This window comes from Arthrobacter sp. CG_A4 (assembly GCF_035985125.1).
Lineage (GTDB): Bacteria > Actinomycetota > Actinomycetes > Actinomycetales > Micrococcaceae > Arthrobacter.
In genome coordinates this window covers 1-56,709 of the sequence record NZ_JAXCID010000020.1, presented here as the reverse complement: position 1 = coordinate 56,709, position 56,709 = coordinate 1, and the positions used below count along the sequence as shown (strand labels likewise).

The window sequence follows — 56,709 nt, the reverse complement described above, 5'->3', positions numbered from 1 at the left end:
GCGCACCAGGCGATCGTCCATGGCCCTGCAGCCGCGGCGTCACGAAGCGCTTCGGCGCCATCCCCGAACGCTCTGCGCGCGGACTCCGGGTCGCCCCAAGGGATCCTGCTGGTCAGGACGGGGGCGCCGCGGGACTGTAATTCTTTGACGACGGCTTTGCCGAGGAGGCCTCCGGCGCCGATCACCCAAGTAGGCCTAGCCTGCATCAGCCACCTGGCCGGCGGGCAAAGTGGCCTGCGCGGTCTTGCCGAGAGGGCCGAGCGCCGGGTCGCTCACAATCAGGTACGCGGGTTTGCCCATGGCCATATTGACATTGACGCCCACGTACTCGGCTATGACCCCCAATGCAAACAAGATGGCCCCGGAACTGACGAGAAGGACCACCATGGTCGACGTCCAGCCCTGTTGTCCGGCTCCATGTCCGGACAGGTATGCGATCACGAAGTAAATAGCGAGTCCGATTCCCGCCAGCGCAAAGACAGCGCCGATGAGGCTGACCATGCGAAGGCCACGCGTCCCGCTGGAGATGACCATGCGCCAAAAATGCGAGAGCAACGAGCGTAGACGGTAGCCGGAGCGCCGGTCACCTTCCTCGCGCAGCATCACGGGGCAGGTCGCCGTCTTATCGGCAATCCAACCCATGGCTACGTCGAGATAGACACCGTGACCTGCATAGGCGGCCACCGAGCGTGCCACTTCGCCTGTCACCAGCCGGAAGCTCTGGTAACTCGTAGCATCGTCGCTGGACAGCATGAAGCGAACCGTTCGCTTGGCGCTTTTTGACGCCATGTTCCGGAGAAAACCATGCGGAGCGGGATTGCTGGGCATCGCGTACGTGACTGAGGCGTTCTCGGCCATTGCCGTATCGAGCAGATCCCCAATGGCAGCGGGATCGTGCTGTCCGTCCTCATCTATGGTGACGACCCAGTCGCCGCCCGCGGAGGCCATGCCCGCCAGGGTTGCGGCGTGCTGCCCGAAGTTCCGGCTCAGCCAGACGCCCCGGACAATGTCAATGGAAGTTGTGAGGGATCGGATGACAGCGGCGGAGTTGTCGGGTCCATGATCGAATACCAGAAGAACTTCTGAGAAAACGTAATCGTGGCCGCCTTTGGTTGTCGACACCTGCCGGTAGGGCAGGAGCTCGTTGACCACACCGACCAGAGTCTTCTCGCCTTGGTATACGGGGATGACCACGGATATGCGATGGGGCGTCGAGTTGGTCTCTGGTTGAGCAGATGTCATATCAGGATATTCTACCGGCTCCAGCCAACACCGTAGTCGATGGCGCCTTCCAGCGGGGCCGGTCGGCGCCCCGCCACGGCAATGATGGGAGTCCGGGAAAGTCCATTCGGGTAATATGTACCTGTCCCTCGCGCCGTCCTGCCGTGGACGCCAGCCCAAACTGAACGGATCCCGACTTGCAGCCTTCGCCATCGTCCGCGTCGAGCACTCCTCGCGGTCCGACTGCGATCTGGAACGACGACTTCGTGAGCCTGGATTTCGACAAAGATTTGTACAAAGATGCGGCCAGAATTTATAGAGCGGCCTGTCGGAGAACACCTGCTCGTCCTGCGGATCCGTTCACCTGCTCAAGGCAGGGTCATCGCTGTCAGCTTCGAGCCGCCCGGGTGGCGGATCGGCATTCCCATCTGGGGTGTGTCAGTGTAGGAATGCTTGGCTGGAGGCGGGCGACCGTGCGGCGTCCGCGCCGGAACCTGTTGGGCCAGCCGGAAACAGTTCACGAGGGGACGAAGTAAGGACATGACGGAAGTCGGGAGCAAAGTGCGTTTTCCAGCCGCGACCAAGGTCTTGGTGATCATGCCGGCGTGGAACGAGCGGGCGTGTATTGGCAACACCGTCCGGGAGGTCATTGACCTCGGACGGGACTACGACGTTCTCGTCGTCGACGATGGTTCGGAAGACGGAACCCCGGAACTTGCCGAGGCCGCCGGGGCGCATGTCCTTCGGCTGCCCTTCAATCTCGGTGTTGGCGGTGCCATGCGGGCGGGTTTTAAGTACGCGCACCGGACGGGCTACGACGCCGTCGTCCAGGTGGACGCGGACGGGCAGCACGATCCCAAGGACATTCCGTCGGTGGTCGCAGGCCTTGAACACTCGGACATTTCGATCGGCGCACGGTTCGCTGACAAGGGACAATATACCGTCACCGGCCCCAGGAAATGGGCAATGCGTTTGCTGGCGGCCGTGATTTCCCGCATTGCTGGTACAGAGCTCACGGATGTCACGTCGGGGTTCCGCGCCGGTAATCCCCGCGCCATTTCCCAGTACCTGAAGCACTATCCTGCCGAGTATCTGGGCGACACCATCGACTCGCTCGTAGTGGCGATCCGGTCCGGGTGCGTAGTCTCCCAGACCGGAGTTGTGATGCGGCCCCGCCAGGGCGGGCAACCCAGCCACAACCCGGCGAAATCGGCGATCTATTTGGTCCGGTCGCTACTGGCACTCTTGTTTGCCATGACCCGGGGCAAAGCCCGCACGTCTCACGAAAGCGATATCTGACCGTGGAAAGCATTGCCGCCCTCATCTTCTCGATGCTTGTCCTGGGCAGCGTTGTCTACCTGCTGCGCGGCAAGGGCCTTCGGGAAAAGTACGCGTTTCTGTGGCTGCTCGTCGGCATCGCGAGCCTTGTGCTTACGGCAATCCCGGGCATGCTTCGGGGAGTCACATCCCTGACCGGGGTGCAGGTCCCGTCCAATCTCCTCTTTGCCATGGGCATTATCTTCCTGACCGGCGTCGCGCTGCATCTGTCCTGGGAAGTGTCCGTTCTTGAGGAAGAGGCGCGCACGCTGTCCGAGGAAGCTGCTATTGGGCGCGCACGGCTGGAGGAGTTGGAGCGGAAGGTTGAGGCCTTGTCTTCGACGGCAGGCGAAGCGGACCGGCAAGCGCCTGCGACGCCGTCCGCTGTGGAAGAATGGCAGTCCCAGCAGCCCACTGATTGATCTCAAAGACTGATCTGATTATTAGCCTCCCAGCACCACGTCCGAGTGGACGTGCGCGCCGTGGTGTGGAGCGCTTGGAGGAACTTAGTTGAAAATGCGACTTCCCACGCCTGTTGCCGATGCGGGCCGCAGAGTCCAACGTTGGGTTTGTGTGAATGACCGTCTGGCGCGCCTGATTACGGTGCTGGTCTTCGTGGCCCTCGTGTTGTTCGGAATCACGACGTCGAATATCGGCATTTCAGAGCTGCGGCAGGATCCCGCCAACCCCCTGGGGTGGCAGTTCGGCGAGTCCCGGTGGATCCGGTCGGATGAGATCTACGCGTTTTCGACCATCGCCATCTCCATTCTGGCAACCCAGGGTGCCCCGAGCCTCAGTCCGCTGGCTGCGCGGGCTGATCTGGTCCACCGGTTTCCGACCGATGGGTTCTTCGAGCAATTTGTCTTTTTTGACTCGACCATGCTCCGCGCTGCCGCGGTCATCCCTGAACATATGCTGTTCGCCGCGCACTGGTGGCTTCCGTCGCTGATCCTGCTACTCGCCATGCCGACCTGGTTCGCCCAGCTGGGACGCTCGCGCCGTTACGGCTGGTTTGCAGCCATTTTGATCGTGCTGTCGCCGTCGAGCGCGTGGTGGTCCATGATGCCGGTAGCGCTGATCGCCTACACGCTAGGCGGCTGCGTGCTTATGATCGCCGCCTTCCAGCGCTTCCAAAATAGACAGCGCCTCGCCCCGGCAGCCATGGCGGTCCTTGGAGGCATCCTGATCGCGGGCCTGCCCACGTTCTACGCACCCTGGTCCTTGCTGCTGGGCCTCCCGGTCCTGATCGCCTCCACGTTGTGGATCCTCCTTCGCGGCGGCGGCTGGGTGCCCCGGCTGAAGTCCATCCTCATTACCGGGGGCACCGCTGTGGTCTTTGGCGTCGGGACGCTGCTGGAGAACAGGGAAGGCCTCCAAGCCCTGCTCAACACGGTCTATCCGGGAATGCGGCGGTCTGAGGCGGATCCGCAGCCCCTCGGACGCATTCTCGGGGCGCCGGCGCTCGGACCGCTGCAGTTCAGTGAACCCGTGGGCATCAATGCGAGTGAACTGTCGTCCTCGTTCACGGTGTTCTTCGTGTGGATCCTTATCATCCTCCTCGCCGCCCAGTGGCGGCTGACGTTCCGGGACAATATCGCGGAATGGACGTTTGGAACGTGGTCGGCGCTATGGATTGTTTGGATCAGCCTGGACCTCGGCCCCACGAGCCAGAAGTTGCCGTTGCTCAACCTCATCACCGCACCGCGGGCGTCCCAAGTGGTGGGCGTGCTCGCGGTGGTCCTCGTCAGCCTCCTGCTGAGCCGTTGGTCTCCACCCGCCTCTTGGCGCATCCCGCTGTTGGCCGGTGCGGCGTGTGGTCTGGCCACGGGCTACGCGGCGTCGTTGCTGAAAGCGTCGGATTTGCCGTCGATTTCAACCGGACTGGTTGTTTTGGTGGCGGCCGCGGTTGGCTTGGCCGTTGCTGCCGTAACGAAGTATCCCAAGCGGCTGTGGCCCTTGGCGCTCTGCATCGTCCTGGCGTCGCTCCCCGTCGCCCGGGCGAACCCGGTGCTTGCCGGCCTGGGCGACCTGCGGGCTTCTGACACCGCCAAGGCCGTGGCGGCGCAGTCACCGGCTGTGCGGGCAGAAGGCAAGGTCTGGGCAGCCGACTCGGGGGCACTGAACTCCCTGTTGATGGCCAACGGTATTCCCTCGCTCTCCGGACTCCAGCGGTCCGGTCCCGACGCCGAGGAGTGGCGGAAGCTGGACCCCGAATCGGCCTTCTCCAATAAGTGGAACCGCGGCGGCGGCTATATCTTCTTCTCCTGGGCACCCGGACAGCCGAAGTCCTGGTGGACCAACGAATTCGACGCTGTCGGCGTGGGCATAGATCCCTGCGAGCTCAAAGGCGTCTGGCCGAACCTTGACAAGATCGTCTCCTCGCAGCCCTTGGAAGCAGCGTGTTTGACATTGGACTCTGAACTTCAGTGGACGGGAAAACCGGCCTTCGTCTACGCCGTCCGCTGAGGTCAGCGCGCAAGGAGCCTGATCGCCGGAGACCCGGTGTGCTGACAGCACCGGGGATGGCGCACTCTCTGATCGCCATGCCCGCGGACCATTTCCGTGGCGAGGGGCGATGAGGTATCTGCTGCACGGAAGTTCACGTCCATGAGAAAAAGCCTGGCCCGGGTTCACTTCCCGGCAAACGCTGCGGCGTGGTGCCTGGATTAGCGCAACACTTCTTGCAACCACCCGTCGGAGGATCGCCACCGGGGAGTCCTACCAACCGGCTGGCTAGCTGCGGGCTCCGTCCAGCGCGTGCCGGCGCTCCGTACGGACTCCTGCGCGGAGCAGCCACAATGCAAGGGCCAGCGCGCCGGTGAATCCGGCAACGCACAGCACCGTGCCGCCGGGCGGCTGCCAGGCAGGGTCGGTGATCATCTCGATCCAGCGGCGGTCCACCGTCAGTCCCGTCACATAGCGCGGCAGCGTCTGCATAAAGGTCCAGAGGTGGAATACGACAGCGAGTACGACGGTAGCGTTCAGGACGGGCGCGGCCTGCGGCGAGAATCCACGCGGATCCGCACGGTCCAGCGCCAAGCCGCACACCATCAGCATCGGAACGAACACCGCGAGGATATACCGGCCCTGCCAGACGATGCCCATCGTCTCCACGGCCTCGGCTTGGAGCAGCGGCGGGAGCAGCAGCAGGGCGGCGAGCAGGAAAATCGATGCGGCCCGGCCACGGCCCCGGGCCAGGACGACGGCAGCCATCGCGAGTGCGGAGGCGAGTCCCAGCCAGAACACATATGCGCCCATTGGTGCCGGTGCGTCCAACCAGCCAAAATGCCCAACGTATCCGGTGGCGTAGTCGAAGGTTCTATCCAGCATGACTTCCGCCCCCGTCAGGGGGGAGGAGCCTGCCGCTTCGAATGGGTTGCCGGAGAGGCTGTCATGCTGAGTGATCCAGTAAAGCGCGAAGGCGCAGGACACCCCGATCGTAGCGGTTCCGGCCCACACCCAGGCGTTGCGGCTTAGCGTCTTGATCTGTGGCCAGGTGCCCAGAATGCAGGCCGTGACGGCCATGAGAGCCAGCCAGGGCAGGGACAGGCCCTCGGTGTTGGCAAGCACGCAGGCCGCTGCCGTGATGAGGGGGACGTAGCGCCGGTACGCTCGTGGGTCAGCTGAGCGCTCCAGCAGCAGTACCAGATTAGCCAGTAGTGCGGCCGACGTGGCGTACTCCAGGGAGTTCGGGTTTACGGCCCCGTTGAGGAACAGAACCAGCGTCATCGCCGCAGCTGTCGCGGTCACGGCCCACTTCCGGTGCCGCAGCAGCGAGAGCTCCGGAAGGCAGACGCCAGGAAGAATTAACCTATCAGGCGCTGACGAGCCGCATCCCGTAGACAGCGACTGGGCCGTTGTTCACAGTCGACGGCAGCCCGACTACCGCACAGTAGACCAGATTGTAGTTGCTGGTGAAGGTTTGCGCCGCCAAGAGAGCGCTCGGTCACCACTGAACGGAGGGACGCAGGAAGGCGTGGTCGCCTTCATCAGGGCGAGATGGAAAGCGCCGCCGCCCGGCATTTCACGGCCCGTCAGCTCGCCACGAACCACGGCCGCGGCTTGATGACGTGAGCGGGTTCGTCGGGCACACGCATCAGGGGGGCTGGCGAAGGTCCACGCGGTGTATAGGGCCGTCATCACCAAGAAGCCCCACCAGAGCCGTCGACGTCCGCCGGACATTTGCCCCGACCGGTCGGACGCTCATGTCCCGTGTTGTCAGCGTCCTGTCGACGACGCACCGTCGGCTGGATCAACGACCGTCTTCCAGGAGCCCGAGGAGATAGCTGCCGTAGCCGCTCTTTACCAGATGTTCTGCACGTTCACGTAGCTCATTGTCGCTGAGGAAGCCCAGCCGCCACGCGATCTCCTCGGGGGCGCCGATCTTCAGCCCCTGACGGTTTTCTGTTGTCCGAACAAAATTAGACGCATCATTCAGGTCATTGAACGTCCCGGTGTCGAGCCATGCAGTGCCGCGGGGAAGGATCTCAACGTGGAGCTTCTCGCGTTCGAGGTAGGTCCGGTTGACGTCCGTGATCTCCAGCTCGCCGCGCGCTGAGGGTTTGAGGTTCCAGGCGATGTCGACGACGTCGTTGTCGTAGAAGTAGAGGCCCGGCACGGCGTAGTGGCTCTTAGGTTTGGCGGGCTTTTCCTCGAGTGAGATGGCTCTGCCGCTCGCATCGAACTCGACGACACCATATGACTTCGGGTCGGACACCCAATATCCGAAGACGGCACCGCCCTGAATGTTCTCGAAACGCCGCAGCTGGGTGCCCATCCCCGGACCGTAGAAAATATTGTCGCCGAGAACCAGTGCAACGGTCTCATTGCCAATGTGCTCAGCACCCAGGACGAACGCCTGGGCCAGTCCATCGGGGGAAGGTTGCTGCTTGTAAGTGATGCTGACACCGAACTGCGAGCCATCCCCCAGAAGACGCTGGAACTGCTCGGCGTCGTGAGGGGTAGTGATGATCAGGATGTCCCGGATGCCGGCCAGGATCAGGGTGGAGAGCGGGTAGTAGATCATTGGCTTGTCATACACCGGCATCAGCTGCTTGCTGATACCAAGGGTAATCGGATGGAGCCTTGAGCCGGTTCCGCCGGCCAAAATGATTCCGCGCATGGAGGCCATCTTTCCTGCTACCTTGTGCATCGGCCAAATCCGGTAACCTTTGAGACTATGCAGCGACTACTAGTAACCGGCGGCGCCGGCTTCATCGGTTCCAACTTTGTCCACTATGTTCTCGAGAACACCGGCGATCACGTCACGGTGCTGGACAAGCTCACCTACGCCGGGAACTTGGAGTCACTCAAAGGCCTCCCGGCGGAGCGCTTCCGGTTTGTGCGGGGGGACATCTGCGATGCGTCCCTGGTGGACGGGCTCGTGGCCGCGGCGGATGTGGTGGTGCATTACGCCGCGGAGTCGCATAACGATAATTCGCTGCAGGATCCGCGTCCGTTTTTGGACACGAACATCATCGGTACCTACACGCTGATCGAGGCGGCCCGGAAGCACGGGACGCGGTTCCATCACATTTCCACCGATGAGGTCTACGGAGACCTCGAGCTGGACGATCCGGAGCGCTTCACGGAGGACACCCCGTACAACCCCTCAAGCCCGTACTCGTCGACAAAGGCCGGGTCGGACCTGCTGGTCAGGGCCTGGGTGCGGTCCTTCGGACTGCAGGCGACGATCAGCAACTGCTCGAACAACTACGGGCCCTACCAGCACGTGGAGAAGTTCATCCCGCGCCAGATAACCAACGTGATCGACGGGATCCGCCCTAAGCTGTACGGAAAGGGCGAGAACGTCCGCGACTGGATCCATGCCAGTGACCATTCCGCCGCCGTGCTTGCGATCATCGACAGGGGCCTGATCGGCGAAACGTACCTGATCGGCGCTGATGGTGAGAAGAACAACAAAGAGGTTGTCGAACTCATCCTGCAGCATATGGGCCAGCCCATGGACGCCTACGATCACGTGGTGGACCGGCCCGGGCACGACCTGCGGTACGCGATCGACTCCAGCAAGCTCCGAACCGAACTGGGATGGGAACCGCAGTTCTCGAACTTCGATGCCGGCATCGAAGACACCATCGCCTGGTACCTGGACAACGGCGACTGGTGGCGGCCGCAGAAAGCTGCGACCGAAGCCAAGTACAAGGAGCAGGGCCAGTAGGGATGGAGTTTCATAAGAAGCTCTCTGTAACGGAGACCCCAATCCCGGGGGTTCTCCTCTTTGACCTTCCGATCCACGGGGACAACCGCGGCTGGTTCAAGGAGAACTGGCAGCGCGAAAGAATGCTGGCCGCCGGACTCCCCGATTTCGGGCCGGTCCAGAACAATATCTCGTTCAACGACAAGGCGGGGACCACCCGCGGTATCCATGCCGAGCCCTGGGACAAATTCGTCTCGGTGGCCTGCGGGCGCATCTTCGGTGCATGGGTGGACTTGCGGGAGGGCCCGACCTTCGGCGCCGTCTTCACTGCCGAACTGGACGCGGGCAAGGCGATTTTCATTCCGCGGGGAGTCGCCAACTCATACCAAACCCTCGAAGACGACACGTCTTACGTTTATCTGGTCAATGATCACTGGTCCGCGGATGCGGAATACACCTTCCTCAACCTCGCTGACGAAAGCGTCAGCATTCCCTGGCCCGTTCCCCTGGACCGGGCAGAGTTGTCCGACAAGGACAAGGCGCACCCGAGGTTAAAGGACGTCGTTCCGATGACACCGAGGCGCACACTGGTGCTGGGGGCCGGGGGACAGTTGGGCAAAGCACTGCGGGCTGCGTACGCCGGCGATACCAGCGTGGAGTTCGCCGACCGCAGCGAATTCGACGTGGCCGATCCTGCTTCGTTCACGAGCCGGAACTGGCGGCGGTACTCCACCATCATTAACGCGGCGGCCTACACAGCGGTTGACGAAGCGGAAACGGAGGTGGGACGCCGCACCGCGTGGGCCCTCAATGTGGCTGCCGTGGCCGAACTGTCAAGGATTTCCGCGCGCTACGGGCTCGTGCTTGTGCACGTCTCGAGTGACTACGTCTTCGACGGTTCCATGAAGAGCCACAGTGAGGACGAGGGGGCGGCGCCCCTGGGCGTCTACGGCCAGACGAAGGCCGCGGGGGACGCCGCCGTCGGCGCGGTGCCGCGCCACTACATCGTCCGTACGAGCTGGGTTATCGGTGACGGCGGGAACTTTGTCCGCACTATGGCGTCACTGGCGGCGAAGGGGGTCACCCCGGCGGTGGTCGATGACCAGATCGGCCGGTTGACCTTCGCCGGGGACCTTGCCGCGGGCATCAAGCACCTCCTACAGGTCAAGGCTCCTTTCGGCATTTACAACGTGACCAACGACGGCAAGCCCCAGTCGTGGGCCGACGTCGCAGCAGAGGTCTTTGAGCTGGTGGGCGCTGCGCGGGAGGACGTCACGGGGGTCTCCACCGAAGACTACTTCCGGGGGAAATCAGCGGCGCCACGGCCGCTCAACAGTGTCCTGGAGCTGGAGAAGATTAAGGCGACAGGATTTGCCCCTGCCGACGCCTCGCGGCGGCTCGCGGAGTACCTGCGAAGCGCCGTATAGCGCCGCGTCTTTAGAACTGAGTAACTCCCGGACTGGATTTCAATCCGGGAGTTACTCGTTGTGCCGTGGTTCCTGGGCCGACTCCGGCCGCGTACTTTTCGGTTCGCCGGCCGACGTCGACTCGACGTCGTCAGCCTGCAGGTGCTTGTGTTCCTGGGTGCCGTGATGGGTCACTCTCTTCCCAAACACCCAGTGCTTGAAAAGGAAGTAGTTCCAAACCATCATGGCAGCTGTGGAGATGACCTTGCCCCCCATATAGCCCAGGACAGTTGGCGTCAGCCATTGCACAATGAGCACTGTGGCCGCGGTGTTGGCCACCACCAGCATTCCGTAGCGGATCATGCTGACATGTGTCCGATGCGTGGATTCGAAGGAGAAACTTCGCTGCACCAGAAAGTTGAAAACGAGGCTGGAGAGGAAGGCGGTGGCACTGGCCAGTCCCACTTCCCAGCGGGCCACCTCGCGAAAAAGAACGAGCAGGCCAAAATCAATGGCGAAAGAGAGGCCGCCCACGATCAGGTAACGGACGGCGCTGTGACCAAGAACTTTTACCAAAAGCCGCCGGAGCTTCTTTGCCGCCGTCCCGTTCGTTGGTGTCATGGCTTGCCCAGTCCTAGGGGTGCGAGGCGTTCCCGATCGCTGGAGGAAGGCACTACGCGAGGGACAGAACGAGCGGCTGGATCTATCGCCGGAACGGACTCGATGCCAAGGGCGGCGGGCCGCGTGATGGCGTGCTTCAAGGTGCGGGCTCCTCAGGGGATGGCGGGCAACGGACCTGCTGCTCACGGGTCTGCCTCAGGTCATAACTCTATGTAGTCTAAGTCAGTCCGGGCGGCACTTCCGCTCAGCCTCTGGTCACCGCGTTCCGGTGCCCCGAGGTAACGGCTGCTCAGAGAACCATTGCGAGAGAGCGGGCCAGATAACCTTCATTGGGCTTCATGCCGGTTCCGGAGTACGCCCAGAGGGAGCCGTCCGGCCGCCGTGCGACAAGATCCGGGTGGCCGTCGCTGTTGAGGTTCCAGCCGTTGAGAAGCTTGTCATAGACATTCCAGCCAGTTCCGATCCGAATCGCTGATCCGGGCTTGCCACTGCCGTTTCCGGGGTAGAGCCAGAGTGTGCCGTCGGGCTTGCGTGCAAGAAGATCGTTCCTGCCGTCGGCGTTGACGTCACCGGCCCCAAGGAGCTGATCGAAAGCCTCCCAGCCGTACTCTCCGACCTTCACAGCATCCTGGAAGCTGTTGTTTGCCGCATCGACTTTTCCCGTCCCCTTGTAGAGCCACAAGGAGCCGTTGGAGTGCTTGGCCAGAAGGTCGTTCTTGCCATCGCCGTTCAGATCCCCGACCCCTGTGATCGTGTCGAAAGCCTCCCAGCCAAACGCGCCAATTTTTTTGGCACCCGCATACCCGTTACTTGCCGCATCTACACGCCCGGTTCCGGGGTACAACCACAGGGTTCCGTCCGATTTCCGGGCCAGGAGATCGCTCTTGCCGTCGCCATTGAAGTCGCCTGCGCCGGCGAAGGAATCAAAGGCATCCCAGCCGTAGTCGCCGATCTTTTTCGGGTTTCCATAGGCTCCTGACCCGTTGCCGGGATAGAACCACAGGGTTCCGTCGGGTTTCCGGGCCAGGAGATCGCCTTTTCCATCACCGTTGAAGTCTTGGATTGCCACGAGGGCGTTGAAGGCACCCCAGCCGTACTCCCCGATTTTTCGCGCTCCTTGGTAGCCCTGGTCCTTCATCGCGGTTCCTGCGTAGAAATAGACGGCCCCGGCGGGTGTGCTTGCCACGAAGTCCGCCATCCGGTCTCCGTTGCTGTCCCCAGTCCCGAGGATGTCCTCGTAGATGCCCCATCCCGCACCGATCTGGCGGCCATTGACCAGTACCGCGCGGCCGGTGTTGGAGTAGAGCCACAGCGTTCCGTCGCTTCGCCGGCCGGCGAGATCGTTCGTGCCGTCCCCGTCGAAGTCCTGAACGGCGATGAGTCGGTCAAAGATCTGCCAGCCGTAGTCGATTTTGCGTGCGGTTCCAGTCTGGCCAGCGCCGGTCCCCGAGTAGAGGTACAGGCTGCCATCCGGTGTGCGGGCCGCCAGATCGACCTTGCCGTCGCCGTCGAAATCCCGGACGCCGAGGAGACTGTCGAAGGCGTCCCAGCCGAACGCGCCGATCCTGACGACCGGGCGGTAGCCCTCATCGGAAGCCGACACCCTTCCGGTGCCCGCATAAAACCAGAGGGATCCGTCCAGTTTCCTCGCAACGACGTCGTTCTTTCCATCGGAGTTGTAGTCACCCACTCCGACGAGCCGATCATAGATGCCCCAACCGGAACCGATGCGTCGGCCCGCCAGATACTGTCCGACGCCGCTGCCGGGGTAAAACCAAAGCTCACCATCGGATCTGCGCTGGATTTGGTCGGCGTGACCGTCTCCGTCGAAGTCACCAGGTGCTACGAGCTTGCGCGTCTGATCGGTGGGCACGGGCGGTGGAGCGCCGGTGGCGAACCGCTGGAGGCTGGCGTAATCGCCATTCCAAACATTTGAGTCACCGGCGAACGGTCCCGTACTGCTGTACTGCCAGATGCTGTAGGAGCTCCAGCTCGCGGACGGAACCGGCCCGGCGTTGTTTGTGGGCGAACCCGGGTAGGCCGCAACCCACAGCGGGTAGTCACCGAATCCGGCCGGGTTCCCAAGGCACTGGTTCCACCAGGACGTGTTGGTGTAAATGACCGGCAGGCGCCCGGTCAGAGCCATCATGGTGTTGCCGAAGTCACGCACCCACGATGTCAGCTGACCAGGTGACATGTCGTAACACGTGTTACCGAAATAGAATCCGCTGATGGTTCTGCCCGCGTAGGGATTGAACTCAAAATCAAGGACTGGCGTAAGAGTGGATCCGTCAGCGCTCCAGCCGCCGCCGTTCTGCACGAAATACCGGGCTTGGTCCGCACCCGAAGACCAATTTGGAATTGCGAAGTGGTAGGCCCCCCGGATCATGCCGACGCTTCGGGAACCCTGATACTGGGACCCGAATACCTCGTTCGTGTAGTAGTTGCCTTCGCTGGCTTTGACATAGGCAAACCGCGAGCCCATGTCCCATTGTTGTTGCCAGTTCACGTTGGGTTGATGCCCGCTGACGTCCAGCCCCTGGATCCCGAAGGTTGGAGTCCAGGTGCCCTCGGTGGGCAGAGCCATACTTTCGGACGAAATCGCTGCAGAGCCGCGTGACACGCGGCCGGACCGCTGGCCCATCTCGGCGCCGCCGGTTCCGATGGCGGCGGCCATTGCGGCCTTGCCGGCTGCGGAAGTGGGATCCAGCGGGGCCGCCGTCGCTGGTGCCGGCGGAGGTCCCGCGGTCGAGGACGCGGAAGGGTTCATCGCGGCGGGTGCCGGCGTTGCTTGGGCGGCGGTCGGGGCCGGCGACGAGGACGGTGCGGTGGTGGGATCCGGCGCCGGCGTCGCCGTAGCCCTCGGTGTCGGTGCGACGGCGACGGCCGGCGCCGCCAGGCCAGGCCCGGCAATGAGGGAGACGGCAAGGAGCACGGCCCCAACTCGACTAGCGCGGTGGCTATTGGGGGGAAGTAGGGTCCGCTTCATTTTCCGCTCCGGAACAACACGCTCATGGCAGTGTCATGGTGATCCCGCGCCCGGGACCGAGCCATGCAAGGCTGTCCGGGACTCGAGAATGTCTGACTTGTCGCGCCAACCATATACGGGGCGAAAGGGTGAAGACAGAGCTTCCAGTGTTACCTGTGTGAAAATTGGGGCGAAAATGCGGAAAGTTTTCCACATACAACCGAACAGGCCCTTGTCTGGCCGGGTCGTCACCCATAGCTTTAACCCAATTGCACCGCTCGGGGGACAGGGCGGCAGTCATATTGGGGGCCATTGTGGAGGCTGTGCGCATTGTCGAGGACGAGGTCCGCGAGCTGATCCGGCGACGCGGCCTGGACCCGCTCCGGCAGGCCGGCGAGGTGCGGCGCCTCGTCGAGGCGGCAGTCACAGACTATGACGAACGCGCCTTGTTGGCGCCCCTCCCTCCCATCGGACCGCTGGAGACCGCCCGGAGATTTGTCTTCGATGCCGTGGCCGGGTTCGGGGCCCTGCAGCCGCTGCTGGACGACCCCGCCATCGAGGAGATCTGGCTCAACGCACCGAACGAGATCTATGTGGCGCGCAACGGCGAATCGGAGCTCACCTCGGTATCGCTCACCGAGCAACACGTCAAGGACCTCGTGGAGCGGATGCTCAAGAGCTCCGGGCGCCGCCTCGACATGTCGTCACCCTTCGTTGATGCAGCACTGCCCGACGGTTCCCGCCTCCATGTCGTCATCCCGGACGTCACCAGAAAGTACTGGGCCATCAACATCCGCAAATTCGTGGTCAAGGCCAGCCGGCTGGAGCACCTCGTGGAGCTCGGCACACTGACCCCGCACGCTGCGCGGTTCCTCGGGGCGGCCGTGGCCAGCGGCCTGAACATCCTCGTATCCGGGGCGACGCAGGCAGGGAAGACCACCATGCTGAACTGCCTCGCCGCCAGCATCGGCACGCGGGAGCGCGTCATCACGGTCGAGGAGATCTTCGAGCTTAAGTTCCCGCTGCGCGACGTCGTCGGACTGCAATGCCGGCAGCCGAATCTCGAAGGCGAAGGCGAGATTCCTTTGCGCAGGCTAGTCAAGGAAGCGCTGCGGATGAGGCCCGACCGGCTGGTGGTAGGCGAAGTCCGGGAAGCCGAAAGCCTGGACATGCTCATCGCTCTAAATTCCGGGCTGCCAGGGATGTGCAGCGTCCACGCGAACTCGGCCCACGACGCGGTAACCAAGATCTGCACGCTGCCCCTGCTGGCCGGCGAGAACATCTCCAGCGCGTTCGTGGTCCCCACGGTCGCCTCCTGCATCGACCTCGTGGTCCACTGCAGCCGGCACGCCAACGGACGCAGGCAGGTGACCGAGATCCTGGCTCTGGGCCGCAGGGTGGAGAACGGCATCATCGAATCCTCCATGGTCTTTGCCCTGGCTGACGGCCAGCTGGAGCCTAGAGTCAACTCCATGCCTGCGGCCGAGAAATTTGCGTGCTCGGGCTACGACGTTGCCGCACTGCTGGAGCAGCGCTGATGGCGCCGCTCCTTGGCATGCTGGGCGGTGCCGGACTCCTGCTGATCTGGTGGTCGGCCTGGGAACAACCCAAGCCGGTGAAACCCACCCCCAGAACGAGCAGGCTGGAAGACCTGCTGCGGCGGGCCGGGATAGAAAAGGTCAGCGGCCCCGGCCTGCTGGCCAGCTGCCTCGGCGTGGGGGCATTCACCACCGTCGTGTTCTTCGCCGTGACCCGGTCATGGCCGATCGCGGGGTGTTTTGGGCTATTTGGTGGCTGGCTGCCGATGGCAATAGTAAAGTGGCGCGCCCGAAAGCGCACCGCCGTCCTGCGCCTGCTCTGGCCCGACGTCGTCGATCACCTTCGCTCCGCCATCAGGGCGGGCCTGTCGCTGCCGGAAGCCCTGATCCAGTTGGGGGACAAGGGCCCGGCGGAGCTCCGCCACGTATTCCGCGACTTCGGCTCCGACTACCGATCTGGTGGCCAGTTCGATCCCTGCCTGAACAGGCTCAAAGAGCGGCTGGCTGATCCCGTGGCCGACAGGATCATCGAGGCGCTCCGCCTGACGCGTGAGGTGGGCGGATCGGACCTCGGCCGGTTGCTGGGCACCCTGGCGGAATTCCTGCGGGACAGCGCCCGGACCCGGAGTGAGCTCGAGGCCAGGCAGTCGTGGACGGTCAACGCCGCCCGGCTCGCGGTGGCTGCACCATGGATCGTCCTGGTGCTGCTCGCGAGCCGGCCCGAAGCTGTGGCCGCGTACAACACTCCGGTCGGGACCGGCGTCCTGCTCGGGGGTCTCGCTGTCTCCCTCGTCTCGTACGCCATCATGCTGCGCATCGGGGCGCTCCCGGAAGACGAGCGGGTGCTCCGATGACCGGGCTGATGGCGAGCGCCGCGGTCTGCGGCGTGGTTCTCGGCGGCGGACTCTGGCTGCTGCTGGTGAGGCTGCCGTTCATGCGGCCCACCACCTTCACTGAGCGCATCGGGCCGCAGCTCAAGTCCCACAATCTGGAATCCAGGCTGCTGCGTGCCGCTCCGCGAAATGTCACACTGTTCGGGCCGCTCGAACGGATCCTCCGTCCCGTTGTCCGCGACGCGGTCTCGTTGCTGGGCAGGATCAACCTCGGCGCCCCGGCGTTGAACCGCCGCCTGGCCAGGGCCGGGAGCAGCAAGTCGTCCGTGGACTTCCGGGCTGAGCAGCTTCTCTGGGGTGTTGGGGGCTTTATGGCGGCCGTCGGTGCAGTGATGCTCTTCGGCGCCGCCGGACGATTCAGCCCCGTTGTTGCTGTTGTGGTGGTCCTCGGCGGCGCCGCCGGCGGCTTCCTGTTGCGGGATTATCTGCTGGGCGCGCTGATCCGGAAGCGCGAGTCCCGCATGATGGCGGAGTTCCCCAGCATCGCAGAACTGATGGCCCTTGCCGTCAGCGCCGGGGAGAGCGCCACCGGAGCCCTGGACCGGGTATGCCGCAGTGCCAGGGGAGAGCTGTCACAGGAATTCACCCGGGTCCTCGCCGAGACCCGGGCAGGCAAGCCCCTCGTGGAGGCCCTGCAGGAGTTCTCGGCGAGGACCGACCTTGGTCCGCTGCTCCGCTTCGTGGACGGGCTGATCGTGGCGGTGGAACGCGGGACACCCCTGGCCGATGTGTTGAGGGCCCAGGCCCAGGACGTCAGGGACACAGCCAAGCGCGAACTCATGGAGTCGGCCGGAAAAAAGGAAATCGGAATGATGGTCCCGCTCGTGTTCGGAGTGCTGCCGCTGACGGTCGTGTTTGCCGTTTTCCCGGGCCTGGCCGCCATCAGCTTGCCTTTAGGAGCAGGACAGAAGCAGACGCAGGACAGAAGACCCGCAGCACCCACAGAATCAGGACCAGACCTCGAACCACCCACAAAGGGGGACGACATGAAAAACGGGGGCACCATGAAAAAGGGGACGCCATGAAAAAGGGGACACAGTGAAAAACATCGGGATCCGCACGGCATTGTTGTTCTGGACGTCCGGCCTGCTGCTCCGGCTGCCTCCAGCCGTCCAGGCGCGGAGGAGTAGACGGCCGGCCGCTCCCGGTGACCACCGCGAGCGCGGAGACGTCCCGGGCTGGGTGATGATCACCCTGATGTCTGCGGTGCTGGTCGCTGCACTCCTGGCGCTTGCGGGCCCGGCTCTCGAAGCGCTCTTCAACCAGGCCATGGACAAGGTGGGGCAGTAGCAGGTGCGCAAGGCCGGCGTACTCCACGCCCACGGCAGAGCCGAGGAACGGGGCTCTGCCGTGGTGGACTTCGTCCTGGTGGGCGGCCTGCTGACGCTTTTCTTCCTCGCCATCATCCAACTCACCCTGGCCCTCCACGTCCGTAATACCCTGATCGATGCCGCAGCCTCGGGAGCCAGATACGGCACGCTGGCGGACCGCGGTTCGGCGGATGCCCGGGACAGGACCGCCCAGCTGATCGGCGTGGCACTCAACCCGGACTTCGCCAGGGACGTGACCACGAGCGAAACCAGCTTCCAGGGCATCCGCACCCTGGAGGTGACGGTCCGTGCCCCGCTGCCGGTCATCGGGCTGATCGGCCCCCGGGGGATCCTGGAGGTGAAGGGCCATGCTGCGATCCAGCCGTGAAACCCTGAACAGTCTCCGCCAAGCGGACGACGGCGATGGTTCCGAACGGGGGAGCGCCGTCGTCGAGTTCACTTTCCTGACCCTGCTGCTCATGGTCCCGCTGGTTTACTTCATCATCACGGTGGGGCAGCTCCAGGGCGGCTCCTTCGCGGTGGTGGGCGCCGCGGACCAGGCGGCGAAGGTCTTTGTTGCGCAGCCGGACGCGGCGAGTGGCAGGGCCGCGGCCGAGCAGGCGGTCCTCCTGGCGCTCGCCGACTACGGGCACCCGGCGGAAAACGCCAGGGTGGCTACGGACTGTGCACCGGCGGACTGCCTGGCCGCCGGCTCCGCGGTCACCGTCACCGTCCACCTCACCGTGCCACTGCCGTACGTGCCGTTCAGCGATGCCCTCCACCTCAACGCCGGCCAGCTCAGCGCCTCCGCCACCCAGCTGGTGGGACGCTTCCGATGAACCCCGCGGCGGCGCAGGACCGGAGGCACCGACCGACGAGCGGCCAGGATCCGGAATCCAGTGGCGGCAGGGAAGACGGTCAGCTGACGGTGCTCATCGTCGGCTATGTCCTGCTCGCCCTGCTCGTCGCGACCGTGGTCACGGCCGCCTCCAGCGTCTATATCGAACATAAGAAGCTGCTCTCGCTCGCCGACGGCGCCTCGGTGGCAGCGGCGGACAGCTTCACCCTCGGACAGCTCGAGACCGCCGCCGGCAGCCCCACCGCCGTCCTGGACGGCGGACGCGTCCGCAGCGCGGCCGCCGACTATCTGGACCGCAACGGAGCCTTCTCCCGGTTGAACGGCCTCGCCGTCGCACCGGCAACGGGCAGCCCGGACGGTTCCACCGCTGTGGTGGTGCTGAGCGCCGCGGTCCATCCGCCCGTGGTCAATTTCCTGGTCCCCGACGGCATCAGGATCGAGGCGAGTTCGACGGCGCGTTCCCGGCTCACCCGCTAAGCCGGCTCACCGGCTAAGCCCGCGCTCGGCAGCGCGTCCGGCCGCGCCCGGCAGCGCGGCCGGAAAGACCCGCCCGCGACCGAGTCGGGGCGGCCAGCGGGGATAGCGTAGGCTTAAAAAACCATGGCAAACATTGATTTTCCCGCAGAAATCCGCGAGCTCCGCGCCACCTACACCTCCATCGAGAACGTTTCGAATGTGGAGGCTCTGAAGGAAGACATCGCCGAACTGAGCGAGCGGGCCGGCGAACCCAATCTCTGGGATGATCCCGCCGCCGCCCAGGTGATCACCTCGAGGCTCTCGCACCGCCAGTCCGAGCTCGCTCGCCTGGACTCGCTCGTCTCGCGGATCGACGACCTTGAGGTTCTCGTGGAGCTGGGCCAGGACGAGGACGACGCCGCGTCCATGGGGGAAGCCGCCACCGAGCTGGAATCCATCCGCAAGGCCCTGACGGATCTTGAGGTGGTGACGCTGCTCTCCGGCGAGTTCGACGAGCGCGAGGCCGTGGTCACCATCCGCGCGGGCGCCGGAGGCGTGGACGCGGCGGACTTCGCCGACATGCTGCTGCGGATGTACCTGCGCTGGGCCGAACGCCACGGCTACCCCACCACGATCATGGACACTTCCTACGCCGAAGAAGCCGGGCTGAAGTCCGCCACCTTCGAGGTCAAGGCGCCCTACGCCTATGGCACGCTGAGCGTCGAGGCCGGCACCCACCGCCTGGTCCGGATCAGCCCCTTCGACAACCAGGGCCGCCGCCAGACCTCCTTCGCCGCCGTCGAAGTGATCCCGCTGATCGAACAGACGGACTCCATTGACATCCCGGATAACGAGATCCGCGTTGACGTCTTCCGCTCCTCCGGTCCCGGCGGGCAGTCGGTCAACACCACGGACTCCGCCGTGCGCCTGACCCACCTTCCCACCGGCACAGTGGTCTCCATGCAGAACGAGAAGTCCCAGCTGCAGAACCGCGCCGCCGCCCTGCGCGTGCTCCAGTCGCGGCTGCTGCTGCTCAAGAAAGAGCAGGAAAACGCGGAGAAGAAGGCCTTCGCCGGCGACGTCAAGGCCTCCTGGGGCGACCAGATGCGGTCCTACGTGCTCAACCCCTACCAGATGGTCAAGGACCTCCGCACCGAACACGAGGTGGGGAACACCTCCGCCGTGTTCGACGGCGAGATCGACGACTTCATCGACGCCGGCATCCGTTGGCGGACTGACAACCGCAACGCGGAAAAGTAGGGATCCCGGGCCCGGCGCTGCCCGCCCGCCTCGTGCGTCACTCCAGTCCCTCCCATCTAATCGGGCAACACGCCCCCGCACTCCAGCCGATCCGCAGGGACCCGTGCGTATAGTCGAGAAGCCGGAGCTCTACTTCCCCCACTAGAAAGCCCGCGCCCCGGCAGCAGAACCGTGCTGCACCAGCCGCGTCCTGCAGGGTACTTAGGGCCATGATCCGTTTCGAAAATGTCAGCAAGGTCTATGACCAGACGGCGCGTCCGGCGCTGGATTCGATCGACCTTGAGATCGACCGTGGCGAATTCGCCTTCCTCGTCGGCGCGTCCGGCTCCGGTAAATCCACGTTCCTGCGCCTGGTCCTTAAGGAGGACCGCGCATCCTCGGGCGCCGTCTACGTGGCCGGCCAGAACGTCGCGAACATTTCCAGCTGGCGCGTCCCCAGGCTCCGCCGGGGAATCGGCGTCGTCTTCCAGGACTTCCGGCTGCTGCCGCAGAAAACCGTGTTCGCCAACGTCGCGTTCGCGATGCAGGTCATCGGCAAGAGCCGCAGTGTCATCCGCGACACCGTTCCTGAGGTCCTCAAAACGGTGGGCCTCGAAGGCAAGGAAAGCCGCCTGCCGCACGAGCTCTCCGGCGGTGAGCAGCAGCGGGTGGCGATCGCCCGCGCCGTCGTCAACCGCCCCGGCATCCTGCTGGCCGATGAGCCCACCGGAAACCTGGACCCCACCACCTCGATGGGCATCATGGGTGTGCTGGACAAGATCAACCAGAACGGCACCACCGTGGTGATGGCCACCCACGACGACGACATCGTCAACGAGATGCGCAAGCGCGTCGTGGAACTGCGCAACGGCGTGGTGATCCGCGACGAGGCCAAGGCCCTCTACACGTCCATGATTCCGGTGGTGGGCCAGTCACGGCGCCTCCGGGACGCCAGCGGCCGGGAACTTGAACCCGCCCCCGCACCGGCTGTGTCCAGCCGCATCGAGGCCCGCGCGGATTCACGCGCAGCGGCACGCATCGCAGGGGAGGGCCAGCTGTGAGACTCCAGTTTATCCTCGCCGAAATCGGCAGCGGCCTGCGCCGCAACCTGTCCATGGTGGTCTCCGTCATCCTCGTGACCTTCGTATCCCTGACCTTTGTCGGCGCCGCCGGCATGCTGCAACTGCAGATCAACCAGATGAAGGGGTACTGGTACGACAAGGTCCAGGTGGCCATCTTCCTCTGCAGCGACGGCTCGACGGCGCCCGGCTGCGCCGCCGGCCCGTCGACGGACGAACAGCAGGACAACCTGCGCAAGCTGCTGGAGTCCCCCTCGGTAGCCCAGTACGTCAACGACTTCCAGTTTGAGTCCAAAGACGACGCCTACAAGCATTTCAAGGACCAGTTCTCCAATTCCCCGATTGTCGACTCGGTGAGCGCGGACCAGCTCCCGGCGTCCTTCCGGATCAACATGAAGGACCCGGAGAAGTACCAGATCATCAGCGAGACATTTTCCTCGCAGGCCGGCGTGGAGACCGTGATTGACCAGCGCCAGCTCCTCGAACGTCTCTTCTCGGTCATGAATGCCGCGTCCCTCGTTGCCGTGAGCGTCGCCGGCGTGATGATCGTCTGCGCGATCCTCCTAATTGCGACCACCATCAGGCTGTCGGCATTCAGCCGGCGGCGGGAAACGGGGATCATGCGCCTCGTGGGCGCCTCGAAGATGGTCATCCAGCTTCCCTTCATCCTGGAGGGCGTGATTGCGGCGGTCATCGGTGCCGCCCTCGCCTCGGGCACGCTCTGGGCCGTGGCGCACTTCTTCCTCGGCGGCTACCTGTCCCAGCAATACCCGGACACCGCCTTCATCTCCGCAGCCCAGACGCTGATCCTGGCCCCGGCGCTGATCGGCCTGGGTGTACTCTTGGCCGGGGCGTCATCACTCCTGACCCTCCGCCGATATTTGAGGGTCTAACTTGCGCAACGAAAAGGGAATGCTCATGACAGCGATGGTTCGCCGGACGTCTCGGCCAGGACAGGCCGGCGCCGGCTCATTCCGCCGCCGCAGCCGCCTGATCGGCGCCGCGCTGGTGCTGGTCCTCGCCGCCGGCATGGGTACCTCGACTCCGGTGGCATTCGCCGAGAACCTTGAGGACCAGCAGGCCGCTCTGCGGGACGAAGCATCGCGCGTCCAGCAGTCCCTTGAGTTCGTCGACTCCAGAATCGCCCAGGCCGCGTCGGATCTGGTGCTCTTTCAGGGCCAGCTTCCCGGCGCGCAGCAGTCGCTTCTCGAAGCCCAGGGCCGCGTGGCCGGCGCGGTGAAGGAAGTTGAAGCCCTGGCCTCCCGGGTGGACCTGGCGCAGCAGAACAAAGCCAAGATCACGGAGCAGCTCGAGACGGACAAGCAGAAGATCTCCGATACCAGGAAGCTGATCGGGCAGATCGCCACCCAGGCATACAAATCCGGCGGCGTGCCATCCAACCTGTCCCTGTTCTTCGGCTCGAACCAGGGCGGCAGCCTGACGGACACAATCGACCTGGCCGACCAGGCGATGCGCAGCCAGAACTCTGCGATGGATAAACTCACCCAGCAGAATGCCACCAACGTCAACTCGCAGGCCCGCCTCGAAGCGGTGGAAGCCGAGATCAAGGACCTCAAGGCCAAGGCCGACGCCGCGCTGGCACGTGAGAAAGCCGCCCGCGACGAGGCCGAGGCCAAGAAGGCGCAGGTGGACAAGCTCATTGCCGACACCAGCCGGCTCGACGCGGAGCTGCAGGCTGCCAAGCCCGGCATCCAGACCCAGCTTTCCCAGGTCAAATCACAGCAGGACGCCGTCGCCGCGGAAATCGTCGAACGGGACCGCAAACTGCGTGAGGCCTACGAGGCCGAACAGCGCCGCATCGCCGAGGCCGCTGCGGCTGCCGCAGCCGCCCGCGCCCAGGGCCAGAACCAGGCCAAGCCGGCTCCCTACATCCCGGCGCCCCCCGGACCGCCGTCGGCCTTCGGCCTGCGTAGCCCGCTCCCCGGCGCCCGCATCACCTCGGGCTTCGGCTGGCGCGCGACGCCGCCGGGAACCATCGACTTTTACGGTAAGGGTGGCTACATGCACACCGGCATCGACTTCGGCGCGGGTTGCGGCACCCCGGTGTACGCCCCGGCGGCGGGCACCGTCTACTCGGCCGGCTGGGCGGGCGACGGCGGCGGCAACAACGTCAAGATCTCCCACGGCGTGGTCCAGGGCAACTCGCTGACCACGATCTTCTACCACAACGCCAGCGTCGCAGTGTCTTCCGGGCAGCAGGTCAGCCAGGGCCAGTTGATTGCCTATGTCGGCTCGACGGGTAACTCCACCGGCTGCCACTCGCACTTCGAGACCTGGCTTAACGGCCAGGCGGCGGACCCGATGAACCTGCTCTGATCTGCCGGGAGCGTAAGCTTTCCGGTTGCGGAGATGCTCTGCCGTAAACTGGAGTCTCCGTGCCCTACCGGCTGCGGACCCCCTGGCGGCTGGGAACAGCCATTCCGCCAGCCACCACTCGATCCAAGGAGTTCCACCGTGCCGAAAGAAAGTGGCCGTAAGGTAGTGGCCACCAACCGCAAGGCCCGGCACGACTACCACGTCCTGGACACCTATGAGGCCGGGATCGCGCTGATGGGTACCGAAGTGAAGTCACTCCGCGAGGGGCATGCCTCCATGGTGGACGGCTTCTGTACCTTCTACAACGACGAGCTGTGGATGGAGGGCATCCACATCCCGGAGTACCACCAGGGGAGCTGGACCAACCATGCTGCCCGCCGTCGTCGTAAACTGCTGCTGCACCGCGACGAGCTCATCAAGATCTCGCACAAGATCCGCGAGTCCGGCTTCACCATCGTTCCGCTCCAGCTGTATTTCGTGGACGGACGCGCGAAGGTGGAGATCGGCGTCGCGCGCGGCAAGAAGGAATACGACAAGCGCCAGACGCTGCGCGAGCAGCAGGACAAGCGCGAGGCCCTGCGGGTCATGCGCGAACGCAACCGCCGCTGACGCAGGGCCGGAACCATACCGGACTGCGAAATGGCCCCGCCGCGGGAATGATTCCGGGCGGGTGTGCGCTATGCTTAGTAGTCCGGGAAGGAACCTCACGGTTCCTGGCCGGTTTGATAAAAAAATACGGGGATGATCGGTTTCGACGATGTTAGTCGCGACAGGTGAAGCGGGCCGAGGATGCAGAATTATCTCGTAAACGCTGTCTGCAAACCAATAAGTGCCGAATCAAAACGCACTGACTTCGCTCTCGCTGCCTAAGCAGTAAGACAGTCCGTCAGCCCGAGGTTGCTATTGCCCCGGATCCTGGCGTCATTTAGATAGCCACTGCTGTTTACCTCCGTCATCGGGGTGAACGGGACTCTTAGATGACTGGGCCCGGATCAGCCAGCTGTTCGCAGCATGGCAGGGGCCGAGAAAATCCGATGCGAACTGCGCCCGGAGAAGCCCTGACAACACGACATCGGACGGGGGTTCAATTCCCCCCATCTCCACATGGGAGCGCCGGAAACGGAGCTCCACCCCGTATAAGTTTGACGCAGTACAAGTTACACGCAGAACAAAAAGGCCGGAAGCTGATGCTTCCGGCCTTTTTGGTGTGTCAGACAGTCCTTGCGGTGCCGTTCAGCGCTTCTTGATATGCGCCACAGGGTCCGCATGCGTTTCCGCGACGTTCTTGGTCTTCTTCTCAGCCCGTTTTTCCTTGATGGTCTTCACCGGTTTTTTGGCCTGGTGCCGGTGCGGAGATTTGTCAGGCATTGCGCCCTCCCTAAAGGCAGAGAGGCCGGGATGGCCCCGTGCTCTTTAAGTTACGCCTTCGGCACTGCGACGTCCACGATGCCGACGAACCGGCTTCCTACACCCTCATACTCGCTGCGGATCAGCCCGCTACCGCGCAGCGGGATCTCATCCGAGTGGTGATCCGCGCAGACAACGTAAGTGAAGTCCGGCCACCACTTCTTGGGCCGGGCGGCCTCGGAGAACCCGCAGACCGCACACGTCAATTGGACCCAGACCGGGCGCTTGCCCGTCCGGTTGGCCTTGGACTGGACCAGCCACTGCGGGGGACTGTCCAGCAGTGCGCCAAGCTCGGCATCGCTAAGCCGGGAGGGGATACCGTGACGGTGTGCCATTTCCAGCGGAATGTCGAGGATCTGGGCTGCAACACGACGGGTAATCATACTTCAACGATACGTGACGGCAGGCCTCCGGACGGCCCGGCAGGCGGCCCCGGCGCCCCGGTGTTAGGCTCATCACAGACCCGTGCCGCCCCCGCAGAGCACTGCAGCACAGGAGCCAGCGAGGAAGGCAGCTGCCATGTCCCCAAGCCCCGCCGCGGCCATGACCGCCGTCGAGAAACGCGTCCTTTACGTCGCGATCGTCGCGTCGTTCATCGCCTTCCTGGATGGTTCGGTAGTCAACCTCGCCCTGCCTGCGATCGGGCGGGAGCTTGGCGGCGGACTGGTGGTCCAGCAATGGGTGGTGGATGCGTACCTGCTGGCCCTGGGCGCCCTCATCCTGGTGGCGGGTTCCCTGTCGGACCAGTTCGGCCGGGTGCGGGTCCTGAAATGGGGGCTGGCCGGCTTCACGGCCACGTCGGTGCTGTGCGGCCTCGCCTGGAGCGGCGAGTCGCTCATCCTTTTCCGCGGCCTGCAGGGGATCGCCGGCGCCCTGCTGGTGCCCAGCTCGCTCGCCATGATCGTGACCGTCTTCACCGGCCCGGCGCAGTCGCTGGCGATCGGGCGATGGTCGGCCTGGACGTCCGGTGCCATTGTGGCGGCACCGCTGCTCGGCGGGCTCTCGGTGGATCTCTGGACCTGGCGGTTGATCTTTTTCCTCAACGTAATTCCGGCCGCGGCGGTCTGGCCGGTGCTGCTCAAACTGCACGAACTGGACCATGAGCGCACACCCGGCAGCCGGATCGACGCGGCGGGGACCGTCCTGGCGGTCATTGGCCTCGGCGGAATCGTCTATGGTTTCATTGAACGCGGCAGCCTGGGCTGGTCGGCCCCGCAGGTATGGCTTCCGCTGGCGATCGGCGCGGCCGCCCTGGCCCTGTTCCTCCGCCACGAGGCCCGGACCTCCGCTCCGATGATGCCGCTGCGGCTCTTCGCCGTCCGCAACTTTGGCTGGGGCAACATTGCGACGGCGGCGATCTACGGCGGGCTCTCACTCGGATTCTTCGTCCTGGGACTCTTCCTGCAGCAGGTCGCCGGACTGGGCGCCACAACGACGGGCCTGGCCCTGCTGCCCCCCACTGTCATCCTGCTTCTCCTGTCCTCCCGGATGGGCGCCCTCGCGGGCCGCTACGGGCCCCGCTGGTTCATGACCGCCGGGCCGCTGCTGTGCGCGGCGGGCTTCCTGCTGCTGATGCGGGTGGGCCTGCCGCTGGACTATTTCGGGCAAATCCTGCCGGGGCTGCTGGTCTTCGGACTGGGCCTGGCCGTGACGGTGGCGCCGCTTACGTCCGCCATCCTGGGGGCTGTGGAGCCGGAAGAGGCCGGCATCGGTTCCGCCGTCAACAACGCAGTGGCGCGCATCGCGGGGCTGGTGGGCATCGCCGCCGCCGGGCTGATCACCGGACCGGAGATCACGACGTCGGGCGTGGTCAGTACCGTTGTGGTCACCGCGGTGCTGTTCTTCGCGGGCGCGGTGGCGTCCGCCGTCGGCATCCGCAACCGCCCGGCGACGGCCGGGGTTGAGTAGTCCCCGAGTCAGGAGTCAGGCGGCGTACCCGGTGAGGGCCAGGCCAAGCGCCGCAGCCGCGAGCCCGGCGATGAGGTTGGCGGCGACATTGAGCGCGGCGGCGCGGTACCGCGCCTCACTGGCCAGCCGCACCGTGGCGGTGGTCCAGGAGCTGAAGGTGGTGAGGCCGCCCGCCAGGCCGGTCACGAGTCCGGCTTGCCACTCCGGCCCGAGCCCCAGCTCTTTGGTCACACCCATGGACAAGCCGATGATGAAGGACCCGGCGACGTTGACCAGCAGGGTTGCCCACGGCCAGTGCGGCCGGGGGCCGGGGCGGTGCGCAAACCAGGAGTCGGCGGCGAAGCGCAGCAGGGCCCCGGCGACCCCGAAGATGCCCACCAGCAGCGGGGTGATCATGACGCTGCGCCCCCCGCGTCGGCCGGTGCCTTGCCGGCCAGTGCCGTGCCGGATTTCCAGCCGGCCGCGGCGGCGCCGAGCCCCAGCACGACGGAGAGTACCAGGTAGGCCAGCCAGATGCTGTGGAAGCCGCCGCGGAACTGCTGGTCCGCCGAGTACACCACTGCGGAGAATGTGGTGAAGGAACCCAGCAGGCCGGGGCCGAGGCCGGCACGGAGCCAGACGGCCGTCCGGGGCCGCGCGATCCAGAGGGTGGTGAGGGCGGCGAGGACAAAACTCCCGGCGACGTTTATCACCAGGGTGGTCCACGGCACGGCGCCGGACGCCTCCGGGAACAGCAGGCCGGCACCGTAGCGCAGCTCCGTTCCGAGCAGGCCGCCGACTGCGACGGCTGCCCACGCACGCCAGCCGGGCAGTCCCGGGCGTCTCACCGCAGGGCCTTCCGGCACCGTGCCCGCCACTCAGCGCCCGCCACCTAGCGCCCTTCGACGCTGCAGCCGGCGTGGGCCGCGCCGCTGTGGACCCACAGGGCGGCGGTGACTTCCCCGGCGAGGTCGAATTCCCGCAGGGTCCCGCCGGAGCCGATGCGCACCACGAGCGCCCCGCCGAAGGGCTTCCGGCCCAGCACCTCGACGTCGGCGTCCAGATCGATCTCTTCGGCCGCAAGGTAGCGCAGCAGCTCGGGGTTTTCATCGCTGATCCGGGTGATCCGGCCGGTGTGGCCGTCGTCGAGTTCGCTCATCCGGTGCGCCGGCGGCATCAGCACGGAGCCGTCGGCGGCCGGGATCGGATCGCCGTGCGGGTCGCGGACCGGATTCCCCAGCTTGGCGGCCATCCGCTCGATGAAGGTGTCCGAGACGGCGTGTTCTAACAGCTCGGCTTCGTCGTGGACCTCGTCCCAGCGGTAGCCGAGCTCCCGGACGAGGAAGGTTTCGATCAGACGGTGACGCCGGACCATGGACAGGGCCAGTGTGACGCCGTCGGGCGTGAGGGTGATGGCGCTGTAGGGCTGGTGGTCCACCAGGCCCTGGTCCTTGAGCTTGCGGACCATCTCGGAGACCGAGGAGTTGGCGACACCCAGGCGCTGCGCGAGCTGCGTCGAGCTGATGGGTTTGTCCTGCCACTCAGTGAAGGTGTAAATGACTTTGACGTAGTCCTCAATCGAGGAGGAGGGGGCACCGGTCTTCACTGACCCAACCCTACCGTCAGCCGGCGCCGGTGAGCGTGAGCCACAGCAGGACGACGTTCAGCGCCACCACCAGCACCACGCTGATGATGCCGGCGATCCGCAGCGGCATGCCGTCCGCGAAGCGGCCCATCAGCGCCTTGTCGCTGGTCAGCACCACCAGCGGGATCAGGACGAAGGGAATGCCGAAGCTCAGCACCACCTGGCTGAGGATCAGACCCCAGGTGGGGTCGAAGCCGACGGACAGCAGCACAACCGCCGGGATCAGCGTGACCACGCGCCGGACCATCAGCGGGATGCGGATCTTGAGCAGACCCTGCATGATGGTTCCGCCCGCGTAGCAGCCCACGGAGGTGGAGGCCAGGCCGGAGGCTAGCAGGCCGACGGCGAAAACGACGCCGATGATCGGGCCCAGATTGGCCGTAATCGCCGCGTGGGCCCCCTCGATGGTGTCGGTACCGGCCACGCCGCCCAGGGTTGACGCCGCCAGCAGCAACATGCCGATGTTCACCACGCCGGCGATGGCAAGGGCCACCACGACGTCGAGCCGGGTGGCTTTGACGAGCCGGATGATCGCGGGCAACGGAACGTGCAGGTGCGGGTTGGGGCGGTGCCGGTCCCGGGACAGGGCCGAGTGGACGTAGATGGCGTGCGGCATCACGGTGGCGCCGAGCATACTGGCGGCCAGCAGGACGGTGTCCGGGCCCTGGAAGCCGGGGATCAGCCCGGCCGCCACGCCGGCCGGATCCGGCGGGCTGATGAAGAGCCCGGCCAGGAAGCCGATGCTGATGATGCCGAGAAGGAAGATGATGACGAACTCGAAGGGCCGCTGCCGGTTTTTCGCCTGCACCGCCAGCAGGAGCATGGATACCGCGCCGACGATCACGGCCCCGAGCGGGAGCGGCAGTCCGAAGAGCAGGTACAGTGCGATGGACCCGCCAACGACCTCGGCCAGGTCGGTGGCCGCGGCCACGATTTCGGCCTGGGCCCAGAAGGCGCGGCGCCAGAAGGGCTTGAGGCGTTCGCCGAGGATTTCCGGCAGGCTCTTGCCGGTGACGATACCGAGCTTCGCGGACTGGTACTGGACCAGCACGGCCATGACGTTGGCGGCCACCAGGACCCAGACCAGGAGGTAGCCGTACTGGGCGCCGGCGGTGAGGTTTGCCGCGACGTTGCCGGGATCCACATAGGCAATCGAGGCCACGAAAGCCGGGCCCAGCAGGCCAAGCAGGGCCCGGCGGGCGCCTGGTTTCCGGCCGGGCACCTTCGGTGCCGATGGTTGGTATCCGCTTACTTCCAGCACGGCGGGCCCCTCTGGATCGGTTGGTCAGCTGGCCCGCTGTGAGAATGGTCGGTTTACCAGCCATGACGCCCGGTGTGGGCTGGCGGTGCGGCCCGCGCCATTGTTTGTTGGGACCTGCAAAAAGTTGTTAGGACTACCGAAACCATAAGCCTCTGCGCCGGTAACGCGCAATCCGGCCGGCAACAGCGCAGCGGCTATGAGACGGCGTCGTCAGGCCCGGACTGCGCGCCATGCCTGGGTTAGGTAGGGGAGCCGCAGCGGCTCGCCGGGCCCGTGGCCCAGCTGCCCGTGCAGGTACCAGTCGAGGTTGCCCAGCACCTTGGTCCGGGTAGGCTCCGAGGCCTTCAGATAGTAGCTGCGGGACTTGGCCAGCGCCAGGATGTCCGCGGTTGTGACCGGGTCATCCCAGCGGGTGAGGTGGCTCTCCATACCGGTGAATTCCGGACCCAGCGGCGGCGTGAAATGCGGTTTGTGGACATCCCCGGCGTGCATGATCCGGGAGAGCCGGTGGACCCACGGGACTGAGGTGTCCAGCTGGTTCCAGATCAGGCCCAGGACGCCGTGCGGGCGCAGGATCCTGGCGAACTCCGTGCTGGCCAGGAGCGGATCGCACCAGTGCCAGGCTTGGGCGACCGTGACCAGATCGAAGGCTTGAGCCGGCAATCCTGTGTGTTCGGCGGTGCCGGTGACGGCGGAGACGGCCGGGAGCATCCGGCGCAGCTGGTCCAGCATGCCGGCGGACGGATCCACTGCCACGGCGTGCAGCCCTCGTGCGACCAGCAGGGCGGTGAACTTTCCGGTGCCGGCGCCGATATCCGCGGCGTCCTGCGCCCCGGCCGGGATCAGCCAGTCGGCCGACTCTGCGGGGTAGCCCGGGCGGACCCGCTGGTAGTGTTCGCCGCCGTCCTGGAAGCTCTGCCCGAGCTCCTGGCGGCGCTCGCGGTCCAGTTTGGGGCCGCCGCGTGTCACGTGCGATCTCCTTCGGCCAGATCCGGATGGTACCTCTCGAATTTACCGCACCCTGCGGAGGAGCGTTTCCAGCCCAGGCCGCTAGCTCGGGTCGCTGGTGGTCATTTTCCCTGGTTCGTCGGGGTCAGGCTGGACCGGGTCCTTCGCATGCCGGGGGACATGCCCATTCTTCGAACCCGGGACTGGGCTTAATGGCACTATGTCCATCCGCTGGCTCCGGCGCGGGGCATGTCCCTGAGCCCGGCCGTCCCACACTCCCGGACCCGAACCCCCGACGAACTAACCAAAATGTCCGCTAACCCAGGCCGCAGGGTGCCGCCCCGGCGGTGCCGGGCGTGTTGGGCGCCCACTGCGGGTAGCTGCGGGAGTCGTTGGCCGGCACCCAGCGGCCGGCATCCACCACATAATCCCAGCCCAGGCCGTTCTCCCTCAGTTCCTCCAGCCCTGCCAGCAGCCGCTGGGCGTCCTCCATCCGGGAGCCGACGCCGAAGCTGGCCCGCAGCGAGCCGGAGGGCAGCCCGAGCCGGCGGAGCAGCGGATGCGCGCAGAAGCGGCCGTCACGCAGGCCGATGCCGTGCTCCGCGGACAGGTACGCGGCCACCAGGCCGGCGTCGTAGCCCGCCACGGAGAAGTTGACGACGCCGATGCTGCCGCTTCCAGGCCCGCCGCCGTCAGGCCCGCCGTTGTCGCGTCCGCCGCCGTCCGGCCCGCCGATGTCGCGTCCGCCGTCGTCAAGGCCGGAGTCGGAGAAGATCCGGTGGACGGTGACGCCGTCGATCCGCTGGAGCCCCTCGACCAGGAAGGACCGGATGGTGTTCTCGTGGGCCTGCCACTGCTCCGGATCCAGGGCAGCGATCACCTGGGTGGCCCGGGCTAGGGTTGCGGCGCCCAGGACATTGGGGGAGCCGCCCTCGTGCCGGGCCGGCCCGGTGGTCCAGCTGACCGTGTCGAGCCGGGCGTCCTGCACGGCCCCGCCGCCGGCCAGGTGCGGGGTGCCGGCGTCCAGCCAGTCCGGCCGGCCCACCAGGACGCCGGCGCCGAAGGGCGCGTAGAGCTTGTGGCCGGAGAAGGCGAGGTAGTCGACGTCGTCCGCGGCGATGTCGATCCTGCGGTGCGGGGCCAGTTGGGCGGCGTCGACCACGATCCGGGCGCCGAACTCGTGGGCCAGCGCTGCCAGCGCGCGGATTGGCAGGATTTCGCCGGTGACGTTGGAGGCGCCGGTCACGGCGAGCAGGCTGACGCCGCCGTGGGACAGTTCCCCGCGGAGCCGCTCCAGCGTGGCGGCCACGGTGGGGGCGGCCACAACGCTGCGGTGCGGGACGGCCTGCCACGGCAGCAGGTTGGCGTGGTGTTCGATGTCGAGGAAGAGCACCTCGCCGGTGTGTTTGCCGCCGGCGACCGGCAGGCAACCGGCGAGCAGGTTCAGTGAGTCGGTGGTGTTCCGGGTGAAGATCACGGAGTCGTCCGGGCGTCCGCCCACGAACTCGCGGACGATCGTCCGGGCGTTCTCGTACACGGAGGTGCTGATCTGGGAGGCGTAGCCGGCGCCGCGGTGGACGCTAGCGTAGTACGGCAGGATCTCGTTCAGGTAGGCCGAGACGACGGACAGCGCGGGTGCGGAGGCGCCGTAGTCCAGATTGGCGTAGCGGACGTGGCCGCCCTGGATCAGTGGCGCCTGGATCTCGGCGCCGGTGACCGCCGAGAGCGGCCGGCGGGCGACGGCGAACGCGTCGTCCGGGCGCCCGGCTTCTGCACCGGGGTGGAACCCGGGGGCAAATCCGGAGTTGGCGGGAAAAGTGGCAGTCGTCATGGGACCTCGCTCGAGACAGGACCCCATTTGCCGGGGATCCGCGCTTGCCGGGTCCGTTCCGGACCGGCCAGGTCGTCACCCGGGGCACCCCGCCGCGAAGGAGGGTTGCCGGCCAGCAAACCGGGGTTTAGCGCTGGCACTCGTGACCTGCTTCGAGCCTAGGACATCCGCGCCGGCGGCGAACAGGGAGTGCCGCATTGTGAAGCGCTTTGTTACGCGGCGCCACGAACGGGCACCCTCAAATACGACAATCGACGGCCGCCGCCGTCGATTGTCCGGCAGCCGCTAGAGCAGGTCGTCTAGTCCCGGGTTGAGGCGCCTGAGCACCTCGGAGTGCAGGATCGAGTTGGTGGCCAGGGCGTTGCCGCCGAACGGGCCATCTTCCCCCTCGAGGGAGGTGAAGCGGCCGCCCGCCTCGGTGACGATGGGGACCAGCGCGGCCATGTCGTAGAGGTTCAGTTCGGGCTCGCACGCGATGTCGACGGCGCCTTCCGCCACGAGGCAGTAGGACCAGAAGTCGCCGTAGGCGCGGGTGCGCCAGACCTCCTCGGTGAGGCCGAGGAATTCATCCAGGTTTCCCCGCTGCTTCCAGCCGCCCAGGCTTGAGTAGGACAGTGAGGCATCCGAGAGCTCAGAGACGTTGGAGACCTTCAGCCGGGTCGCGGCGGCCAGCGAGCGGCCCATGTACGCACCGGCGCCCTTGGCAGCCCACCAGCGCTTGCCCAGTGCCGGGGCGCTGACGACGCCGACAACCGGCTCGCCCTCGTCCACAAGAGCGATCAGGGTAGCCCAGACGGGAACGCCGCGGACGAAGTTCTTGGTCCCGTCGATCGGGTCGATGATCCAGCGCCGCGAGCCGTGGCCGGAGCTGCCGAACTCCTCGCCCAGCACAGCGTCGCGGGGTCGGGAGCGGGAGAGCTGGCCGCGGATGGCTTCCTCGACGGACTTATCGGCATCGGTGACCGGCGTCAGGTCCGGCTTCGTCTCGATCCGAAGGTCGAGCGCCTTGAAGCGGCTCATGGTCTGGGAATCTACGGAATCTGCCAGTACATGGGCAAGGCGCAGGTCATCGTTGTAGCTCGAAGCGGGTTGACTCATGGTTCCAAGCTACCGCCAAAGCGGGCAGCCGACCGGGAGGCTGCGTCGCTGCGCCACGGGAAGCGGGACAGGCGGGCGCAACCGACACGTCAGGAGACGGTGCCCAGTTCCTTGACGTCCTGCGCTTCCATCCGCGGGTCGGTGCCCAGCAGCCGGCGCAGCGAGGTCAGCCGGGCGGGGCCTGACGGGCCGGCATGTCCCCCCGCTACCCAGGCGTCGACACCGCAGTTGACGGCGCTGGTGTTGTGCTTACAGCCCCGCTCGCAGCGGTCGGTGCCGGGTTCCAGATCCGGGAAGGAACGCAGGATCCGGTCCGGGTCCACATGGGCCAGGCCGAAGGAGCGGATGCCGGGGGTATCGATGATCCAGCTGCCGGACGGCGCATCGTTGACCTTGAGGGCCAGCGCCGAGGAGGACGTGTGCCGGCCGCGCCCGGTCACGGCGTTGACGCCGCCGGTGGCGCGCTCGGCCCCGGTCAGGGCATTGACCATGGTGGACTTTCCGACGCCGGAATGGCCCAGCATCACCGTGACCTTCCCATCGAGGTAGCCGCGTAACTGTGAGACGGCGTCCTTGTCGAGCCGTGCCGAGAGCCCGTCGTCCGAGCGGGCGTCGATTCCGGAGGCGGCTGAATCCGCCGTCTTGGAAATGATCACCGGGAACGCGAGGTGCTGATAGTTGGACAGCAGCCCGGCGGGATCCTTGACGTCGGCCTTGGTGACGAGCAGCAGGGGAGAAATGCCGGCGTCGTAGGCGGCCACGAGGGCGCGGTCGATGAAACCGGTCCGGGGTTCAGGGTTGGCGGCCGCCACCACGATCACCAGCTGGTCGGCATTGGCGACGACGGCGCGTTCGATCGGATCGGTGTCGTCCGCGCTGCGCCGCAGCAGGGTTTTGCGGTCCTGGATCCTGACCAGCCGGGCCAGGGTGTCCGGCTCGCCGCTGACGTCCCCCACAAGGGAGACGAAGTCGCCGGCCACCACAGGGTTGCGGCGCAGTTCCCGGGCGCGGGCGGCGATGATCTTGCGTTCCTCGCCTGTGCCCTCGCCGACGACGGCGGTGTAGCGTCCGCGGTCGACGGTGATGATCCGGCCGGTGACGGCATCGTCGTAGCTGGGCCGGTCCTTCGTACGGGGGCGTGAGCCCTTCTTATTGGGGCGGATCCGGACATCGGATTCATCCCAGGAGTCAGTGCTGCGTGCCACTGGCGGCGTCCTTGTCTGCCGGGGGTGCGTCGGACGGGGGTGGGTCCGCGAGGGGTGCGTCTGCAGCGGATGCGTCCGCCGGGGGTGCGTCTGCCGGGGGTGCGTCCGACGGGGCGGGCGTCCCGGGGGAGGACTGGGCCAGCATGGCTTCCCACAACCGGGGGAAGTCCGGCATGGTTTTGGCCGTGGTCGCGATGTCCTCGACCTCGATGCCGGCTACGGCCAGGCCCAGGATGGCGCCGGCGGTGGCCATACGGTGGTCCGCATAGCTGTGGACGGCGCCGCCGTGCAGCAGAGCGGGCCGGATAATGAGGCCGTCGGACGTCTCTTCGGCGTCGCCGCCGAGGCGGTTGATCTCGGCCACCAGTGCCGCCAGCCGGTCCGTTTCGTGGCCGCGGAGGTGGGCAATGCCGCTGAGCCGGGAGGATCCGGAAGCCAGGGCACAAAGGGCAGCCACGGTGGGCGCGAGTTCGCTGGTTCCATCGAAGTGGGCGCCCTTAATCTCCGGGCCGCCGGTGACGGTCAGGATGCCGTCCTCCAGCGTAACGGTGGCTCCCATGGTGGTGAGAATGCTGCGCCAGAGGTCTCCCACCTGGGTGGTTCCGGCGGGCCAGTCCGGGATCCGGACCGTGCCGCGGGTTGCCAGGGCTGCCGCGAGGAAGGGGCCGGCGTTGGAGAGGTCCTGTTCGATGCGGCGGTCGAAGGCGCGGATGGGCCCGGGGGAGACAGCCCAGTGGTTAGGGACCGAGTCATCCACGGTCACTCCCACGCCGCGCAGCACGGCGACGGTCATGGTGATGTGGTCCATGCTGGGCACGGGCTTACCTGGATGTTCGGTGCTGCGGTGTTCCAGGTGCAGCCCGTCCGTGAAGCGCGCACCGGCCAGCAGCAGAGCGGACACGAACTGCGAGGACGCGCTGGCATCGATGACAAGGTGCCCGCCGCGGACCTCACCGGTGCCGTGGACGGTGAACGGCAGGGACGACGCCGGCCCGCCGTCGGCCGCGCTGACAGCGACGCCGAGCCCCGTGAGAGCCTCGACGATGGTGCCCATCGGCCGGTTGCGGGCGTGCAGGTCGCCGTCGAACAACGTATCTCCGTGACGCAGTGCCGCCACCGGGGGGACGAAGCGCATGACGGTGCCGGCCAGGCCGCAGTCGATTCCGGTGCCGGCCGCAGGGCTGTCCAGGCTGATGGGGGTGATTTCCAGGTCGGGGCCGAAGGCACCGTCACCGGGGACCTCCGTGATGGTGGCGCCGAGCCGGCGCAGCGCCTCGATCATCAGGGTGGAGTCCCGGGAGTGCAGCGGCGCCCGCAGTCGCGAGGGCCCGTCGGCGATGGCAGCCAGCACCAAATACCTATTGGTCAGGGACTTGGAGCCCGGCACGGTGACCGTCGCGTCGACGGGCCGTCCGGCGAACGGTGCCCGCCAGAGCGGGGCGACGCCAGCCGGGACGGGGAGGGCAGCTGCGGTGGGGGTGGTGCCGGCCATGTGCTTGCTTATGCTCCGACGGTGTGGTCTACGGCCTTACGTACCGCTTTGTCGGCTTTCTTCAGCTGCTTGCCCGTGGTCTTCCTGACGTCCGAGGCGAGGTGGCCGGCGTTCTTCCTGGCGTCGGCCGCGAGGTGCTCCGCGCGCCAGGCCAGGCTGGGCTTGCCGTTCGTGTCCACGGAGGCCAGCAGCACGCCGCCCGTCAGCGAGACGTTCTTCAGCAGCTGCTTGCGGCGGGCGTCGCGGCCCTCCTTGGAGGTGATGTCCGCGCTGCGCCATTCGACGTAGCCATTGAGGGCGGAGATGACGGCCAGGACGGTGGCGGCAAAGCGGGCAGACTTGCCGAGCGCGAAGAGGACGCCGGCACCTACCTGGGTGCCGCCGATGACGCGGGCCAGCACCTTTTCATTGGTCTGGAACGGCAGGGACTCAGCCGCGCGGCGCAGCAGGGGGGACAACTGCGCCGCAGTGTCATCCGCATTCTTCAGCTTGTCCACACCGGCAAGGACGAAACTGGAGGCGAGCATGGGGCGGGCGAGAAAGCGGACAAACGGCATGAATTTCCTCCTGAAGAGACGAACCGCGGAATCGACGCGGGAGAACCGGTTCCAGTCTTGCACTTTTGCGGAATATTTGCCCGCCGGACGTGGTTGTCAGTGACAGGTTCCAGCGGCTCTTCGATGGCTGGATTTTGAGTCGGATCAGCCCGGTAGCCGGGCTGCAACACACGGGCACGGCCGGACCAATCCGGTGCGGCCCGGGGAGGCGGAGATTTGATTCTGGTCAAGGACAGTGTGGAGCTGGCAGCAGATCCCCTGCAAGCGTGGGGCGTCGCCCGCCAGGATGGTTCCGGTGCCCGCCGGATGGTGACAGTAGACTTGAAGGCGATGAGCACCATGGATCCGGCCGTTGCGGCCATGCACGAGGTAGCCGGAAACGGTACCGCGCCCGCCAAGTCACCTGTTGCCGGGCCCGCCGGCGCACCCCGTGAGGCTGCCCCGGCGGCTGAGGAAGGCCTGGCTGCGCCGGGTGTCGATGCCCAGGGTGTCGATGCGCCGGTCAACGAAGCCGCCGTCCGGGAGACGATTGTGGATGGCCGGCCGCTGGACGTCGCGGTCGAGTCGGCGGACGAGCGCCGGGTCCGTTTTGAACGGGACGCCATGCAGTATGTGGACCAGTTGTACTCCGCGGCCATGAGGATGGCAAGGAATCCCGCAGATGCCGAGGACCTCGTCCAGGAGGCCTACACCAAGGCCTTCTCCGCGTTCCATCAGTACAAGCCCGGCACCAACCTCAAGGCCTGGCTGTACCGCATCCTCACCAACACCTACATCAACCTCTACCGCAAGCGGCAGCGCGAGCCGCTGCAGTCGAATTCGGACACCATCGAGGACTGGCAGCTGGCCCGCGCCGAGTCGCACACATCCTCGGGGCTGCGTTCGGCTGAAGCCGAGGCGCTGGACCACTTGCCGGATTCTGACGTTAAGCGGGCGCTGCAGGCGATCCCGGAGGAGTTCCGCCTCGCGGTGTATTTCGCCGACGTCGAGGGCTTCGCGTATAAGGAAATTTCAGACATTATGAACACGCCGATCGGGACCGTTATGTCACGGTTGCACCGGGGCCGGAAGATGCTGCGGGATATGCTCGCCGACTACGCCGCCGAGCGGGGATTCAAAGCCGCAAATACCGCTGCGGCGCCCGGAAGCAACAAACAGGAGAACAGGAAATGAGCGACTGCCAGGGACTGGGCGATTGCGACGACGCCCGGATGGAACGTATTTACGAGTATCTGGACGGGGCGCTTACGCATGATGACATTGCTGAGATCAAAGATCACCTGGACGGGTGCCCGGAGTGTTTTGAGCAGTACGACCTCGAATGTGTCATCCGCGTAATGGTGAAGCGTTCGTGCACGGAGGCGGCACCGGAGAACCTTAAGAACGCGATCCTCGACAGGATCCATACAATCCGGCCCGTCGAAGCCTGAGCGTCCGCGTCCCACGGCCACAAAACGAATGACCCCGGAATCCTCAAGGATTCCGGGGTCATTCGTTTCAAGCTGTTAATTCAAGCTTTTGCTTAGGCGTTGGGGCGCTTGCCGTGGTTCGCGCCGCCACGCTTACGGTCACGACGTTTACGTGCACGTTTGCTCATAGCTGGCCTCCTTAATATTGGTACTCACAAGAGCTGCCCTCAAGTCTCCCACATCGGGACCCGGGCCGCGAACCGGCGGTCTGCCCGCCAGCTGCCTCAGTCGAGCGAATTGCGGATCGAGATCCGGGCCTGGTCCAGCACCGTCTTGACCGTCTCCAGTGTCACTGGAGTGATGGGCTGCCGGCCGCCGTGGCGGCGCAGCTCCACCCGGATGTCGTCGCGGAAGGTCTGGACCAGCATTTCCGCTTCGCGCAGGCGCCGGTCGCTCTCCTGGGAGTAGCGCGGGCCGGTGAGTGCGCCGACCGTGGATCCTGCCGCACGGGCCGTGGAGCGTGCCGCCTCCGCCGTCGCGGCGAGGTCGGCCCGCAGCCCGCGCATATTCTCCCGGATATCCTGCCGCAGGTTGTCGGCGAGACGGCGGACCGAGGCCGAGATGTCATCCTCCACTCCGGCCAGTTCATCCCGCCTGCTGTTGAGCTCAACGAGGCCGGCCGGGGTGATGCTGTAGTTGGTCCGGCGGCCCTCCGTCCGGGTGGCCACCAGACCTTCCTCCTCCAACTTGCCGAGCCGCGGGTAGATGGTGCCGGCGCTGGGGGAGTAGGTGCCGCCGAACCGTTCGCTGAGTGCCTTGATGAGTTCGTAGCCGTGCTTGGGGCCGGACTCGAGCAGCGCGAGCAGATACAGGCGCAGCGCTCCGTGGGCAAAGACCGGAGGCACTAGTGCCCCGTTTCGGGATCCGCGGTCGGCTGGCCGTGGAAGACGGAGGTTTTTCCCGAGACGGAGTTGGTGCGGACCAGCATGAGCTGGGCATCAGGTCCCGCGATGGTCTCCACGGCACCGCCGGGCTGGGAATATTTCTGGTCATCGATGACCACAGTGCCGCTGGCGGTCTTGGCGATAATGTCCACGCCGACGTCGTGCGGCAGCCGGATAGTGACGTCCCCGGACACGGAATTCGAGCCGAAGTCCTGGGTGAAGCCGTGCAGATCGAAGCCCAGGTCGCCGCTGACGGTGTTCGCCCGGACATGGCTAAGATCGCCCGAGGCTGTGACCTCGCCGGAGACGCTCCTGGCTGTGAAGACGCCCTGGTGGCTGCGGGCGATCACCTCGCCGCTGACGGTGTTCACGGACAGGTTCCCGGACGTGCCGTCGGCCAGGACAGAACCGGAGACAGTGTTCAGCCGGGTGTGCCCGCTGAGGCCGGATACCATGCCGTCGCCGCTGACGGTTCCCGCCTCGACCTCGACGCCGGCCGGCAGGGCGATGCTGACGACGACCGAGTTGCTGCTGCTGTTGTTGACGGTGCCCATGAGGTTCTTGAACCAGCCCTGCGGGCCGTGCAGCTGGTGCCGGATCTCGAGGCGCCCGTTGACCAGGCTGATCGCGAGAGGGTCGCCGGAGACCTCGGAAACCTCGATCCGGGCAACGGCCTCGTCGTGGGTGACGACGTCGAAGCGGCCCCGGACGATCCCGAGCTTGAGCGAGCTGACGCCGTCGACGTCGATGGTCTGCGGGCCGGTGACGGTCCACGTGTTTCCTGCCGATTCGTGTTCTGTCATGGTTCCTCCGGGAAGGCGCTACGGATGCCAATCATTGCGATATATCGCGACTACGAAACTCACGATATATCGCCTTGCGCCCCGGGGTCAAGGCCAGCTACTCCGGCGTGTCAATGCCAAGCCACTGGAACCAGCCGCGGTGCAACACAAGCCACGCCATCAGCCCGTAGCCCGCCTGCCCCGGGGTGCCGTTGTTTGCCGCGAGGTCCTGGCGCCACTGCTCGTGGTTCAGCAGCGGCGAGAAGGTGTCCACGTAAAGGTGCTTGCGGCGGTTGGTGACATCGGCGAAGGCCGTGTTGAGCTCGCCGAGCCTGCGGTTCTGCGCCGGGTCCAGGGTTGGCGGCGGACCTACCACAAAGACCTCGATTTTGTTCTGCGAGGCGGAATCCAGGATGTTAGCCAGGTTCAGCCGGCTGCGTGCCGTGGAGAGCCCGAATTCGATGTCGCGGCCGGAGAGCCCGATCACCAGGCGGTTCTCGTGGCTGGTGCTGAAGCGGCGCCCGGTCTCCTGGAGCCAGCGCGCGGCCAGCCCCTCGGTCCCTTCCTGCGGGCACGGCAGGGAGTAACTTTCCAGGGACATGCCGTCCTTGGGGGTGCGGGCAAGCACCCGGCCCAGCCAGCCCAGCGCGCGGGGGTCACCCAGCCCGGCCAGCAGTTCATCGCCAACGGCTGCGATCCGCAGCTTTCGATCTTCCACGACTACCTCTTCATTCCATAGCGCTAACGAGACGCAGTCCACCAGACCACGCCGGTCCGGAAACGCCGGTTAAACACCGCTGCCCGGCCGGAGTTGCGTATTTCCATCTCCGGCCGGGCAGCAATGACTTTACTTACGTGCGAATGCCTGCTTGAGCAGGGCGTCCTGCTCCGCTGCATGCCGCTTCATCGACCCTGCCGCGGTGGACGCCGAGGCGGGACGGGATGCGAGGCGCACCCGGCGGTCCAGCTCATCCGGGAGATTGAGGCCGATGAACGGCCACGGCCCCTGGTTGGCGGGCTCGTCCTGCGCCCAGACGACGTCGGCGTTCGGGTACTTGGCAAGCTCCGCGGCGATCTCGGCGGACGGCAGCGGGTAGAGCTGCTCCACCCGCACGATTGCGGTCGTCTGGTCTCCGGTCTTCTGCCGGGTGGACAGGAGATCGTAATACAGACGGCCCGACACCAACAGCACGCGTTCGACGGCGTCGGCCGGCAGTTGCTCGTGCTCCGGGATCACGGGCCGGAAGGTACCGGTGGTGAAGTCCTCCACCGACGACGCGGCGGCCTTGAGGCGGAGCAGCTGCTTCGGCGTGAAGATGATGAGCGGCTTGCGCGGCCGGCTGTACGCCTGGCGGCGCAGCAGGTGGAAGTGCGACGCCGCCGTGGTCGGGTTTGCCACGATCATGTTCTGCTCGGCACACATCAACAGGAAGCGCTCGATCCGGGCCGAGGAGTGGTCCGGGCCCTGGCCTTCGTAGCCGTGCGGCAGCATCAGTACCAGCGAGGACCGCTGGCCCCACTTTTGCTCTGCGGAGGAGATGAACTCGTCGATGATGGTCTGCGCGCCGTTGACGAAGTCACCGAACTGCGCTTCCCAGAGCACCAGGGCATCCGGGCGTTCCACCGAGTAGCCGTATTCGAAGCCCATGGCCGCGTATTCGGAGAGCAGGGAATCGTAGATCCACAGCTTCGCCTGGTCATCTGAGAGGTGGGCCAGGGGTACCCACTCGTCACCGTTGGCGCGGTCGTGGAAGACGGCGTGGCGCTGCACGAAGGTGCCGCGGCGCGAGTCCTGGCCGGCGAGCCGGACCGGGACACCTTCCATGGTGAGCGAGCCGAACGCGGCGAGCTCGCCGAAGCCCCAATCGATGCCACCCTCGCGGGACATCGCTTCACGCTTCTCCAGCAGCTGCTTGAGCTTGGTGTGAACGGTGAAACCCTCGGGGATGTCGGTGTGGGCCTTGCCGATCCGGGCCAGCATCGCGGTGGAAATGGCCGTCGACGCCGGGGTGCGGGCGGACGAATCTCCCTGCTGGGAAAGCGGGCGCTCGATGTCCGACACGGCGGCAGAATCGGCAGTGATAATCGGAATCGGCGACGTCTGGGCAGCGTGGGTTTCGGCGAAGACGCGCTCCAGCCGTTCCTGGTAGTCGCGCAGCAGCTGCTCGGCTTCCTCCTCGGTGATGTCACCGCGGCCGATCAGCGATTCCGTGTACAGCTTGCGGACCGAACGCTTGGCTTCGATCAGGTTGTACATCAGCGGCTGGGTCATCGAGGGGTCGTCGCCCTCGTTGTGGCCGCGGCGGCGGTAGCAGACCATGTCGATGACAACGTCCTTGTGGAACTGCTGGCGGAAGTCGTAGGCGAGCTGGCCGATGCGGACCACGGCCTCCGGGTCATCGCCGTTCACATGGAACACCGGTGCCTGGATCATCTTGGCGACGTCCGTGGAGTAGGTGGAGGAACGCGAGGACGACGGGGCGGTGGTGAAGCCGACCTGGTTATTGACCACGATGTGGATGGTGCCGCCGGTGCGGTAGCCGCGCAGCTGGGAAAGGTTCAGCGTCTCCGCCACCACCCCCTGGCCGGCGAAGGCCGCGTCGCCGTGCACCATGATCGGCAGCACGGGGAATGCTTTGCCCTGGTCGAGGCGGTCCTGCTTGGCTCGGACGATGCCTTCGAGGACGGGGTCGACAGCTTCAAGGTGGGACGGGTTGGCCGCGAGGTAGACCTTGGTCTCCTTGCCGTTGTCCGAGGTGAAGGTACCCTCGGTGCCGAGGTGGTACTTCACGTCGCCGGAGCCCTGCACGGAGCGCGGATCCTGGGTGCCCTCGAATTCGCGGAAGACCTGGGCATAGGTCTTGCCGGCGATGTTGGTGAGCACGTTGAGCCGGCCGCGGTGGGCCATGCCGATCGCTACTTCGTCGAGTTCGTCGTCGGCCGCATTGGAGATGACGGCGTCCAGCAGCGGAATCAGGGATTCGCCGCCTTCCAGCGAGAAACGCTTCTGCCCGACGAACTTCGTCTGCAGGAACGTCTCGAAGGCCTCGGCCGCGTTGAGCTTGGAGACGATGCGGAGCTGCTCGTCACGGCTCGGTTTGGAGTACGGGTGCTCGATCTGGTCCTGGAACCACTTGCGCTCGGCAGGGTCCTGGATGTGCATGTACTCGATGCCGGCGGTGCGGCAGTAGGCGTCGCGGAGGACGCCGAGGATGTTGCGGAATGTGAGCATCGGCTTGCCGCCGAAGCCGCCGGTGGGCCATTCGCGGTCCAGATCCCACAGCGTCAGGCCGTAGGTCAGGACGTCGAGGTCCGGGTGCTTGCGCTGGACGTACTCGAGCGGATCGGTGTCCGCCATGAGGTGGCCGCGGACGCGGTAGGCGTGGATGAGCTGCTGGATCCGGGCGACCTTGTTGATTTCGTCGGCCGGGTCCACCTGCAGGTCCGGGCTCCAGCGCACGGGCTCGTACGGGATGCGCAGGGATTCGAAAATGTCGTCGTAAAAGTTCTGCGCGCCGAGCAGGAGCTGGTGCACGAGCTTCAGGAACTCCCCGCTGCCGGCACCCTGAATGACGCGGTGGTCATAGGTGGAGGTCAGCGTGAGGACTTTGCTGATGGCGTTCTGGGCGATGATCTTCTCGCTGGCACCCTGGAATTCCGCCGGGTAGTCCAGGGCGCCGACGCCGATGATGGCGGCCTGGCCTTTGGACAGCCGCGGAACTGAGTGCACCGTGCCGATGCCGCCGGGGTTGGTCAGCGAGACCGTGGTACCGGAGTGGTCATCCGCGGTCAGCTTGCCGGCGCGGGCACGCTTGATCAGGTCCTCGTAGGTGTGCCAGAACTCAGAGAAGTTGAGGGTCTCCGCCTTCTTGATGTTCGGCACTATGAGCAGCCGGGTGCCATCAGGCTTGGGCATGTCGATGGCGATGCCGAAGTTCACGTGCGCCGGCTGGACGGCGACGGGCTTGCCGTCGATCTCGTCGAAGTAGACGTTCATCGAGGGGAACTGGGCCAGGGCGCGGATGACGGCGTAGCCGATCAGGTGCGTGAAGGAGACCTTGCCGCCGCGGGCACGGGCCAGATTGGAGTTGATGACCACGCGGTTGTCGATCAGCAGCTTCGCCGGGATGGCCCGGACGCTGGTGGCGGTGGGCACCTCCAGGCTGGTGATCATGTTGGCGGCGATGGCCTTGGCCGGGCCGCGAAGGACGGACACGACGTCTTCCTCGGGAGCCGTCGGGGCCTTGATGTTCTTGGGCAGCTGGGCCGGGATGGGTGTGGTGCCCGGGCTGGCCTCCGAAGTCTTGGAACCGTCGCGGGCGACGGTGGCCGGGGCTTTCTTCGCCGCGGCAGGGGCCGCTGCCGCAGGGGTCGCTGCGGGAGCTGGAGCGGGTGCTGCGGGAGCTGGAGCGGGTGCTGCCGGAGCGGGTGCTGCCGGCCGCGACGGCGACGCGGCAAGCCGAGCTACAACGGGGATTTCGCGGGTGGCGGGGTGCGCAACTGTCGCTGCGCCTGAGGCTCCGTTGGTGGACGAACCGTCACCGGCGTCGAAGGATTCGAACAGCGGCCACCACTTGGCATCGACCGTGTTTTTGTCCTGCTGATAACGCTCGTACAGTTCGTCAACGAGCCACTCGTTTCCGCCAAATTCCTCGGGTAGACGGTGGCTAGGCTGCTCTGGCACTTGAAATACGCCTCTTCCGTGAGTTTGATTCCCACTGGTTTCCACGGTGCCGCAGCACGACGATCGAACCAGTCTCCGCGTCCAGTGAACCCAGACCCCTGCCAGTCTAGTGACGATTCGAGCCAAACCGCCAATAGGGGTGACTCAAATCATCAACTTGCCGGACTGCCTCGACAAGCAGGGAAGTGCGGCAGCGTCCCGGGCCGCTCCGCGGCGCCCGCACGCCGCCCGGCACGCCTAGAATCATTGCCTAAATACCGTCGTTGCCAATCCAAGGAGCAGTTGTGCGATTCCTGAGCGCGCCCACCACCGATCTGACCTACTCGGACATCTTCCTGGTGCCGTCCCGCTCCGATGTCACATCACGGCTGGAGGTGGACCTGGCAACCGACGACGGGACGGGCTCCACGATTCCGCTGGTCGCAGCGAACATGACGGCCGTGACGGGCAAGCGGATGGCTGAGACCATGGCGCGCCGCGGCGGCCTCGCCGTGCTGCCGCAGGATGTCCCCCTCGAGGTGATCCGCGACGTCACAGCCTGGATCAAGACCCGCCACACGGTCCTGGAAACCCCCGTCACCCTCTCGCCGGCCGACACCGTCATCGATGCGCTCCATCTGATGGGGAAGCGGCCGCACGGGGCAGTGGTGGTGGTCGATGACGCCGGCACCGTGAGCGGCGTGGTCCGTGCGGCCGACTGCGAGGGACAGGACCGCTTCGCCTCGCTCGCCTCCGTCATCCGACACGAGCCGCTGGTGCTCGACGCGGAAGGGCTCGACGCCGACGGGCTCGGCACCGGAGCGGGCGCCGAATCCCGCGGCCAGTCCCCAGGCCAGTCCCTTCGGGGGCTGCGCCGCGCCTTCGACGCAATGGACGCCGCAGGAACCGACTACGCTCCCGTTCGGCTGAACGGAACCCTGGCAGGGGTGCTCACCCGCAGGGGCGCGCTGCGTTCAACGCTCTACCGCCCGTTGCTTGACCAGGCCGGAAAACTCAAGGTCGCGGCCGCCGTCGGAATCAACGGCGACGTGGCCGGCCGGGCCGCGGAACTTCTGGCCGCCGGAGTCGACGTGTTGGTCCTCGACACCGCGCACGGCCACCAGCGGAAGATGTTCGATGCGCTGGCCGCCGTGAAAGGCCTCAACCCCGGCGTCCCGGTGGTGGCCGGCAATGTGGTCACCGCCGAGGCGACCCGGGAACTGATCCAGGCCGGGGCGGACATCGTCAAGGTGGGCGTCGGGCCGGGCGCCATGTGCACCACCCGCATGATGACCGCCGTGGGCCGTCCCCAGTTCTCCGCGGTGCTGGAGTGCTCCGCGGCTGCCCGGGCAGCGGGCGGCCGGGTGTGGGCCGACGGCGGCGTCCGCTACCCGCGCGACGTGGCACTGGCCCTCGCGGCCGGGGCCAGCCAGGTCATGATCGGCTCCTGGTTTGCGGGCACACACGAGAGCCCGGGGGACCTGCAGCTGGAGGCCAGCGGCCGCCAGTTCAAGGAGAGCTTCGGCATGGCCTCGGCCCGGGCCGTGCAGAACCGCAACCAGCGCGAAGGCGCCTTCGAAAAGGACCGCAAGGCCCTGTTCGAGGAGGGCATCTCCACCTCCCGCATGTACCTCGATCCGGCCCGGCCCGGCGTCGAGGATCTGCTGGACATGATCACCGCGGGCCTCCGCAGCTCCATGAGCTATGCCGGGGCCGCGGACCTCGCCGCGTTCCGGGAACGCGCCGTGGCGGGGATCCAGTCCGCGGCAGGCTACGAGGAAGGCCGCCCGGTTCCGCAAAGCTGGTGACCAAAGCTGGCGGCCCGGGCTGCCGGCCAGGGCCGCCGGAACTGCCGCCGTCGGGCGTCACTCTAGAGGGCGCGAGTTGGCGGACGGCGGCAGCCGCTCCTGTAGACTGGAACTCCTATGGACAGTAAATCTAGGTGCCGGCCTGGGGGCTGTCAGCGGAGAACCGGAACCGGTCCCGCACAGCTCACCCGCAGAGCCGGCAAACCCCGTTCACGTGCCCATCATGCTCCGGCCGTACGCCAGTCCGGAGCCTTTCAGGAAACAGGGCCGGCCCCCGCCGGCCAGCCTCCGCCTGACAGGCTGGTCCCTCCCGGACGCCTCCGGCCCGGCCACCTCCGACCCGGCCACTCTGTACGCGGCCTGTTCCGGCCCGGCCACTTCTGCGCTCCGGAAGCAGGCCGCTAAATGGAGTGGATCCTTCTCGGCGTAGGCCTCCTGCTCATCCTCGGCACCGGTTTCTTCGTGGCTGTCGAGTTCTCCTTGGTGGCCCTTGATCAGACCACCGTCCAGCGCGCCGTCGACAACGGCGACACCGCGGCCGGGCCCCTGCTCAAATGCCTTAAATCCCTGTCCACGCAGCTTTCCAGCTGCCAGCTGGGCATTACCATCACCACCCTGCTGACCGGCTATGTCATGGAACCATCGGTCGGCCAGCTGCTCGAAGGTCCCCTGGCCGCCCTGGGACTCCCGGACGCCGCAGCCGCCTCCGTGTCCCTCGTCCTCGCACTGGCCCTGGCCACGCTCTTGTCCATGCTGATCGGGGAGCTCGTTCCCAAGAATATGGCCATTGCGTTGTCGTTTACCGTGGGCAAGGCCCTGGCCCGGCCCCAGCTGGTCTTCACCGCAATCTTCAAACCTGCCATCGTGGTCCTTAACGGCTTCTCCAACAAGGTCCTGAATATCTTCGGTCTGGAGGCCAAGGAGGAGATCTCGGGCGCCCGGACGCCGGCCGAACTGGCGTCACTGGTGCGCCGTTCGGCCGCGATGGGAACCCTCGACGCCGGCACCGCCAACTTCATTGCCCGGACGCTGAAGTTTTCCGGACGGACGGCGGCGGATGTTATGACACCCCGGATCCGGATCGAGACCATTGACGGGGACCAGCCGGTGTCCGACATTGTGGAGGCCGCGCGCCGGACGGGCTATTCGCGCTTCCCTGTTATCGGCGAATCCTCGGACGATATCCGCGGCGTGGTGCACATCAAGAAGGCCATCGCCGTTCCTTCGGACCGGCGCGCCAATCTCGAGGCCGGGGCGATCATGACCGATGTGCTCCGGGTTCCGGAAACCATCCACCTCGACGCGTTGCTGGCGGAACTGCGCGAAGGCAATCTGCAGCTGGCCGTGGTCCTGGACGAATACGGCGGCACCGCCGGGATCGCCACGCTGGAGGACCTGGTCGAGGAAATCGTCGGAGAAGTCGCCGACGAACATGACAAGGTCCGGCCGGGGCTGTTGCAGAACGCCTCCGGTGACTGGTATTTCCCGGGGCTGCTGCGCCCCGATGAACTCTCCGAACAGATCCCGGGCCTGACCGTGCCCGACGAGTCTGCCTACGAAACGGTGGGAGGCTACGTCATGAGCCAGTTGGGCCGCATCGCATCGGTTGGTGACACTGTCGACGTCGGCGGCGGGACCCTCAGCGTCACCCGCATGGACGGTCGCAGAATCGACCGGATCTGCTTTCAACCCGTCCGTGTTTCCGGTGCGGACGACGGCGAAAACCACAGCGCGAACCATGCCGCCGGACGGGCCGGTGCCGCATGAGCGACTGGGCAGGAATCATCTGGCTCGTTGTGCTGCTGCTCGGCAATGCCTTCTTCGTGGGTGCCGAATTCGCGGTCATGTCCGCACGCCGGAGCCAGATCGAACCGCTCGCCGAGGCGGGGTCCAAGCGGGCGCAGACCACGCTGCTGGCGATGGAGAACGTCTCGTTGATGCTGGCGTGCGCCCAACTGGGCATCACCGTCTGCTCGCTGCTGATCCTGCAGGTGGCGGAGCCGGCCATCCATCACCTGCTGGCGGTCCCGCTGGAAGCCGTGGGCATGCCGGTGGAGATCGCCGACGTCGCTGCATTCGCCGTCGCGCTGCTGCTGGTCACCTTCCTGCACGTCACCATTGGCGAAATGGTTCCGAAGAACATCTCGGTGTCGATGGCGGACAAGGCAGCCCTGCTGCTGGCCCCGCCGCTGATGTTCATCGCCCGGCTGGTGAAGCCGGTGATCGGGACCCTCAACTGGGCCGCGAACCACATCCTGAAGCTGATGCGAATCGAGCCCAAGGACGAGGTCACCTCCTCCTTCACGCTCGAGGAAGTGCAGTCGATCGTGCAGGAATCCACCCGTCATGGACTGGTGGATGACGACTCAGGACTCATAACGGGTGCCCTGGAGTTCTCGGAACATACCGCGTCCGTGGTGATGGTGCCGCTCGACAAACTGGTGATGCTGAAGGCGAACACCACCCCGGTGGAGTTTGAAAAAGCCGTGAGCCGGACCGGTTTCTCCCGGTTCCCGATGCTGGACGACGACGGGATGCTCTCCGGCTACCTCCACATCAAGGACGTGCTGTCGATACCCGACGCCGCCTACCACCAGCCCATCGCAGAAAGCCACATCCGCTCCCTGGCAAACCTGGCCATGGACGATGAGATCGAGAAGGCCATGTCCGTTATGCAGCGGACCGGCTCGCACCTGGCCCGGGTGATAGGGCCAGACGGACTCACCCAGGGGGTGCTGTTCCTGGAGGACGTCATTGAACAGCTCGTCGGAGAGATCCGGGACGCCACCCAGGCCACCGGCTACCGGAGGCTGGGTCAGGACTAGCCGGCGGGTAGCCCTAAATAGGAATCATTCCTATTTGGGACTACACTTGAAGCCGTTACTAATGCTCCTGATTCTCAACAAACGATCCGAGGTTCCCTGTGCGTCGTCCTGCTGCCCGTGTTCTAGTGGCTGCCCTTGCCGGCCTCAGCGTGATGCTGACCGCCTGTAGTCCAACCGCGGCCACCCCGCAGGAAACTGCCAAGGATAAAACCATAGAGGTCGTCGCCTCCACCAGTGTCTATGGAGACATCGTCAGCGCCATCGGCGGAGACAAGGTGCGTGTTAACTCCATCATCAACCGCACCAGCCAGGACCCGCATTCCTACGAGGTGACCACCCAGGACAAACTGGCGGTATCCAAGGCTGATCTGGTGCTGGAGAACGGCGGCGGCTATGACGACTTCATCCAAAAGCTATCCGAGGAGAGTGGGCTGGACCCCAAGAAGATCCTGAACGCCTCGGAGCTTTCCGGGCTGGAGAACGCGGGCCAGGCAGGCTTCAACGAGCACGTCTGGTACAGCTTTCCGGCCATGAAGCGGCTGGCGGACGCCATCGCGGCCAAGCTCGGCGAACGTGAACCGTCGTCGGCGGAGACGTTCCGCAGCAACGCCTCTGCCTTCAAGGAGTCGCTCGCGGGCCTGGAGGCGAAACTCGCGACGATCAAGGCCGCCGGCGGCCAGGGTGCCGCCGCCGTCACCGAGCCGGTTCCGCTCTATCTGCTGGACGCTGCGGGTCTTGAAAACACGACCCCCGACGAGTACCTGGAGGCCATCGAATCCGGCTCCGACGTCCCGCCCGCCGTGCTGAAGTCCGCCGTCGACCTGGTGCGTTCCGGCGCAATCAAGCTGCTGGCCTACAACCCGCAGACCGAGGGCCCGCAGACGGTGGCGCTCCGGGACGCCGCGGACGCCGCCGGCGTTCCCGTGCTGAACTTCAGCGAGACGCCGCCGGAGGGCAAGACGTACCTGCAGTGGATGACGGACAACGTGGACAGCATTGCCAAGACGCTCTCCTGAGCACAGCCCGGTCAATAGGCGCTGGTTCAACCGGCCCCCGGCCTAACGCCCCCCCCCCCCCGGCCCTCTGGCCAACCGGCCCACCGGCCCCACGGATCGTCGGGGCCTAAGATGATAATCGCAACAGCGTGAATAGACGCGTCAGCGGAACGGGCGGGTAAGAAGACCCGCGCAGAAATTGAGGAAAACCAAGTTGACACCCGTAGTGAGCCTCCGCGGTGCTTCCCTCTCGTTCGGTCAACGGACCCTCTGGGAGAACCTGGATCTGGACATCAACCCGGGTGAATTCTTCGCGGTCCTCGGCCCGAACGGCAGCGGCAAGACCACCTTCCTGAAGGTGCTCCTGGGGCTGCAGGAACTGTCGTCCGGAACAGCCGTGCTGGACGGGCATCCCGTTCAACGGGGGAGCCGGCGGATCGGCTACATCCCGCAGCAGAAGGCCTTCGACCCCGACACTCCGCTGCGCGCCCGCGATCTGGTGGGCCTCGGCATCGACGGGCACCGCTGGGGAGTGCGGCTGGGGGAGGCCAAAGCCAACCGCAGGATCGACCGGCTCCTGGGCCTGGTGGGGGCCGAGGACTATGCCAAGACGCCCGTTGGGCAGCTCTCCGGCGGCGAGCAGCAGCGGCTGCGGGTGGCGCAGGCCCTCGCCACCGATCCGAAGGTCCTGCTCTGCGATGAACCGCTGCTCTCACTTGACCTGCAGCACCAGCAGGCAGTCAGCGGACTGATCAACGAACAGTGCCACGGGCAGAAGAGCGCCGTCGTGTTCGTGACACACGAGATCAACCCCATCGTGGACTATGTCGACCGGGTGCTGTACCTGGCCGGCGGACGCTTCCGGGTCGGCACACCGGCGGAAGTTATGACTACCGAGGTCCTGTCCGATCTCTACGGCAGCCGGGTCGAAGTGATCCACGCGAACGGCCGGCTGGTGGTGGTGGGCGTCCCTGATGCCACCACCCACCACCACCACGACGCGCACTCCGTTGCAGGGGCGGTGGGCTAGATGGATTTTGAAAGCCTGCTGGGCTCCATTTTTAACTTTGAGAACTACGGCGAGCTGCTCATCCTGGTCCAGAACTCGATCTGGGCCGGGGCGGTCCTGGGGCTGCTCGGCGGCCTGGTGGGGACCTTCGTGATGAAGCGGGATCTGGCCTTCGCCGTGCACGGCATCTCCGAACTCTCCTTCGCAGGCGCGGCCTTAGCCCTGCTGATCGGTGTGGACGTTGTGCTGGGCTCCCTTGCCGGTTCGGTGGCGGCTGCCCTGCTGCTGGGCCTGATGGGGGTGCGCGCCCGGGACAAGAATTCGACCATCGGCGTCCTGATGCCCTTCGGCCTCGGACTGGGCATCCTCTTCCTCTCACTCTATGAAGGGCGCGCCGCCAACAAGTTCGGCCTGCTGACGGGGCAGATCGTCTCCGTGGGGACCGTCCAGCTGCAGGTGCTGGCGGTCGCCGCCGTCGTCGTGATGCTTGCCCTGATCGCCATTTGGCGGCCCCTCACCTTTGCGAGCGTTGACCCCGACGTCGCCGAAGCCCGCGGTGTGCCGGTCCGCGCCCTCGCCCTCGGCTTTATGCTGCTGCTGGGTGTCAGCGTGGCACTCTCCATTCAGATTGTCGGCGCCCTGCTGGTGCTGGCGCTGCTGATCACCCCGGCGGCGGCGGCCCTGCGGGTGACGTCGTCGCCCCGGCTGGTGGTGATCCTCAGCGTGGTGTTCGCCGTGACGGCGACCGTGGGCGGCATCCTGCTGGCCCTCGGCGGACGACTACCGATCAGCCCCTACGTGACCACACTGTCGTTCCTGATCTACGTCATCTGCCGCGTTATCGGCGGCGTCCGGGCGAAGCGGGGAATGAACGGGCGCGTGCTGCGGAGCGCTCCGGCACCGGCTGCCTGAGCCTGTCGAACGGCCCGGTGAACCGCCCGTTGACCGTGGCGTGACCACGTTGAACCGCTCGTTGACTGTGGCCACTAATCTTGTCGTATGAAGCGGGTCGTCATGTGGCTTATGCTCGTTCTGCTGACGCTGGCCGCGGTGGAAATCGCGCGTCGGCTGGGCGGCGACGGCGCGGCTGGCCTGGTCCTTATGGTCGTCGCGGCGAGCGTAGGGACGACTGTCGGGGCGGGTTGGGGCAACAGGCAAGCCGCGGAGACGGAAAAGTACAGGAAAGCCCTGATCTCAGGCCGGAAGATGCCCGCAGCCAATGATCCCCTGGACCCCGACCCCCAAGATGTCGTTGCACTCATCAGGGCAGCGGTGTCGGGACCATGGCCAGCATCAGAATCTGATCGCAGGACCTGTTTTTCGACGCTGAAGCTGGTTGACCGCGACCACCTCGAACCCGAGCACCCCCTGGTGCGAAGCGGCCTGCTCGTCGCCCCATCGCTCGGCGCCGCCGAAGGAATCTGGGTCACCCTTGGTGACCGACTGCTATCCGTCACCGTGTTCCTCTACACGGATCCTCGTCCGGGACCCAGCGCCGCCGAGCTCGGCTATGTGGCAGTGCACGAAGGGCTGGTCGCCCTTCTTGGAGCCCCGGACGAGGAGAACTCCCCGCACGTCGGTGGGCCGACGAGTCGGTGGACCGCGGGTGGGACGCGCATAGAAATGTCCTGCCACCACCGGCGTGTCGATTCACTCGAAATCGAGCTCAAACATGGCGCGCGGGCAGAGGAGTACGAGGCACTGCTGGGGTAGGCGGCAGCCGCCTGGCTACCCGCCCGCCTGGCGTGCCGTGCACTCCGGGCACAACCCGTAGATCTCCACGGTGTGTTCCACCGCCGTATAGCCGTGCTCTTTAGCAGTCCGTGCGGCCCAGGCCTCGACGGCGGGTGCCTCCACTTCGACCGCCTTGCCGCAGTTGCGGCACAGCAGGTGATGGTGGTGGCCGGTAGCTGCACAACGCCGGTAGACGGCCTCGCCGTCGGCGTTCCGGAGTGCGTCAACCAGGCCGTCGTCGGCGAGGGACTGCAGAATCCGGTAAGAGGTGGCCAGGGAAACCGAGGTGCCACGGTCCTGCAGGATGCGGTGGAGTTCCTGGGTGCTGACAAAATCCGGGAGCTCGTCCAGGACTGCGCTGACCGCGAGCCGCTGTTTAGTGACGCGCTGTTCTTTGCCCGCGGCTGCGGCCGGCCGCGGGCTGTGGCCGGCTGTGGCGTCCTGGGACATCGTGGAGCTCGCCTCGCTGATCGTCTTGCTCTTGGGTGATGGCAAGGTCCAAGATTACCAGCCGGGTCCGTGGACACGGGAATGCAGGATGCCTAGGCTGGCCTGATGTTGCTGACGAAATTCACCCATGCCTGTGTCCGGCTCGAGAAGGAGAACAAGGTGCTGGTCTTCGACCCGGGAACCTTCTCCGAGACGGACCAGGCGCTGGCCGGCGCGGATGCCGTGCTGATCACCCACGAACATCCGGACCACCTCGACGTCGACGCCGTCGTCGCCGCACTGCTGGGCAGCGACACGCTGCAGCTCTTCGCGCCGGCCGGGGTAGCCGCGCAACTGCGCGACAAAGCGGCTGACGCCGGATCCCGGATCCATCCCGTTGCCCCCGGGGAGGACTTTGAGGTTGCCGGCTTCGCCGTCAGGAGCTTTGGCGGGCAGCACGCGCTGATCCATCCGCAGATTCCGGTGGTGGCCAACATCGGCTACTTTGTGGATTCCAATGTGTACCATCCGGGGGACTCCTTCATAGTTCCCGACGGCGTGGAGGTGCGGACGCTGCTCGTGCCGATCCACGCACCGTGGAACAAGGTAGGCGAAGTGGTGGACTTCGTCATCGGCGTCCGCGCCCCGAAGGCATTCCCGATCCACGACGCCCTGCTCAACGAGAGTGGCCGTAGCCTGGTCGAGGGCCATGTGACCCGGTTCGGCGCCAAATACGGCACCGATTACCGGCACCTCTCCAGCGGTGACTCGGTGGAGGTCTAAGCCCGGCAGGACGAGCCCAGCCGGGAAACCCGGCCGGAGGCGCCAGCCGGGAAACCCGGCCCGGAGCTTAGGCCGGCCAGACCCCGCTGGCGAAAAACTCGCGGATGGCGGCCTCGTGGGGCTCAGGGTCCAGCCCCTGGGACTGCAGCCAGCCCGGGTTGTAGTAGTTGCCTGCGTAGCGGTCGCCGCCGTCGCACATCAGGGACACGACGCTGCCGCGCCGGCCCTCGGCGATCATCCCGGCGATGAGCTGCCACACGCCCCAAAGGTTGGTGCCGGTTGATGGGCCGGCGTGCAGTCCGGCGTGCCGCTGAAGGTGCCGCATCGCCGCCACCGAGGCGGCGTCCGGAACCTGCACCATGTGGTCGATCACCGCGGGAACAAAACTCGGCTCCATCCGCGGCCGGCCGATTCCCTCGATCCTTGAGGGAAGCCCTGTCGCCGCGGAATGCCCTTCGCCGTCGCGGCGGCCCAGCCACGCGGGGTAGAACGCGGAGTTCTCCGGATCTACAACGGCCAGCTCCGTGTTGTGGCGGTGATAGCGGAGGTACCGGCCGATGGTCGCGCTGGTCCCGCCGGTGCCGGCGCCCACCACGATCCAGCGGGGGACCGGGTGCTCTTCCAGCGCCAGCTGGCCGAAGATCGACTCGGCGATGTTGTTGTTTCCGCGCCAGTCCGTCGCCCGCTCGGCGTACGTGAACTGGTCCATGTAGTGGCCGTTGGTGCTCCTGGCCAGTTCACCGGCGGCGGCATAGACCTCCGAGGCATGGTCCACCAGCAGGCAGGAGCCGCCGAATTGTTCAATCAGGGCGATCTTCTCGCGGCTGGTGGTCCGCGTCATGACGGCGATAAACGGCAGCCCCAGCAGTTGCGCGAAGTAGGCCTCCGAGACCGCCGTGCTGCCGCTGGAGGCCTCAACAATGGTGGTCCCCTCGGTGATCCAGCCGTTGACCAGCCCGAACAGAAACAACGACCGCGCCAGCCGGTGCTTGAGGCTTCCGGTCCGGTGCGTGGATTCGTCCTTGAGGTACAACTGGACACCCCAGTGCTCCGGGAGCGGAACCGAATACAGGTGGGTGTCGGCGGAGCGGTTGTTCTCGGCATCGATTCTACGGACGGCCTCGTCAGCCCAGGCCCGGCCCATTGTGCGCTCTCTGATCACCACCGCACCAGCCTACCCGCGGCGGACGCGCCACCAATGACCGTGCAGGTGATGATCCCGCAGGTGATGACCCAGCAGCTGATAACCCCGCAGATAGAGTTGGCGGATGCAGACCTTGATGGATGTTGCGGAATTGAAAGACCGGCTGGGCGGCGTCGGGCAAACCGGGAAGCGCACGGTGCTGTTGGATGTGCGCTGGGAGCTCGGCGACCCGAACGGCCGGGAGCACTACCTCGCCGGGCACCTTCCGGGCGCTGTTTTCGTGGACCTCGCGACCGAACTGGCCGGTCCCGCGGACCCTGGTCGCGGCCGCCATCCGCTCCCGTCGCTGGAACAGTTTCAGGCGTCCGCCCGCTCCTGGGGAGTCCGCAGCGGCGACGTGGTTGTTGCCTATGACAACACCGGCAACATGGCAGCCGCCCGGCTTTGGTGGATGCTCCGGAACGCCGGCGTTGCCGACGTTTACCTGCTCGACGGCGGACTGGCTGCCTGGGGTGCCGCCGGGTTCGACGTCGAAAGCGGCGAGCGGCGGCCGGCTGGTGGCGACATCCTCCTCTCGGACGGGGCCATGCCTGTGATCGATGCAGGCCAGGCGGCATCATGGGGCCGGCAGGGGCTCCTCTTGGACGCCCGGGCGGGGGAGCGATACCGCGGCGAAATCGAACCGGTGGATCCGCGTGCCGGCCACATCCCGGGAGCCGTCAGCGCCCCCACCTCGGCCAACCTTGGCCCGGACGGCAAGTTTCTTCCGGCCGAACAGCTGCGGGAACGCTTCGCCGGTGTGGGGGTGCGGCTTGATATCGCCACCGCGGTCTACTGTGGTTCGGGCGTGACGGCGGCCCACCAAATCGCGGCGCTGTCCATTGCCGGCTTCCCTGCAGCGCTCTTTCCGGGATCTTTCTCCGAATGGTCCAACAAGCCCTCGAACGAAGTCGCGACCGGCACAGCGCCCTACGGTGGCGGCACCCCCGCGCCATAGGTGCAGGACGGCGGGGGCACGCTGACCCGCTTCTGACTGCAACGCGGGGTCAGATATGGCCCGTTATGCCCTGTTGGATGGGCCGTATGTGACCCCGCGTTGCTGTTGGTGGGGCTGTTGCTGTGGGTGGGGCGTTTAGGGGCGTCAGTGGTCTGGCTGTTGTCGGCCCCGGCTGGCGATCCGGAGGATCTTGGCCCGGTGGCTGTGTTGGCGGTGGTGGTTGCGACGGCTGCGGCGGCGAGGCGGGGGTGGGTCCGGTGACGTTCGGCCCAGATCTGTTCCTGGGAGTGGTGGGGCGGTGGAGTGGTAGGTGTGGCCGGTGGGGGTGGTGAGTTCGATGGTGTGCCTGTGGTGGGGGGTGGCGTCGGGCCCGGGGCGGGGTTTGGCGGTCCAGCCGGGGTTTTCTTTGGTGTGGTTGCAGGCTTCGCAGAGTCCTGCGCCGTTGGTCCGGGTGG

Annotated in this window: 54 protein-coding genes, 1 other RNA gene, 1 pseudogene and 1 riboswitch (1 of these 57 only partly in view); of the genes and pseudogenes, 30 read left to right on the top strand and 26 right to left on the bottom strand. The window is 66.0% G+C overall.

From position 1 onward, the window contains the following. Positions 1-206, bottom strand: the beginning of a protein-coding gene (locus RCH07_RS10445) for an NAD-dependent epimerase/dehydratase family protein (protein WP_326967401.1). It extends 751 nt beyond the left edge of the window; the window shows 206 of its 957 coding nt (coding positions 1-206); the start codon lies at positions 204-206; its stop codon lies beyond the left edge, outside the window. Further along, on the bottom strand, positions 196-1,242 hold the full coding sequence (locus tag RCH07_RS10440; RefSeq protein WP_326967400.1) for a glycosyltransferase: 1,047 nt from the start codon (positions 1,240-1,242) through the stop codon (positions 196-198). The genes RCH07_RS10445 and RCH07_RS10440 overlap by 11 nt, the downstream gene beginning before the upstream one ends. A 519-nt stretch (positions 1,243-1,761) precedes the next feature. On the opposite strand from RCH07_RS10440, the gene RCH07_RS10435 reads away from it, so the two are divergent. From RCH07_RS10435 to RCH07_RS10425, 3 genes are all read left to right on the top strand, one after another. Then, positions 1,762-2,520: a glycosyltransferase family 2 protein gene (locus RCH07_RS10435; protein ID WP_326967399.1), complete on the top strand. Its 759-nt coding sequence runs from the start codon at positions 1,762-1,764 to the stop codon at positions 2,518-2,520. Positions 2,521-2,522: 2 nt separating this feature from the next. Beyond that, a complete protein-coding gene (locus tag RCH07_RS10430; RefSeq protein WP_326967398.1) occupies positions 2,523-2,960 on the top strand; it encodes a DUF2304 domain-containing protein in 438 nt (145 codons plus the stop codon). 151 nt (positions 2,961-3,111) lie between these two features. Next, the gene (locus RCH07_RS10425; RefSeq protein ID WP_326967397.1) at positions 3,112-5,004 is read left to right on the top strand and encodes a DUF7657 domain-containing protein; all 1,893 of its coding nucleotides are present in this window, start codon (positions 3,112-3,114) and stop codon (positions 5,002-5,004) included. A 267-nt stretch (positions 5,005-5,271) separates the two neighbouring features. Here RCH07_RS10425 and RCH07_RS10420 read toward each other — a convergent pair whose 3' ends face one another. Both RCH07_RS10420 and rfbA read right to left on the bottom strand, forming a co-directional pair. Further along, positions 5,272-6,309 (bottom strand): DUF2142 domain-containing protein, encoded by a 1,038-nt coding sequence (locus RCH07_RS10420; protein ID WP_326967418.1) that lies wholly within the window; start codon positions 6,307-6,309, stop codon positions 5,272-5,274. 481 nt (positions 6,310-6,790) lie between these two features. Further along, positions 6,791-7,660, bottom strand: a complete 870-nt coding sequence (rfbA, locus tag RCH07_RS10415) for a glucose-1-phosphate thymidylyltransferase RfbA (protein WP_326967396.1) — start codon at positions 7,658-7,660, stop codon at positions 6,791-6,793. A 57-nt stretch (positions 7,661-7,717) separates the two neighbouring features. Between rfbA and rfbB the strand changes: the two genes are divergently transcribed. Further along, positions 7,718-8,716, top strand: coding sequence for a dTDP-glucose 4,6-dehydratase (rfbB, locus tag RCH07_RS10410; protein ID WP_326967395.1), 999 nt, complete (start codon positions 7,718-7,720; stop codon positions 8,714-8,716). Between the two features lie 2 nt (positions 8,717-8,718). Continuing rightward, positions 8,719-10,122: a bifunctional dTDP-4-dehydrorhamnose 3,5-epimerase family protein/NAD(P)-dependent oxidoreductase gene (locus RCH07_RS10405; protein ID WP_326967394.1), complete on the top strand. Its 1,404-nt coding sequence runs from the start codon at positions 8,719-8,721 to the stop codon at positions 10,120-10,122. A 51-nt stretch (positions 10,123-10,173) separates the two neighbouring features. Here RCH07_RS10405 and RCH07_RS10400 read toward each other — a convergent pair whose 3' ends face one another. Continuing rightward, complete coding sequence (locus RCH07_RS10400; RefSeq protein WP_326967393.1) at positions 10,174-10,722, bottom strand: GtrA family protein; 549 nt, start codon at positions 10,720-10,722, stop codon at positions 10,174-10,176. A 289-nt stretch (positions 10,723-11,011) separates the two neighbouring features. After that, positions 11,012-13,711 carry a GH25 family lysozyme gene (locus tag RCH07_RS10395; RefSeq protein ID WP_326967392.1) on the bottom strand — a complete coding sequence of 900 codons (2,700 nt, stop codon included), beginning with the start codon at positions 13,709-13,711 and terminating at the stop codon, positions 11,012-11,014. Positions 13,712-14,004: 293 nt separating this feature from the next. Here RCH07_RS10395 and RCH07_RS10390 point away from each other — a divergent pair, with 293 nt between their 5' ends. The 13 genes from RCH07_RS10390 (at position 14,005) to ssrA (ending at position 24,507) form a co-directional block, all read left to right on the top strand. Next, positions 14,005-15,228: a CpaF family protein gene (locus RCH07_RS10390; RefSeq protein ID WP_326967391.1), complete on the top strand. Its 1,224-nt coding sequence runs from the start codon at positions 14,005-14,007 to the stop codon at positions 15,226-15,228. Continuing rightward, positions 15,228-16,082 carry a type II secretion system F family protein gene (locus tag RCH07_RS10385; protein WP_326967390.1) on the top strand — a complete coding sequence of 285 codons (855 nt, stop codon included), beginning with the start codon at positions 15,228-15,230 and terminating at the stop codon, positions 16,080-16,082. The genes RCH07_RS10390 and RCH07_RS10385 overlap by 1 nt, the downstream gene beginning before the upstream one ends. Continuing rightward, positions 16,079-17,146, top strand: coding sequence for a type II secretion system F family protein (locus RCH07_RS10380; protein WP_326967389.1), 1,068 nt, complete (start codon positions 16,079-16,081; stop codon positions 17,144-17,146). Before RCH07_RS10385 ends, RCH07_RS10380 begins: the two co-directional genes overlap by 4 nt. 73 nt (positions 17,147-17,219) lie before the next feature. After that, positions 17,220-17,411, top strand: coding sequence for a hypothetical protein (locus tag RCH07_RS10375; protein WP_326967417.1), 192 nt, complete (start codon positions 17,220-17,222; stop codon positions 17,409-17,411). A gap of 3 nt (positions 17,412-17,414) precedes the next feature. Continuing rightward, a complete protein-coding gene (locus tag RCH07_RS10370; RefSeq protein WP_326967388.1) occupies positions 17,415-17,819 on the top strand; it encodes a TadE/TadG family type IV pilus assembly protein in 405 nt (134 codons plus the stop codon). After that, positions 17,800-18,270, top strand: coding sequence for a hypothetical protein (locus RCH07_RS10365; protein WP_326967387.1), 471 nt, complete (start codon positions 17,800-17,802; stop codon positions 18,268-18,270). The genes RCH07_RS10370 and RCH07_RS10365 overlap by 20 nt, the downstream gene beginning before the upstream one ends. A gap of 83 nt (positions 18,271-18,353) precedes the next feature. Further along, positions 18,354-18,767, top strand: coding sequence for a pilus assembly protein TadG-related protein (locus RCH07_RS10360; protein WP_442784808.1), 414 nt, complete (start codon positions 18,354-18,356; stop codon positions 18,765-18,767). 123 nt (positions 18,768-18,890) lie between these two features. Further along, on the top strand, positions 18,891-20,006 hold the full coding sequence (prfB, locus tag RCH07_RS10355) for a peptide chain release factor 2 (protein ID WP_326967385.1): 1,116 nt from the start codon (positions 18,891-18,893) through the stop codon (positions 20,004-20,006). Between the two features lie 209 nt (positions 20,007-20,215). Then, positions 20,216-21,046 (top strand): cell division ATP-binding protein FtsE, encoded by an 831-nt coding sequence (ftsE, locus tag RCH07_RS10350; protein WP_326967384.1) that lies wholly within the window; start codon positions 20,216-20,218, stop codon positions 21,044-21,046. Next, entirely contained in the window at positions 21,043-21,957 is a 915-nt protein-coding gene (gene ftsX, locus RCH07_RS10345) for a permease-like cell division protein FtsX (protein WP_326967383.1), read from the top strand. The genes ftsE and ftsX overlap by 4 nt, the downstream gene beginning before the upstream one ends. Positions 21,958-21,991: 34 nt before the next feature. Then, a complete protein-coding gene (locus tag RCH07_RS10340) occupies positions 21,992-23,401 on the top strand; it encodes a peptidoglycan DD-metalloendopeptidase family protein (RefSeq protein ID WP_326967416.1) in 1,410 nt (469 codons plus the stop codon). A 138-nt stretch (positions 23,402-23,539) separates the two neighbouring features. Further along, positions 23,540-24,010, top strand: a complete 471-nt coding sequence (gene smpB / locus RCH07_RS10335) for an SsrA-binding protein SmpB (RefSeq protein WP_326967382.1) — start codon at positions 23,540-23,542, stop codon at positions 24,008-24,010. 128 nt (positions 24,011-24,138) lie between these two features. After that, positions 24,139-24,507: a transfer-messenger RNA gene (gene ssrA, locus RCH07_RS10330) on the top strand. 127 nt (positions 24,508-24,634) lie between these two features. Here the strand turns inward: ssrA and RCH07_RS10325 are convergent. Next, entirely contained in the window at positions 24,635-24,769 is a 135-nt protein-coding gene (locus RCH07_RS10325; protein ID WP_326967381.1) for a hypothetical protein, read from the bottom strand. Between the two features lie 50 nt (positions 24,770-24,819). Continuing rightward, the gene (locus RCH07_RS10320) at positions 24,820-25,191 is read right to left on the bottom strand and encodes a hypothetical protein (RefSeq protein ID WP_326967380.1); all 372 of its coding nucleotides are present in this window, start codon (positions 25,189-25,191) and stop codon (positions 24,820-24,822) included. 136 nt (positions 25,192-25,327) lie between these two features. Here RCH07_RS10320 and RCH07_RS10315 point away from each other — a divergent pair, with 136 nt between their 5' ends. Beyond that, a complete protein-coding gene (locus RCH07_RS10315; RefSeq protein ID WP_326967379.1) occupies positions 25,328-26,716 on the top strand; it encodes an MFS transporter in 1,389 nt (462 codons plus the stop codon). 15 nt (positions 26,717-26,731) lie between these two features. Here RCH07_RS10315 and RCH07_RS10310 read toward each other — a convergent pair whose 3' ends face one another. From RCH07_RS10310 to RCH07_RS10265, 10 genes are all read right to left on the bottom strand, one after another. Further along, complete coding sequence (locus RCH07_RS10310; RefSeq protein WP_326967378.1) at positions 26,732-27,112, bottom strand: fluoride efflux transporter FluC; 381 nt, start codon at positions 27,110-27,112, stop codon at positions 26,732-26,734. Further along, complete coding sequence (locus RCH07_RS10305; protein ID WP_326967377.1) at positions 27,109-27,543, bottom strand: fluoride efflux transporter FluC; 435 nt, start codon at positions 27,541-27,543, stop codon at positions 27,109-27,111. The genes RCH07_RS10310 and RCH07_RS10305 overlap by 4 nt, the downstream gene beginning before the upstream one ends. A gap of 44 nt (positions 27,544-27,587) precedes the next feature. Then, positions 27,588-28,301 (bottom strand): metal-dependent transcriptional regulator, encoded by a 714-nt coding sequence (locus tag RCH07_RS10300; RefSeq protein ID WP_326967376.1) that lies wholly within the window; start codon positions 28,299-28,301, stop codon positions 27,588-27,590. A gap of 16 nt (positions 28,302-28,317) precedes the next feature. Then, entirely contained in the window at positions 28,318-29,601 is a 1,284-nt protein-coding gene (locus RCH07_RS10295; RefSeq protein ID WP_442784804.1) for an Nramp family divalent metal transporter, read from the bottom strand. A 210-nt stretch (positions 29,602-29,811) separates the two neighbouring features. Continuing rightward, positions 29,812-30,570 (bottom strand): class I SAM-dependent methyltransferase, encoded by a 759-nt coding sequence (locus RCH07_RS10290; protein ID WP_326967375.1) that lies wholly within the window; start codon positions 30,568-30,570, stop codon positions 29,812-29,814. Between the two features lie 295 nt (positions 30,571-30,865). Beyond that, positions 30,866-32,380, bottom strand: coding sequence for an aminotransferase class V-fold PLP-dependent enzyme (locus RCH07_RS10285; RefSeq protein ID WP_326967374.1), 1,515 nt, complete (start codon positions 32,378-32,380; stop codon positions 30,866-30,868). Positions 32,381-32,415: 35 nt separating this feature from the next. Beyond that, positions 32,416-32,528: riboswitch (SAM riboswitch) on the bottom strand. A gap of 137 nt (positions 32,529-32,665) precedes the next feature. Continuing rightward, positions 32,666-33,478 carry a histidinol-phosphatase gene (hisN, locus tag RCH07_RS10280; RefSeq protein WP_326967373.1) on the bottom strand — a complete coding sequence of 271 codons (813 nt, stop codon included), beginning with the start codon at positions 33,476-33,478 and terminating at the stop codon, positions 32,666-32,668. An 89-nt stretch (positions 33,479-33,567) separates the two neighbouring features. Continuing rightward, on the bottom strand, positions 33,568-34,683 hold the full coding sequence (gene rsgA, locus RCH07_RS10275; RefSeq protein WP_326967372.1) for a ribosome small subunit-dependent GTPase A: 1,116 nt from the start codon (positions 34,681-34,683) through the stop codon (positions 33,568-33,570). Then, positions 34,667-36,175, bottom strand: coding sequence for a 3-phosphoshikimate 1-carboxyvinyltransferase (gene aroA / locus RCH07_RS10270; RefSeq protein WP_326967371.1), 1,509 nt, complete (start codon positions 36,173-36,175; stop codon positions 34,667-34,669). The genes rsgA and aroA overlap by 17 nt, the downstream gene beginning before the upstream one ends. Positions 36,176-36,183: 8 nt before the next feature. Continuing rightward, the gene (locus RCH07_RS10265; RefSeq protein WP_326967370.1) at positions 36,184-36,732 is read right to left on the bottom strand and encodes a DoxX family protein; all 549 of its coding nucleotides are present in this window, start codon (positions 36,730-36,732) and stop codon (positions 36,184-36,186) included. Between the two features lie 243 nt (positions 36,733-36,975). On the opposite strand from RCH07_RS10265, the gene RCH07_RS10260 reads away from it, so the two are divergent. Together RCH07_RS10260 and rsrA are read left to right on the top strand one after the other, a co-directional pair. Continuing rightward, positions 36,976-37,905: a sigma-70 family RNA polymerase sigma factor gene (locus RCH07_RS10260; protein WP_442784807.1), complete on the top strand. Its 930-nt coding sequence runs from the start codon at positions 36,976-36,978 to the stop codon at positions 37,903-37,905. Then, positions 37,902-38,162 carry a mycothiol system anti-sigma-R factor gene (rsrA, locus tag RCH07_RS10255; RefSeq protein ID WP_326967369.1) on the top strand — a complete coding sequence of 87 codons (261 nt, stop codon included), beginning with the start codon at positions 37,902-37,904 and terminating at the stop codon, positions 38,160-38,162. The genes RCH07_RS10260 and rsrA overlap by 4 nt, the downstream gene beginning before the upstream one ends. 92 nt (positions 38,163-38,254) lie before the next feature. Here the strand turns inward: rsrA and RCH07_RS19290 are convergent, their stop codons facing one another. From RCH07_RS19290 to RCH07_RS10235, 5 genes are all read right to left on the bottom strand, one after another. Next, positions 38,255-38,329 carry a 50S ribosomal protein bL37 gene (locus RCH07_RS19290; RefSeq protein ID WP_104061284.1) on the bottom strand — a complete coding sequence of 25 codons (75 nt, stop codon included), beginning with the start codon at positions 38,327-38,329 and terminating at the stop codon, positions 38,255-38,257. A 96-nt stretch (positions 38,330-38,425) separates the two neighbouring features. Then, a complete protein-coding gene (locus RCH07_RS10250) occupies positions 38,426-39,046 on the bottom strand; it encodes a PadR family transcriptional regulator (RefSeq protein WP_326967368.1) in 621 nt (206 codons plus the stop codon). Next, the gene (locus tag RCH07_RS10245; protein WP_326967367.1) at positions 39,046-39,888 is read right to left on the bottom strand and encodes a DUF4097 family beta strand repeat-containing protein; all 843 of its coding nucleotides are present in this window, start codon (positions 39,886-39,888) and stop codon (positions 39,046-39,048) included. The genes RCH07_RS10250 and RCH07_RS10245 overlap by 1 nt, the downstream gene beginning before the upstream one ends. Before the next feature lie 97 nt (positions 39,889-39,985). After that, complete coding sequence (locus RCH07_RS10240; RefSeq protein ID WP_326967366.1) at positions 39,986-40,585, bottom strand: GDSL-type esterase/lipase family protein; 600 nt, start codon at positions 40,583-40,585, stop codon at positions 39,986-39,988. A gap of 129 nt (positions 40,586-40,714) precedes the next feature. After that, on the bottom strand, positions 40,715-44,551 hold the full coding sequence (locus RCH07_RS10235) for a multifunctional oxoglutarate decarboxylase/oxoglutarate dehydrogenase thiamine pyrophosphate-binding subunit/dihydrolipoyllysine-residue succinyltransferase subunit (protein WP_326967365.1): 3,837 nt from the start codon (positions 44,549-44,551) through the stop codon (positions 40,715-40,717). Positions 44,552-44,835: 284 nt separating this feature from the next. Between RCH07_RS10235 and RCH07_RS10230 the strand changes: the two genes are divergently transcribed. The 7 genes from RCH07_RS10230 to RCH07_RS10200 all read left to right on the top strand — a co-directional run bounded on the left by RCH07_RS10230 (position 44,836) and on the right by RCH07_RS10200 (position 52,880). Beyond that, complete coding sequence (locus RCH07_RS10230; RefSeq protein WP_326967364.1) at positions 44,836-46,338, top strand: GuaB1 family IMP dehydrogenase-related protein; 1,503 nt, start codon at positions 44,836-44,838, stop codon at positions 46,336-46,338. Positions 46,339-46,743: 405 nt separating this feature from the next. Continuing rightward, entirely contained in the window at positions 46,744-48,105 is a 1,362-nt protein-coding gene (locus tag RCH07_RS10225) for a hemolysin family protein (protein WP_326967363.1), read from the top strand. Beyond that, positions 48,102-49,163: a hemolysin family protein gene (locus tag RCH07_RS10220; RefSeq protein ID WP_326967362.1), complete on the top strand. Its 1,062-nt coding sequence runs from the start codon at positions 48,102-48,104 to the stop codon at positions 49,161-49,163. Before RCH07_RS10225 ends, RCH07_RS10220 begins: the two co-directional genes overlap by 4 nt. A 152-nt stretch (positions 49,164-49,315) precedes the next feature. After that, positions 49,316-50,179: a metal ABC transporter solute-binding protein, Zn/Mn family gene (locus RCH07_RS10215; RefSeq protein WP_442784806.1), complete on the top strand. Its 864-nt coding sequence runs from the start codon at positions 49,316-49,318 to the stop codon at positions 50,177-50,179. A 193-nt stretch (positions 50,180-50,372) separates the two neighbouring features. Then, positions 50,373-51,188: a metal ABC transporter ATP-binding protein gene (locus RCH07_RS10210; protein WP_326967360.1), complete on the top strand. Its 816-nt coding sequence runs from the start codon at positions 50,373-50,375 to the stop codon at positions 51,186-51,188. Beyond that, a complete protein-coding gene (locus RCH07_RS10205; RefSeq protein WP_326967359.1) occupies positions 51,189-52,079 on the top strand; it encodes a metal ABC transporter permease in 891 nt (296 codons plus the stop codon). Positions 52,080-52,166: 87 nt separating this feature from the next. Next, positions 52,167-52,880: a hypothetical protein gene (locus RCH07_RS10200; RefSeq protein WP_326967358.1), complete on the top strand. Its 714-nt coding sequence runs from the start codon at positions 52,167-52,169 to the stop codon at positions 52,878-52,880. 15 nt (positions 52,881-52,895) lie between these two features. Here RCH07_RS10200 and RCH07_RS10195 read toward each other — a convergent pair whose 3' ends face one another. Further along, positions 52,896-53,351 carry a Fur family transcriptional regulator gene (locus tag RCH07_RS10195; protein ID WP_326967413.1) on the bottom strand — a complete coding sequence of 152 codons (456 nt, stop codon included), beginning with the start codon at positions 53,349-53,351 and terminating at the stop codon, positions 52,896-52,898. A 105-nt stretch (positions 53,352-53,456) separates the two neighbouring features. Between RCH07_RS10195 and RCH07_RS10190 the strand changes: the two genes are divergently transcribed. Next, the gene (locus RCH07_RS10190) at positions 53,457-54,113 is read left to right on the top strand and encodes an MBL fold metallo-hydrolase (protein WP_326967357.1); all 657 of its coding nucleotides are present in this window, start codon (positions 53,457-53,459) and stop codon (positions 54,111-54,113) included. A 67-nt stretch (positions 54,114-54,180) separates the two neighbouring features. Here RCH07_RS10190 and RCH07_RS10185 read toward each other — a convergent pair whose 3' ends face one another. Next, the gene (locus RCH07_RS10185) at positions 54,181-55,257 is read right to left on the bottom strand and encodes a PLP-dependent cysteine synthase family protein (RefSeq protein ID WP_326967412.1); all 1,077 of its coding nucleotides are present in this window, start codon (positions 55,255-55,257) and stop codon (positions 54,181-54,183) included. A 124-nt stretch (positions 55,258-55,381) separates the two neighbouring features. Here RCH07_RS10185 and RCH07_RS10180 point away from each other — a divergent pair, with 124 nt between their 5' ends. After that, entirely contained in the window at positions 55,382-56,254 is an 873-nt protein-coding gene (locus tag RCH07_RS10180; protein WP_326967356.1) for a sulfurtransferase, read from the top strand. 144 nt (positions 56,255-56,398) lie between these two features. On the opposite strand, the pseudogene RCH07_RS10175 reads toward RCH07_RS10180, so the two are convergent. Beyond that, positions 56,399-56,709 (bottom strand): annotated as a pseudogene (locus RCH07_RS10175) (hypothetical protein); the annotation flags it as partial.

What these genes read in the sequence shown, in the direction of transcription:
- RCH07_RS10200 (WP_326967358.1), top strand. Translation starts at nt 52,167, where the DNA reads ATGAAGCGGGTCGTCATGTGGCTTATGCTCGTTCTGCTGACGCTGGCC.
- hisN (WP_326967373.1), bottom strand. Translation starts at nt 33,478, where the DNA reads ATGAGTCAACCCGCTTCGAGCTACAACGATGACCTGCGCCTTGCCCAT.
- RCH07_RS10400 (WP_326967393.1), bottom strand. Translation starts at nt 10,722, where the DNA reads ATGACACCAACGAACGGGACGGCGGCAAAGAAGCTCCGGCGGCTTTTG.
- ftsE (WP_326967384.1), top strand. Translation starts at nt 20,216, where the DNA reads ATGATCCGTTTCGAAAATGTCAGCAAGGTCTATGACCAGACGGCGCGT.
- RCH07_RS10405 (WP_326967394.1), top strand. Translation starts at nt 8,719, where the DNA reads ATGGAGTTTCATAAGAAGCTCTCTGTAACGGAGACCCCAATCCCGGGG.
- aroA (WP_326967371.1), bottom strand. Translation starts at nt 36,175, where the DNA reads ATGGCCGGCACCACCCCCACCGCAGCTGCCCTCCCCGTCCCGGCTGGC.
- RCH07_RS10340 (WP_326967416.1), top strand. Translation starts at nt 21,992, where the DNA reads ATGGTTCGCCGGACGTCTCGGCCAGGACAGGCCGGCGCCGGCTCATTC.
- RCH07_RS10205 (WP_326967359.1), top strand. Translation starts at nt 51,189, where the DNA reads ATGGATTTTGAAAGCCTGCTGGGCTCCATTTTTAACTTTGAGAACTAC.
- RCH07_RS10225 (WP_326967363.1), top strand. Translation starts at nt 46,744, where the DNA reads ATGGAGTGGATCCTTCTCGGCGTAGGCCTCCTGCTCATCCTCGGCACC.
- RCH07_RS10180 (WP_326967356.1), top strand. Translation starts at nt 55,382, where the DNA reads ATGCAGACCTTGATGGATGTTGCGGAATTGAAAGACCGGCTGGGCGGC.
- prfB (WP_326967385.1), top strand. Translation starts at nt 18,891, where the DNA reads ATGGCAAACATTGATTTTCCCGCAGAAATCCGCGAGCTCCGCGCCACC.
- RCH07_RS10310 (WP_326967378.1), bottom strand. Translation starts at nt 27,112, where the DNA reads ATGATCACCCCGCTGCTGGTGGGCATCTTCGGGGTCGCCGGGGCCCTG.
- RCH07_RS10395 (WP_326967392.1), bottom strand. Translation starts at nt 13,711, where the DNA reads ATGAAGCGGACCCTACTTCCCCCCAATAGCCACCGCGCTAGTCGAGTT.
- RCH07_RS10195 (WP_326967413.1), bottom strand. Translation starts at nt 53,351, where the DNA reads ATGTCCCAGGACGCCACAGCCGGCCACAGCCCGCGGCCGGCCGCAGCC.
- RCH07_RS10365 (WP_326967387.1), top strand. Translation starts at nt 17,800, where the DNA reads ATGCTGCGATCCAGCCGTGAAACCCTGAACAGTCTCCGCCAAGCGGAC.
- RCH07_RS10245 (WP_326967367.1), bottom strand. Translation starts at nt 39,888, where the DNA reads ATGACAGAACACGAATCGGCAGGAAACACGTGGACCGTCACCGGCCCG.
- RCH07_RS10385 (WP_326967390.1), top strand. Translation starts at nt 15,228, where the DNA reads ATGGCGCCGCTCCTTGGCATGCTGGGCGGTGCCGGACTCCTGCTGATC.
- RCH07_RS10435 (WP_326967399.1), top strand. Translation starts at nt 1,762, where the DNA reads ATGACGGAAGTCGGGAGCAAAGTGCGTTTTCCAGCCGCGACCAAGGTC.
- rfbA (WP_326967396.1), bottom strand. Translation starts at nt 7,660, where the DNA reads ATGCGCGGAATCATTTTGGCCGGCGGAACCGGCTCAAGGCTCCATCCG.
- RCH07_RS10315 (WP_326967379.1), top strand. Translation starts at nt 25,328, where the DNA reads ATGTCCCCAAGCCCCGCCGCGGCCATGACCGCCGTCGAGAAACGCGTC.
- rsrA (WP_326967369.1), top strand. Translation starts at nt 37,902, where the DNA reads ATGAGCGACTGCCAGGGACTGGGCGATTGCGACGACGCCCGGATGGAA.
- RCH07_RS10325 (WP_326967381.1), bottom strand. Translation starts at nt 24,769, where the DNA reads ATGCCTGACAAATCTCCGCACCGGCACCAGGCCAAAAAACCGGTGAAG.
- rfbB (WP_326967395.1), top strand. Translation starts at nt 7,718, where the DNA reads ATGCAGCGACTACTAGTAACCGGCGGCGCCGGCTTCATCGGTTCCAAC.
- RCH07_RS10220 (WP_326967362.1), top strand. Translation starts at nt 48,102, where the DNA reads ATGAGCGACTGGGCAGGAATCATCTGGCTCGTTGTGCTGCTGCTCGGC.
- RCH07_RS10190 (WP_326967357.1), top strand. Translation starts at nt 53,457, where the DNA reads ATGTTGCTGACGAAATTCACCCATGCCTGTGTCCGGCTCGAGAAGGAG.
- RCH07_RS10440 (WP_326967400.1), bottom strand. Translation starts at nt 1,242, where the DNA reads ATGACATCTGCTCAACCAGAGACCAACTCGACGCCCCATCGCATATCC.
- RCH07_RS10380 (WP_326967389.1), top strand. Translation starts at nt 16,079, where the DNA reads ATGACCGGGCTGATGGCGAGCGCCGCGGTCTGCGGCGTGGTTCTCGGC.
- RCH07_RS10265 (WP_326967370.1), bottom strand. Translation starts at nt 36,732, where the DNA reads ATGCCGTTTGTCCGCTTTCTCGCCCGCCCCATGCTCGCCTCCAGTTTC.
- RCH07_RS10285 (WP_326967374.1), bottom strand. Translation starts at nt 32,380, where the DNA reads ATGACGACTGCCACTTTTCCCGCCAACTCCGGATTTGCCCCCGGGTTC.
- RCH07_RS10185 (WP_326967412.1), bottom strand. Translation starts at nt 55,257, where the DNA reads ATGGGCCGGGCCTGGGCTGACGAGGCCGTCCGTAGAATCGATGCCGAG.
- RCH07_RS10215 (WP_442784806.1), top strand. Translation starts at nt 49,316, where the DNA reads ATGCTGACCGCCTGTAGTCCAACCGCGGCCACCCCGCAGGAAACTGCC.
- RCH07_RS10320 (WP_326967380.1), bottom strand. Translation starts at nt 25,191, where the DNA reads ATGATTACCCGTCGTGTTGCAGCCCAGATCCTCGACATTCCGCTGGAA.